Consider the following 56,628-nt stretch of genomic DNA (forward strand, 5'->3'; position numbering starts at 1 on the left):
TCCGACACTTCGGCGAGGCCGCTTCCCGTTACTTCCCCGCGCTTTCCCGCGCTCCTCCGGAAGCAGCGGACCGCGGTGCGGGTCACCCCGGCGGGTGATGGAACGGATGTGCGGCGTTGGGCAGTGTTTTCCGGGTTTTCCGGGGCGTGCACCCGCCCAAAGCGGAACGAACACACAGGGCCGGGCCGTAACGCCCGCTCGATCACCTGGTGTGTCGCCGCGTGTTCGCACGGTGTTTGTCAAGTCTCTGCGACGGCTCACCGGATGCCCCTATGCTCCCTGTCACGCAGCGGTTAGCGGCCGTCACGGGCTGTCGCCGCCGCGTGCGGCGCCTCGGCGCCGCCATGCTCCGAGGCGGGGCGGCCGGGGGCTGCGGTTCCGGACGTCCCCCTCCGCGCAGGTGGCGTATGCCGGGGTCTGCGCCGTGGACAGGTCCCCGCGCCCGCCGCCCCGCCGTGCGGCACAGCCGTCCCGGAACGCCGTCCGTCCCACCACCCCGTCCAGCCCCGTCCCATCGCCCACCCCGATGCCCGAAGGATGCCCATGGAGCCCGCCGGCTCGTTGACGGGAGGCCGACGCCCCTCTCCCGAGGGCCTGTGGCTCGCCTCCCCCGTACTGGTGGCCGCCTGCGCGACCCTGGCCGCGCTCTCCGTCACCGCCCCGGCCCGTGCCGCGGTCGCCTGGTGCGGAGCGGCGGCGACGCTCGCGGTGGCCGCGGCCGCCTACGAGGTGGTCCGCCGGGGCCGTGCGGTCACCGCCGCCCGGCAGCGGGCGGAACGCCAGCTCGCCGACCTGGAGCACTACTGCCTGGAGGTCATGCCGCCCGTCGTCGAGGCCGTGCAGCGCGGCGAGGCGCCCGGCGACGTACTGCCCCCCTCGCTGCACCCCGCCGACTCCGACCCGCGGCTGGTGGCCGCCCACGAGAAGCTGACCAGCACCGTCGTGCGGGCGGTCCGGGACCGCGAGCTCCAGCGCGACTCCGCCCGGCGCGCGATCGTCAACATCACCTGCCGCATCCAGGCCGAGATCCACCGCCTCCAGGCCGACCTGCGCAGAATGCAGTCCAAGCACCCGGCCCCCGAGATCCTGGGGGACCTGATGCACCTGGAGCACGGCGTCAACGTCGCCGGCCGCGTGGCCACCGGCCTGGCCGTCCTCGGCGGCGGCAGCCCGGCGCGCCAGTGGCAGAAGCCCGTCCCCCTCCACGACGTGCTGCGCGCGGGCAGCGCCCCCATCGCCGAGTACCCGCGCATCGAGCTGCACCGCATCGCCGGGGTCGCGGTGCTCGGCCCGGCGGTCGAGCCGCTGAGCCTGGTCTTCAGCGAGCTGATGGACAACGCCGCCCGCTACTCGCCGCCCAGCACCAAGGTGGTCGTCGACACCGAGGAGGTGGCCTCGGGCATCGAGGTCTCCATCGAGGACAAGGGCGTGGGCCTGACCGAGGAGACCCGCCGGCACGCCGAGTTCCTGCTCACCCGGGCGCGGAACGGGCTGGACCTGGAGGACCTGGGCGAGACGGCCCGTACGGGCCTGCGGGTGGCGGGCGTACTGGCGGGCCGCCTCGGGCTGCGGATCTCCCTGTGTCCCTCCGCCTGCGACGGGGTTCGCGCGATCGTCTTCGTCCCGCACGACCTGCTCACCGCGCTGCCCATGGGGGCCTGCGCCCGGGGCGGCGGCCGTCCCCCCGGCCCGGTGGCCCGGCGGCACGCCATGGCCGGACCGCCCCCGCCCCCGCCCCCGGCCGCGCCCGCGGTCCGGTTCGCGGCCGGGCCGGACCCGGACGGCGAACCGGCCGTCGTCGAGCGGAACGCCGACGGACCGCCGCAGCGCCGCCGCGCCGCCGTTCCCCCGGCCGGCCCGGTCGGTCCGGTCGGTCCGGCCGGCACGGGGACCCTGGGCGGCAGGTCCGGTGTGTCCGGGGCGCCGGGCGCGGAGGCGGCCGGGAAGTCGCCCCTGGAGGCCCACCCCGGCACGGGGTTGTGGATGGGCGCCTTCTTCACCCGGCCCGATGGCACCGGCCCCGGCGAGACCCCGCCCGCGCCCCCGGCGGCCCCGGCGCCCCGGCAGGCGCCGGACCGGCCCGCGGCCGGCGACGAGTCGTGAAAGCAGTAAGCGTTGATCGATGGACTGCGACGACTCCGAACCGCCGCTCGGCCCGCGGCGCGAGGACCTGCTGCCGGCCTCCGCCGAGAGGTCGGTCGAGGTGGTCGTCGTCGGGGGGTTCGGCGTCGGCAGGACGACCATGGTGGGCTCCGCCGGCGGGATCCGCCCCCTGGCCACCGAGGAGACGACGACCCGGGCCGGGGTCGGCGCGGACGACCTGTCCGGCGTGGAGCGCAAGACCGAGACGGCCGTGGCCATGGACTCCGGCCGGATCACCCTCGACGACCGGCTCGTCCTCCACCTGTTCGGCACGCCCGGACAGCAGGCCGCCCGCGCCGCGGACCCGGCTGCTCCGCCCGGTGCGGCGCGTACGGGACCAGAGGGGCGCGGGCCGGCCGGTCCGTGGCGGCGCCTGCGGGGGCGCGTACAGCCCGGCTGACGCGGGAGCGGCGCCGTGGCGGCTCGGCGCTAGCGGGAGAGCGCGTCGCGTACGGCCTCCTCGCTGCGCCCCACGACCGCCGAGCCGTCGTCGGCGGTGATGATCGGCCGCTGGATCAGCCGCGGGTGCCCGGCCAGCGCGGCGATCCAGCGGTCCCGTTCGGCGGGCTCCTTCGGCCAGGACCTCAGGCCGAGCTCCTTCGCCTCGGCCTCCTGCGTCCGCGTGATGTCCCACGGCTCCAGACCGAGCCGCTCCAGCACCGCGCGCAGCTCGTCCTCGGTCGGCGGGTCCTCCAGGTAGCGGCGGACGGTGTACTCGGCGCCCTCCGCGTCCAGCAGCTTCACCGCGCTGCGGCACTTCGAGCAGGCGGGATTGATCCAGATCTCCATGCGCCTCACGGTAGCGGCCGCACGGCGGTGACAGGAGCCGCCGCCGCGCTGCCCGGGCCCGGGCGTCAGACAAGCGGCGGAGGGAGGGCGTCCCCGGTCCGACGACCGTCCGTTTCCCGGGCCGCCCGCCTGCCGGGGAGGGCGGCTTTCATCCGCTCTGACCAGCGGGAACGCGCTTCCGTCCGGCCTGCGCGCGGTGCTTGACGGCGAGTCGGGGGCTTCCTATGGTCTCCTCGCCCTACCGGAAGGATTCCGGAAGATTCCCCTGTCCCTCCGCCCCCCACCGCGAGCCGGACCGGAGCACCCCCGGACGAGGAGTCCCGGGCCCGGCCGCGCAACAGGAAGGAACCGGATTTGACCACGAACACGAGCGTCACCGCGAGGAGCGCTGTGAGCCGCCCGCGCCGCCTGCGCCGTCTCGCGGCGCCCCTGCTGCTCGCCGCCGGGCTCTGCATGAGCTCCCTGGCCGCGGCGGGAACGGTGCAGGCCGCCGACGGCACCGTCGTCACCTCCACCCAGAGCGGCGGCCGGACCGTCTCGTTCACCTTCGACGACGGTCCCCACCCCACCCACACCCCGCGTCTGCTGGAGGTGCTGCGCAAGCACAACGTCAAGGCGACCTTCTGCCTGTGGGGCGACCACGTGCGGCAGTACCCGCACCTGGTGAGCCGGATCGCGGCCGACGGCCACCGGCTGTGCAACCACTCCATGGCCCACCAGGACATGGGCGGCTGGTCCCAGCAGCAGATACGCCAGAACCTGGAGCAGGTCAACAACGTGATCCGCCAGGCCGCTCCCGGCGCGCAGATCACCTACTTCCGTGCCCCGTACGGCAGTTGGGGGCAGTCCCCGCAGGTGGCGGCCTCGATGGGGATGCAGCCGCTGGGCTGGCGGACGGACATCGGCGACTGGCAGCCGCCGGGCACGAACGAGCTGGTCCGCCGGATCATGCAGCGCGTCACGCCCGGGGCCGTGGTGCTGATGCACGACGGCGGCGGCGACCGCAGCCAGACCGTCTCGGCCGTCGACCAGACCATCCCGCAACTGAAGGCACAGGGCTACACGTTCGACCAGCCGGCCGTCCGCTGACCTCTGGTCCCCGACCCCTGGCCCACCGCGCCGGCACCGGCGGGAACTCCCGCCGGTGCCGGCGCCGTACGCGGCCGTGCCGCGTGTGCGCGTCAGACGACGGTGCAGGCGGCTCCGTTCAGGGTGAAGGAGGCCGGCTCGCCGGTATCGCCGGTGTGGCTCGCCTGGAAGCCGATCTGCGCACTGGCCCCGGCCGCCAGAGTGGAGTTGTACGAGGCGGGCCTGGCGGTCACCGCACCGCTGCCGGGGCTGTAGCTCGCACCCCAGCCGGAGACGATGGTCTGGCCCGCGGGCAGGACGAAGGAGAGCGACCAGCCGCTCAGCGGCGCGCCGCCGGTGTTGGTGACGGTGACGGACGCGGTCAGCCCGGTGTTCCAGGCGTTGGCGGTGTAGGCGACCCGGCAGGCCCCCGGTTCGGGACCCGGCTCCGGTTCGGGGCCCGGGTCGGGGTCCGTGGAGCCGGTGCCGTCCAGGCCGAAGAAGGCGACGGCCCGGGCCGCCATGCCGCCGGTGGGCAGGGAGTGCCCGACCCCCTGGACGCTGACGGCCTCCACCGGGGCCTGGTCACCGGTGCCGCCGTAGCGGGTGCGGACCCAGTTCGACTGCGGCCGGTCGGTGTACGCGGGCGTCGTGCTCACCCCGTGGACGTCCGTCCACTGCTCGATCTGCTCGTTGAAGTTGGGGTAGCGCAGGGTGCTGTCCTCGGTGCCGTGCCAGATCTGCATCCGGGGCCGGGGACCGCTGTAGCCGGGGTACGCGCCGCGCGCCAGGTCGCCCCACTGCCGCGGCGTCCTGTCCAGGGTGCCGTTCGCGCAGGAGCTGTTCCAGCCCGAGCCGTCGGTGGTGGCGAAGCAGGAGTGCGGCACGCCCATGAAGGCCGCGCCCGCCCTGAAGACGTCCGGGTAGTTGCCCACCAGGACGTTGGTCATCATCGCGCCCGAGGAGGCGCCGGTGACGTAGACCCGGCCCGGGTCGGCGTTCAGGCGCTGCAGCACGTGGCCCACCATCGACCGGATGCCCACCGGATCGCTGCCCCCGTCGCGCCGCAGCGCCTGCGGCGAGGAGACGTCGAAGCAGCTTCCGCTGCGGGTCGCCGACGGGTAGACCACGACGAACCCGTACCGGTCGGCCAGCGAGGCGAACTCGGTGCCGGAGTGGAACGCCGGGCCGGAGCCGGTGCAGTAGTGCACCGCCACCAGCACCGGCGGACGCGCCCGGACGTTGTCGGGCACGTACAGGTGCATGCGCAGGTTGCTGGGGTTGCTGCCAAAGTTCGTCACCTCGGTCAGCGAGGCGGCGGAGGCCGGGGGCGCGGCCAGGGCCACGAGGAGGGCCGCCACCATGGGCAGCACACCCCCCAGCAGCGCCGCCGGGCGCGATCCGGCCGGGCGCCTCCCGGCCCTCCCCGCCGCCGTGCGCACGGATCTGTCGGCCATGTTCATCTCCTTCCTAGACTGCGGAACGTGAAGGGACTGCTGCTGCGGCTGTCCGCGCTGGACGCGGACGCCGCCACCGCCGTACGCGTGATCGCCCACTTCGAGGCGCTGCTCGGCGGTGCGCTGGACCCGGTGACCCTGACGCGGTCCACCGCGGGACTGGCCGGGTGCGCGGCGGGGCTGGAACTGCCCGACGGCCGCACGGCGCGGTTCGCCCCGGGCGGCGCCGCCCTGGCGGGCGCGCCCGCGCACGTCTCCGGCCGGGTGGACCTGGAGCCGGCCGGCCGCGTGTGGCTGGAACGCCCCGGTGCGCCGGGGCCGTTCGACGAGCTGGTGCTGGAGTGGATGGCCATCGCAGCCCGTGTGCTGGCCGGGCGGCCCCGCCCGACCCGCACCCCCAGGGCCGCCGACCCGGCGCTGGTCGAACTGGTGCTGTCCGGGCGGGAGGCCGTCGAGGACCGCGCACGCGCGCTGCGGCTGCTGGGCCTGGAGCCCGGGACGCCGCTGCGGGTGATCGCGGTGGCGGCGGACGCGGGGGCGGGATCGGGCACGGGCAGGGGCGCGGACGCCGGGGTGGAGGCCGTCGCGCTGCTGGGGCGCGGCGCGCTGCGGGGCACCGTCCGGGTGGCGCGGGTCGGCTCACTGGGAGCGGTACTGGTGCAGCGCCGGGACGGCGCATCCGACGGGCCGGGAGCCTGCGGCGGGCAGGCGGCCTCCGGCTCCCGTCCGGGCGGCACCGCGTCACCGGCCGCGGAGCTGCGGGCGGCGATGCGCGAACGCGTCCGCGAGCGGAGCGCGGCCCGCAGGCCGGTCCCCGGCACACGCGTCGGGATCGGCTCGGGGGCCGACCCGCTGGACGCCCACGCCTCCTGGGCGCAGGCCCGCTCGGCCCTGCGGTTCGCGGTGGCGGGCGCTTCGGAGGAGGCGGTGGCCGACCACGACGAGCTCGGCCCGCTCGTGCTGCTGGCCGACATCCCGGTGGAGCGGCTGCGCGCCCAGGCGGACGTACGGCGGCTGGGGGAGCTGGGGGGGCCGGCGCACGGCGAGCGCGGCGGCCCCGCCACCGGGCAGGCCCGGCCGGGCGGTGAACTGCTGGCGGCCCTGGCCGCGTTCTGCCGCACCGGCTCGCTGCGGCAGGCCGCCGCCGAACTGCACCTGCACCACAGCTCGGTGGCCGCGCGCCTGGCGCACGTGGAGAAGGAACTGGGCTGGCGGCTGCGCGACCCGCAGGACCGCTTCCGCGCCCAGCTCGCGCTGTACGCCCTGCGGCTGGCCGGTAACGGGGACGGCTGAGCGCTCACCTCCTCACCGGCCCAGCGCCCGGCCCAGCACCGCTACCGCCTCGGCCGTCGCCCGCCGGATGACGGCGGCGTGCTCCACCGCCCACGCGCCGTGGAAGGTGCCGGGGAGCAGGTGCAGTTCGGCGGACACCCCGGCGGCCAGCAGGGCGCGGGCGTAGTCGATCCCCTCGTCCCGCAGCGGGTCGAACTCCATCACCGACACGTACGCGGGCGGCAGGCCCGCCAGTGCCATGACCCCGGCACGGGCGGGGGCGGCGTAAGGGGAGACGTCGGCGGTGCCCCGCACCCCGTGCCCCAGATACGCGTCCCAGCTGATCGCGGCGTTGCGCCGGTTCCACACGGGCGTGTCGGTGAACCGCCGCGCGCTGGGGGTGGAGAGCCGGTCGTCGAGCGCGGGGGAGCACAGGTGCTGGAAGCAGACCGCCGGGCCGCCGCGGTCGCGGGCGAGCAGGGCCAGCCCGGCCGCGAGCCCCGCCCCGGCGCTGTCGCCCCACAGGGCGATCCGATCAGGCAGCACACCCAGCTCCCCGGACCGCTCCACCAGACCGCACAGCCCGGCGTAGCAGTCCTCCAGGGGCGCGGGGAAGGGGTGTTCGGGCGCCAGCCGGTAGTCGACCGAGGCCACCACCACCCGCAGTTCCCGGCACAGCAGCAGGTTCCAGTCGTGGTCGACGTCCGGCGAGCCCAGCATGAAACCGCCGCCGTGCATGCCGTACACCGCGGGCAGCGGGCCGTGCACGCCCTGCGGCCGGTACAGCCGCAGCCGCACCCCGGGCGCTCCGGCCGGTCCGGGGACGCCGATCTCCCCGACGTCCACGCCGGCTGTGTCGGCCGCCGCCACCGCAGCGGCCACCTGCCCGGCCTGCGCGGCCCGCGCCGCGTCGAGGTCGAGCAGCTCCACCTCGGGGATCAGCGGGAGCGCCGCGGCCAGTTCGGGGTCGAACCGGTGGCGCGGGCTCATCTGCGTCCTCCGATCGCCGGCCCAGGGCACGGCGGGGTGTGCGGCGGCGTTGTGACGAGACGGTGTCACGGGCTTCCTCCCAGGTCATCAGACGGGTGTCGGGAGTACGGCCGTCCGGGCCCGACACCTGTGCGCTTTCCACTGCGTTCTCCCCGCCGCCGGCCCGGCGATCGGCCCGGTGAGGATGCCGGGAGCCGCTCCGATCAGCGAGAACACCTTCCCGGCGCGTGAAGTGGGCCGCTCTTGACGCCGACGCGGGGCCTCCTTATCGTCTCCCCGCCCGACCGGAAATTTTCCGGAAGGCTTCGATCCGCACCGTACGGGCCCGCCGCCCGGCCGCCGGTGGAGCCCCGGGGCCCGACGGGAGCGCCAGAAAGGGACCAGCCTTGACCACGACCGCCACCCCCTCCGGAAGACCCGCCCCCGGCACGGCGCGTCCCCGGCGCGCCCGCGGGCTGCGCCGCCTGGCGATGCCCCTGCTGCTCTCCTGCGGGATGTGCCTGGGCTCCCTGGCCGCGGCCGCCCCGGCCCAGGCGGGCCAGGTGAACGACACCGTCGTCGAGACCACCCGGCACAGCGGCAGGACCGTCGCCCTCACCTTCGACGACGGCCCCGACCCCGACGACACCCCGCGTCTGCTGGAGGTGCTGCGCAAGCACCGCGTCAAGGCGGTCTTCTGCCTGTGGGGCGACCACGTCGAGGAGCATCCCGAGCTGGTCCGCAGGATCGTCGCCGGCGGCCACACGCTGTGCAACCACACCATGCACCACGACGACATGGCCGCCTGGTCCCCCGAGGACATCCGGGCGGACCTTGCCGAGACCAACGCCGCGATCCGCCGCGCCGCGCCGGGCGCGCGGATCCCCTACTTCCGTGCCCCGTACGGCAGTTGGGGGCAGACGCCGCAGGTGGCGGCCTCGATGGGGATGCAGCCGCTGGGCTGGCGGCTGGTGATCGGCGACTGGGAGCCGCACAGCGCCGACGAGTTCGCCCGCCGCATCACCGAGGGCGTCACGCCCGGGGCCGTGGTGCTGCTGCACGACGGCGGCGGCGACCGCAGCGCGACCGTCGAGGCCGTCGACCGGGCCATCCCGCGGCTCAGGGCCGGGGGCTGGCGTTTCGACAAGCCCGCCCGCCGCGGCTGAGCCCGCCCGTGACCGGCCCGGCCGGCCTCCGAAGCCATCGGGAGACCCGCATGAGAACGAACACGAGGCGGTTCGCCTCCCTCCGCGACCGCGCGGGGCGGGCGAGCGGCTACGTCGTCGCCCTGCTCACCGGAGCCCTGCTCATGGGCACGGCGCCGTCCACCCCCGCCGCCCCGGGCGACTCCCCGGCATCCGCCGGGGGCACCGCCGGGAGCGCGGCGGGCAAGCACTCGGGCCGCGACTGGGTGGGCACCTGGTCCACCACGCCCACGGCCGTCCCCGCCTCGGACACCACCGTGTTCGAGGACCAGACCGTCCGGCAGACCGTCCGCACCAGCATCGGCGGCGACAGGGTGCGCATCCGGCTGTCGAACGAGTTCGGCGACCGGCCCCTGGTCATCGGCGAGGCCCGCATCGCCCGCCGCGCCGGGGGCGGCGGGCCCACCGCCGTCGACAGGCGCACCGACCGCGCGCTCACCTTCGGCGGGCGCTCCTCGGTGACCGTCCCCGCGGGCGCGCCCATGCTCAGCGACCCGGTCTCCCTGCGGGTGCCGGCCGGCTCCGACCTGGTGGTGAGCATCCACCTGCCCGAGCGCACCCCGGGCTCGACGGTCCACGCGTTCGCCTTCCAGCACAACCACGTCGCCTCCGGCAACGTCACCGGGCACGCGGACATCACACCGACCGCCACCGTCGACCGCTGGTACTTCCTGACCGGCGTGAGCGTGAGCGCCGACCGTACCAAGGGGGCCGGGAGGGCATCGGCCGTCATCGCCCTCGGAGACTCCATCACCGACGGCTCCGACACCGAGGTGAACGCCAACCACCGCTGGCCCGACTTCCTCGCCCGGCGCCTGGCCGAGGCCCGCGGACCGTACCCGCGGGGCGTGCTCAACCAGGGCGTCAGCGGCAACCGCCTGCTGCACGACCCCAACCCCCCGGCCGGGACCGGCGCCGAGAACTACGCGGCCTACTTCGGCCAGAGCGCGCTGCGCCGCTTCGACCGCGACGTGGCCGCCCAGCCCGGCGCCGAGCACGTCATCGTCCTGCTGGGCGTGAACGACCTCGGCCACCCGGCCGCGGGCACCGCACCGGCCTCGGAGAAGGTCACCGCCCAGGACGTCATCGACGGCCACCGCCAGCTCATCGCCCGCGCCCACGAGCGGGGACTGAAGGCATACGGCGGCACGATCCTGCCGTTCAAGGGCGACACCTTCGGCTTCCACAGCAAGGAGAGCGAGGCCGCCCGCCAGGCCGTCAACCACTGGATCCGCACCAGCGGGGAGTACGACGGGGTGATCGACTTCGACCGGGCCCTGCGCGACCCCGCCGACCCCGAGCGCCTGCTGCCGCGCTACGACAGCGGCGATCACCTCCACCCCAGCGACGCCGGGGCGGAGGCGATGGCCGACGCCGTCCCCCTCCACCTGCTGCGCTGACCGCGCCCCGCACCGCGCGGCGCCCGTGCCGGAAGGGGCACGGGCGCCGCGCCACGTCCGGCACCCGGGACGCTCACAGCCCGGGCAGCGCCTCCTGCTCGACATCCCAGCGCCCGGGCGCCGGGGCCGTGCGCAACGCCAGCTTCTCCCGGCACTCCACCCCCAGGCCCCACAGCCGCGCCTGCCGGTCGCGCAGCGGCCGTCCGCACATCCGGCACGTCACGCGCGGCCGGTCCTCCCCAGGCGGTTCAGGGCTGCCGGGAAGCGGTACGGGCTCGGGTCCGGGATCGGGCTCGGTGGTCACCCCACCGGTCTACCAGGCCGCGCACCGGCGCGCGAGAACGGCTCCCGCGGGCGCCCCCCCCGCGGCCGGCCCTGCGGGACGCCGCCGGCCGCACACCGTGTGGTGTGCGGCCGGCGGCCTCGGCTGCCTCGCGGGCACCTCCGTCGCTCCCGTGGAGGGAGGGGCGGCGGGAACGCCGGGGAGCGGCGTTCCCGGTGCCCGTCAGAGGTCGAAGTACATCTCGAACTCGTGCGGGTGCGGACGGAGCTGGATCGGGGCGATCTCGTTGGTGCGCTTGTAGTCGATCCAGGTCTCGATCAGGTCGGCGGTGAAGACGCCGCCGGCCTGCAGGTACTCGTTGTCCTCCTCCAGGGCCTCCAGGACGGCCGGCAGGGAGGTCGGCACCTGCGGGACGCCCGCGTGCTCCTCCGGAGCCAGCTCGTAGAGGTCCTTGTCGATCGGCTCGGCCGGCTCGATCTTGTTCTTGACGCCGTCCAGACCGGCCAGCAGCAGGGCCGAGAAGGCCAGGTACGGGTTGGAGGACGGGTCCGGGGCGCGGAACTCCACGCGCTTGGCCTTGGGGTTGGAGCCGGTGATCGGGATGCGCATCGCGGCGGAGCGGTTGCGCTGCGAGTACACCAGGTTCACCGGGGCCTCGAAGCCGGGCACCAGGCGGTGGTAGGAGTTCACCGTCGGGTTGGTGAAGGCCAGCAGCGACGGGGCGTGCTTGAGGATGCCGCCGATGTAGTACCGGGCGGTGTCCGACAGGCCCGCGTAGCCCTGCTCGTCGTAGAACAGCGGCTCGCCGCCGGACCACAGCGACTGGTGGACGTGCATGCCCGAGCCGTTGTCGCCGAAGATCGGCTTCGGCATGAAGGTGGCGGTCTTGCCGTTGCGCCAGGCGACGTTCTTGATGATGTACTTGAACAGCATCAGGTCGTCGGCGGCCGCCAGCAGCGTGTTGAACCTGTAGTTGATCTCCGCCTGGCCGGCGGTGCCGACCTCGTGGTGCTGGCGCTCGACCTTCAGGCCGGCCCGGTCCAGCTCCAGGGACATCTCGGCGCGCAGGTCGGCGAAGTGGTCGACCGGCGGGGTCGGGAAGTAGCCGCCCTTGTAGCGGACCTTGTAGCCGCGGTTGTCCTCCAGCGCACCGGTGTTCCAGGCGCCGGCCTCGGAGTCGATGTGGTAGAAGGACTCGTTCGCACTGGTCTGGAAGCGGACGCTGTCGAAGACGTAGAACTCGGCCTCGGGCCCGAAGTAGGCGGTGTCCGCGATGCCGGAGGAGGCGAGGTACGCCTCGGCCTTCTTCGCCACGTTGCGCGGGTCGCGGCTGTACTGCTCGCCGGTGATCGGGTCGTGGATGAAGAAGTTGATGTTGAGCGTCTTGTCGCGGCGGAACGGGTCCAGGCGGGCGGTGGACAGGTCCGGCAGCAGCGCCATGTCGGACTCGTGGATCGCCTGGAAGCCGCGGATCGAGGACCCGTCGAAGGCCTGCATCTCGGACGGGTCGAACGTCGAGGCCGGGATCGTGAAGTGCTGCATGACTCCCGGCAGGTCGCAGAAGCGGACGTCGACGAACTTCACGTCGTTGTCCGCGATGTACTTCTTTGCCTCGTCGGCGTTCTGGAACATCCAAGTCCTCCTAGTCCCGCCGCGAGGGGACGGGGTGGCAGCTCGAGTGGCAGTCCAGTGCGATGTCCTGCTGTCGCCCGACCTTAGATTTGCGGGATTTCTCAAGCATGACCCATTTGTTTCGGTGATGTTAACCGGACGAGTGTGCGGACAGTCGCCTTCGGTACCGTCCCGGTGCCGCCCTCGCGGCCGTGTGCGGTCCCCGCAGCCCGGCCGGGTACCCCGGAAGACCGCGCGTTACCGTTGACGGGTGGACAACAGGCAAGCAATCGGATCCTGGCTCTCCGGCCCCAGGGCCGCGGCCGAGCAGATGGGCGCGGACTTCGGCTACCGGGGCGAGCGGCTGGGCCTGCCCCAGGACGGGCCGGGGTCGATCGCCCCGCTGGGACGCCGGTTCGGCGCGATCTTCGTCGACTGGGGCCTGTGCATGCTGATCGCATACGGTCTGCTCACGGGCGGCGACCTCGGCTCGGCGGGGAACTGGGCCCTGCTGGTCTTCGCGGTGCTCGGCGTCCTCACCGTCGGCACGGTCGGCTCCACGCCGGGCAAGCGGCTGCTGGGCCTGCGGGTGGTCTCCGTGGGCGGCGGACGGCTCACGCTGCCCCGCGCGGTGGTGCGCACGGCCCTGCTGGCGCTCGCCGTGCCGGCGCTCGTGTGGGACCGCGACTCGCGCGGCCTGCACGACCGGCTCTCCGGCGCCGTGCAGGTGCGGATCTGAGCCCTCACCGCCCCTCGGCGGTACGAACGCCCCGCCGCGAGCCGCGGGGCGGACCCGGCACGGGCCCGGGCTCGCGGGCGGAACGTGGTGGAGGCCCGGAACCCTTCGGGGTTCCGGGCCTCCACCACATCCGTATCCGTCCGCCCGGTGCGCCGGGCGCATGCGCGCCTCAGCGGCGGGTCGGCCCCTTCGGCATCCGCATGCCGCGGGGCATCGGCCCCTTGGGCATCGGCAGGTTGTTCATCAGGTCGCCCATGGCCCGCAGCCGGTCGTTGGTCTCCGTGACCTGGGGACCCTGGAGCACCCGGGGGAACTTGAGCAGCTTGGTGCGCAGCTTCTTCAGCTCCGTCTGGCCCTCGCCGGTGCCCACGACCACGTCATGGACCGGGACGCCGCTGACGATGCGCGCCATGCGCTTCTTCTCGGAGACGATCAGGGAGCGCACCCGGTTCGGGTTCCCCTCGCCGACGAGCACGATGCCCGCCTTCCCCACGGCCCGGTGGACGACGTCCTGCTGCCGGTTCATGGCGACGGCCGGGGTGACCGTCCAGCCGCGGCCGATGTTGTCCAGGACGGCGGCCGCGGCGCCCGGCTGACCCTCCATCTGGCTGAACGCCGCCCGCTCGGCCCGGCGGCCGAAGACGATGGCCATCGCGAGGAAGGCCAGCAGGAAGCCCAGGATGCCCAGGTAGACGGGGTGGCCGACCCAGAAGCCGATCGCGAGGAGAACACCGAAGGTGACGAGCCCCACGCCCGCGAGGACGAAGCCGATCGACTTGTCGACGCGCCGCGTCATCTTGTACGTCAGGGCGATCTGCTTGAGCCGCCCCGGATTCTCGGATGTTTCCTTCCTCGCCATACAGCGAAGTCTACGTCGCCCTTCTGCGCCCGGTCGCCGCGGCCTCCAGGACGGCCGCGGCCTCCCCCCGCGCCCGTGCCCGGCGCCGGTCCTCCAGGACGGCCGCCCAGGCGTTGCGGCGCGCGGTGCGCTGCCCGCCGGGCAGCAGCAGCCCCTCCAGTCTTCCCAGGATCCGTGCGGTGGTGTGCACCGGAAGGTCCCCTCCCCATGGCGGGCCCCGCGGGGCCGGTGGTGCGGGTGGTCCGTGGTCCCCACCCTCGCCGAACGGTGTTACCAGCGGGTGACGACGCGGTCAAAGGCGCCGAAAGCGGAGGGAGCGGATCAGGCCACGGGGAGGGGGGCGTCACGCCGCGGTGGCGCCCCGGCGCTCGACCGCCTGCCGGTACAGGCGCCCGGCGCGGTAGGAGGAGCGGACCAGCGGGCCGGACATGACGCCGGCGAAGCCGATCTCGTCCGCCTCGTCCTTCAGCTCCACGAACTCCTGGGGCTTCACCCAGCGCTCCACCGGGTGGTGCCGGGGCGAGGGGCGCAGGTACTGGGTGATGGTGATCAGCTCGCAGCCGGCCTCGTGCAGGTCGCGCAGGGCCTGGCTGACCTCCTCGCGGGTCTCGCCGAGCCCGAGGATCAGGTTCGACTTGGTGACCAGCCCCTCCGCGCGGGCCCGGGTGATCACCTCCAGCGACCGCTCGTAGCGGAAGGCGGGGCGGATGCGCTTGAAGATCCTCGGGACCGTCTCGACGTTGTGCGCCAGCACCTCCGGGCGCGAGGAGAAGACCTCGGCGAGCTGCTCGGGCACCGCGTTGAAGTCCGGGATCAGCAGCTCGACGCCGGTGTCCGGCATCAGCGCGTGGATCTGGCGGACGGTCTCGGCGTACAGCCAGGCGCCGCCGTCGGGCAGGTCGTCGCGGGCGACGCCGGTGATCGTGGCGTACCGCAGCTCCATCTGCCGGACGGACTCGGCCACCCGGCGCGGCTCGTCGCGGTCGAACTCGGCGGGCCTGCCGGTGTCGATCTGGCAGAAGTCGCAGCGCCGGGTGCACTGCTCGCCTCCGATGAGGAAGGTGGCCTCGCGGTCCTCCCAGCACTCGAAGATGTTGGGGCAGCCGGCCTCCTGGCACACCGTGTGCAGGCCCTCGCGCTTCACCAGGGACTGCAGTGCGTTGTACTCGGGGCCCATCTTCGCCCGGGTCTTGATCCACTCGGGCTTGCGCTCGATGGGGGTCTGGCTGTTCCGGACCTCCAGGCGCAGCAGCTTCCTACCGTCGGGTGCGACAGCGGACACGTCCGGCACTCCCCTTATGTGTTGGTGGCCTTTGAATCTTCGGCGCACACAAGGGTACGCCTTGGCTTGTTCGGGTCAGACGGCGCGGGGCAGCGCTTCCGCGGACTCCAGCACCGCGCGCAGGTGCTTCTCCACCACGGGCAGCACCTCGGCGACGGTCACCGGCCTGCCCAGCTCCTGCGAGAGCGAGGTGACGCCGGCGTCCCGGATGCCGCACGGCACGATGCGGTCGTACCCGGTGTTGTCGGAGTCGCAGTTCAGGGCGAAGCCGTGCATGGTGACGCCCTTGGCGACCCGGATGCCGATGGCGGCGAGCTTGCGGTCGTCGCCGCGCTGGCCGGCGTTGGAGGGGGCGTACTCCGGGCCGCGCAGCCTCGGGTCGTACTCGTCGTCGTGGAGTCTCGGGTCGAAGTCCAGGTCCAGGCCGCCCAGCGCGGTCCTCTTCCCCGGATCGCCCAGCACCCACACCCCGCTGCGCCCCTCGACCCGGGTGGTCTCCAGGCCGAACTCCGCGCACGTGCGGATCAGCGCCTCCTCCAGCCGCCGCACATGGGCGACGACGTCCACCGGGCGGGGCAGCTTCAGGATCGGGTAGCCGACGAGCTGGCCCGGGCCGTGCCAGGTGATCTTGCCGCCGCGGTCCACGTCCACCACGGGGGTGCCGTCCAGGGGGCGCTCGCTGTCCTCGGTGCGGCGGCCGGCGGTGTACACCGGCTGGTGCTCCAGCAGCAGGCAGGTGTCGGGGATCTCGTCGGCGAAGCGGGCCGCGTGGACCTCGCGCTGCCTGCGCCACGCCTCCAGATACTCCACGGCGTCCTCACCGAAGCCCAGGTGGACAAAGCGCAGCTCGCTCACGGCGGCTCCTCCTCCGGTCGTCTCGGGCCGCGGCCCAGGTCGTCGCGGGTCCCGGCAGCCACTGTACGGCTCCGGGGCCGGGGAGCGGCGGGCCGGTGGCGGCCGGCCGCTCCCCCGGTGACGGACCGCGACGGAGAGTCGCCGGACGGTTCCGCTCACCGCGCCCACTCACACGTATGGATGAAACCCGTGCGCAGACCCCCGGAGGGGCGGAGCGGACGGCTACATTCGCGCCGTTCCAGCAGGGCGCCCCGGCGTCTGTCGTACCCCAAGCCGTGAGGCAGGAGACCGCAAAGCCGATGTCGACGGAACGACCTGGGAAATCCACCCAGCGCACCCCCAACCGCCAGCTCGCCGCGCTCATCGCCGAGGCCGGGTTCTCCAACGCCGGACTCGCCCGGCGGGTCGACCAGCTCGGGTTGGAGCACGGACTGGACCTCCGGTACGACAAGACCTCCGTGACGCGCTGGCTGCGCGGACAGCAGCCGCGCGGCACGACGCCGGCGCTGATCGCCGAGGTCTTCACCCGCCGCCTGGGCCGCAGGCTCACCGCCCAGGACCTGGGCCTGGACGCGTGCGCACCGGTCTACGCCGGGCTGGAGTTCGCGGCCACACCCGGCGAGGCGGTGGACATCGTCGGGGGCCTGTGGCGCAAGGACACCGGGAACCACGCCGAGCTGCGCAAGATCGCCTTCACCCCGGCCGGGCTGGTGGTGCCCAGCCGGGACTGGCTGATCGGCCGCCCCGACGAGCGCGTGGCGCGCGGCGAACCCGCGCCGGAGGCGCCCAGGGTGCCCTCCCAGGGCCGCGGCCCCCTGTCGCCCGCCGCCGTACCGCCGCCCCGGGTGGGGCAGGCGGCCCGGATCGAGCGGGTGGAGCGGGGCCCGGGGCAGCGGGTCACGGCCGGGGACATCGCCGCCCTGCGCTCGGTCGGCGAGCTGTTCCGCGCCCTCGACCACGCCTACGGCGGCGGCCACGCCCGGCAGGCGCTGGTGCGCTACCTGGAGCACGAGGCCGAGCCGATGCTGCGCGGCTCCTACGGGGAGCAGACCGGGCGCCGGCTGTTCGCCGCGGTGGCGGACCTGACCCGCCTGGCCGGGTGGACGGCGTACGACATCGCCGCGCACGGGCTGGCGCAGCGCTACTTCGTCCAGGCGCTGCGGCTGGCCCAGGCCGCCGGGGACCGGGCGTACGGCAGCTATGTGCTGGTGACGATGAGCAGGCAGGCGGTGTACCTCGGGCACGGCCGCGAGGCGGTGCAGCTGGCGCGGGTCGCCCAGCAGGGCGTCGGCTCCTCGGTGCCTCCGGCCGTCCAGGCGCTGCTGCACGCGGTGGAGGCGCGCGGGCACGGGGTGCTGGGGGAGGTGCGGGCGTGCACGGCGTCGCTGGCCCGCGCCGAGCGGGCGCTGGAGCAGGCGCGGCCGGGCGACGAGACGCCGCACTGGGCGCGGTTCTTCGACGAGGCGCAGCTCGCCGACGAGTTCGGGCACTGCCACCGGGACCTCCAGCAGTACCGGGCGGCGGCCCAGCACGCCGAGCGCTCCCTGCAACTGCGGGGCCCGGGCTATGTGCGCAGCCGGCTGTTCTGCCGGATGGTGCTGGCCACCGCCCGGCTGGGGCTGGGCGACGTGGAGCAGGCGTGCGCCCTGGCCGCGGAGTCGGCGCAGCAGGCGGCGGAGATGCGCTCGGTGCGGGCGCACGAGTACGTCAAGGACTTCGAACGCCGGCTGGAGCCGTACCGGGACGCCACACCGGTGCGCACCTACCGCGAGCGGGTCGCCGCCCTCGTCTGACTCCCGGAGCCCTCCGCCGCCCACCGGCCGACCGTGCCGCCGCGCCGCCACGCGGCGGCACGGTCACGTTCGGGCCGGGACCTGCCCGAGCCCGCCGGAGCCCGCCGGGACCCGCTCAGGCCGCGGCGCGCAGGGCCGGGCCCTGCGCGTACCGCCGGATGCCGAAGTCGCGGCGCACGGCGTCCGCGGCGCGGCGGGCCGAGCGCAGCGCGCCCTGGGCGTCGGCGGTGTCGCGGTGGTCGCCGCAGACGTACAGGCCGTACAGCACCCGGACCGGGCGCCGCGGATCGTGCGGGGCCGGCGTCGCGGGCACGGCCAGCGGGTCGTGGTGGACGGCCAGCAGCTCCCAGCGGCCGGTCGGGACGCCGTACAGCCCGGCGAGCTGGGCGCGCGCGGCCCGGTCCAGCACACCGGCCGGCTCGGAGGCGGCGGCGCCCAGCACCACGGAGGTGACCAGCGCGCGGCCCGGTCGCGCGCGCGAGGGGTCCACGGCGCTGGTGACGGCCGTGTACGCCACCGGACCGCGCCGGTCGGCGTCGAGCAGGAGCAGCGGCTCGTCCGTGGGCGCCGGGCCCTCCACCGCGTGGTGCAGCACGGTCACCGGGTGGAAGTCCGGTACCCGCAGACCCGGCAGCAGCTCGGCCGCGTCGCGGGCCCCGGTGGCGATGAGCACCGCGCGGCAGCGGATCGTGCCGTGGTCGCGCGTCACCACCGCGTTGGCGGCCACGGACAGGACGCGCACCCCGGTGCGGACGGTGCCGGGCGGCAGCCCGTCCGCCAGGGCCCGGGGCACGGACGCCGCGCCGCCCGCGGGCAGGCACAGCCCGCCGCGGGCGAAGTCGCGCAGCACCAGATCGCCGATCCGGCTGGAGGTCGTCAGCTCCGGGTCGCACAGCAGCGCGCCGAGCAGGGGGCGCAGCAGGCCGTCGGCCGCCCGGGAGGACAGGGCGCGGGCGGCCAGGGCCTGGGCGGCGGGCAGCTCGGGACGGGCGTCCAGGCGCTCGGCGGGCGTCGAGGCGAGCCGGGCGAGCTGCGCGCGCAGCCGGGCCTGGTCCAGGGTGGTGCCCAGCGCGGTGCCGAGGGCGCCGCCCGGGGGCGCCGGACACCGGCCAGGGCGCTCACCGCGGCGCGCGCGCTCCGTGCGCCGCGGGGCGGCCGGCGGCGCGGGCGGTGCGGGCGGTGCGGGGCGCGCCGACGCGCAGCCCGCGGTCGCCGCTGCGGATCAGCACCCCGGAGGCGAAGGGGCGCAGGTCGAGCCCGGCCAGGCCGGGGCAGCGGCGCAGCTCGGACCAGCCGGCCGAGAGCGGCCGGCCGCCGCGGTCCAGCCGGTAGCCGTCGATCTCCTCGGTCGCCATCCGGCCCCCGACGGCGCCTGCGGCCTCCAGCACGGTGACGTGCAGCCCGGCGCCGGTCAGATGGTGCGCGGCGGCCAGACCCGCCAGACCCGCGCCGACGACGGCGACGTCGGTGGTCTCCCGGCCTCGGCCGGGGCTGGGACGGAGTGCGCTGCCGGGCATGGGCCCTCCCGTGGTCGACACTGCGGCGCGAGCGGACGTCCGGAGGTTTCCTGCCCTCCGGAGAAGCGCTCGACGCGCGCTTTCAAGCCGACCCTAGGGAAGCGGGCGATCACGGACAGTCGCGCACGCACCGGGCACGGACGCACATCGGTCGCGCACGGGTGTACGACGGTCGCACATCGGTCGAGTACGGTTCATGCGCCCCTCGTTCACCACCTGCGCCCCGCCCGTGCGCCCGGCCGGAACGCCTCCGGTGGGCGAGGTCAGCGCAGCGCCGCCCGGACGGCGTCCTCGATGCCGGGGAAGGCGAAGACGAAGCCGGACTCCAGCAGCCGCCGGGGCAGCACCCGCTGACTGCCGAGCACGTCCGTGGAGAACTCGCCCAGCACCGCGCGCAGCACGGGCGCGGGCACGGGCAGCACCGCCGGACGGTGCAGCACCCGTCCCATCGCGGCGGCCACCTCGCGCTGGGTGACCGGCTCGGGCGCGGTCAGGTTGACCGGCCCGGACAGCTCCTCGGTGTCCAGCAGATGCCGCAGCGCGGCGATGTGGTCGTGCAGGGCGATGTGGCTCCAGTACTGGCGGCCGCTGCCCAGGGGCCCGCCCAGCCCGGCCCTGAAGACCGGGAACAGCCGGCCCCACGCCCCGCCGGTGCGGGAGACCACCAGCCCGGTGCGGGCGTACACGGTGCGGATCCCCGCCTCCTCGGCCGGCGCGGCGGCCTCCTCCCACTCCTGGCAGACGTCGGCCAGGAAGCCGTGCCCGGGCGGCGCGTCCTCGTCCACGGCGCGGTCGCCGGTGTCGCCGTAGTAGCCGACGGCGCTGCCGGCCACCAGGGTGCGCGGCGGGGTGTCGAGCGAGGCCAGGGCCTCGGCGACGGCGGCCGTCCCCAGGACCCGGCTGTCGCGGATCTCGCGCTTGTACGCCTCGGTCCAGCGGTGGTCGCCGACGCCGGCGCCGGCCAGGTGCACCACCGCCTCGCAGCCCACCAGCCCGGCGGCGTCCACGTACTGCCTCCTCGGATCCCACTCCACCTCGTCGCCCGCCCGGGGCGGGCGGCGCACCAGGCGCAGCACCTCGTGCCCGTCGGCGCGCAGGGAGTCCACAAGTGCCCGGCCGATGAGGCCGTACGAGCCGGTGACCGCGATACGCATGGGGCAATCCTGGTGGACAGCCGCTCCGATGGCGAGGCACAGTGACCGGCATGTCCGCGTCCCCGGCGTCCCCGGCGTCCCCGGTCCCTCCCGCGTCCTCGGCGTCCCGGGGAGCGCCGCGCCCCGCGCGCCCCCTCGTACGCCCCGCCGCCGACGAGGACGGCCAGGCGCTGGGGGAACTGGACCGGCGCACCTGGTCGCCGGTGCACGCGGTCACCCCGCGGCCGCGGCCGCCGTACGGCCCGTTCTTCCACACCGGCAACCCGCCCCGGGAGTTCCTCGTCGCCGAGCTGGCGGGGGAGGCGGTGGGCTACATCAAGCTGGCCCGGCCCACCCCCCTCGCGAGCAACGGCCATGTCCGCCAGATCCAGGGGCTGGCGGTGGACGCGCCGGCGCGCGGCCGGGGTGTGGGCCGGGCGCTGCTGCGCGCGGCGATGACCGAGGCGCGGCGGCAGGGCGCCTCGCGGATCACCCTGCGGGTGCTGGGCCACAACGCGCCCGCGCGGGCGCTGTACGCCTCGGAGGGCTTCGCGGTGGAGGGCGTGCTGCCCGGGGAGTTCCTGCTGGAGAGCGGCTACGCGGACGACGTGCTGATGGGGCGCTCGCTGGCCGTCTGACCGCCCCGGGGCCGCCCCCGCGCCGGGTTCACCCCCGCTGCGGCCCGAACCGCTCCCACAGCCGGGGGAAGGCGGCGGCCAGGTCCCGGTCGTCCCCGGAGGCGAGTGGTGCGCCCTCCGGCTCCCGGGGCGGGTCGGGCAGGCCGAGGTCGGGCAGTTCCAGACCGGTGAGCCGCTCGTAGGCCTCGTCCGCGGCGCCGCCGATGTCCTCGCCCTCGCCGTCCACCTCCGGGTCGAAGTCCTCCAGCAGGCCGGCGAGCGAGTCCGGGTCGTGCAGCGCGCCCTCGAACACCTTCCTGCCCTGGCCGACCAGCCAGCAGCGGAAGGAGTCGAAGGCGTCGTCGTCCGCCCCGCCCAGCAGCACCCGGGCCGCGCCCCACACGTCCCGGCGCCAGGCCCGGTTCACCCGGGCCTCGAAGTGGCGGGCGAAGTCCACGACGGTGTCCGGGTCGAGCCGTGTCAGCCGGTCGACGAGCAGTTCGGCGTGGTCGACCGGGTCGCCCCCGGCGGCCTCGCGGGTGCTGTCGACCAGCTCCCAGAACTCCGTCTCGTGCATCGTCACGGGACCAAGGATCCGCCCTGCGGGCGCCGTCCGCATGCGGGGCGCCCGCCCGGCGGGGCGTCCTGACCGGACCGGCGGAAAAACCCGACAGGAGATGTCCGGTATCGGTGGCAGCGTGCCCGGTGCGCACAAGGCGCCGGGCAGAGGCCGGGGAAGCGCCCGGCAGGCGCCACGGACACGCGAAAGGACACACACGTGAACACCGCAGCGGTGCCGAAGGGGAGTCTGGAGGGCAGGGTCGCCCTGGTGGCGGGGGCCACCAGGGGCGCGGGCCGGGCCATGGCCGTGGAGCTGGGCCGGGCGGGCGCGACGGTGTACGCCACCGGCCGCACCACGCGCGAGAGCGTCAGCGAGGTGGGCCGCCCCACCGAGACGATCGAGGAGACCGCCGAACTGGTCACGGCGGCCGGGGGCACCGGCATCGCGGTGCCGGTCGACCACCTGGAGCCGGAGGGGGTGCGCGCCCTGGTGGAGCGGATCGACCGCGACCACGGACGTCTGGACGTCCTGGTCAACGACGTCTGGGGCGGTGACCACCTGCTCGACTTCGACACGAAGGTGTGGGAGGTCGAGCTGGACAAGGGCCTGCGGATGCTGCGGCTGGGAGTGGAGACCCACCTGATCACCAGCCACTTCGCACTGCCCCTGCTGATCCGGCGGCCGGGCGGGCTGGTGGTGGAGGTCACCGACGGCACCGCCGAGTACAACGGCCCCAGGTACCGCGGCAACCTCTTCTTCGACCTGGCGAAGAACGCCCCGATCCGGGCGGCCTTCGGCCTCGCCGAGGAGCTGGGGGAGTACGGCTGCACGGCGGTCTGCCTCTCCCCGGGCTTCCTGCGCTCGGAGGAGATGCTCGACGCGTTCGGGGTGCGCGAGGAGAACTGGCGCGACGCGGTCGCCCGCGAGCCGCACTTCGCCATCGCCGAGTCGCCCGCCTACATCGGCCGGGCGGTGGCGGCACTGGCGTGCGACCCGGACGTGGCCCGCTGGAACGGGCAGTCCCTGTCCAGCGGGCAGCTCGCCGTCGAGTACGGCTTCACCGACACCGACGGCTCGCGGCCGGACGGCTGGCGGTACTTCATCGAGGTCGTCCACGGCGGGAAGGAGGCGACCGCCGAGGACTACCGGTAGAGCTCCGCCGTCCGCTCGGCCGCCCGTGCCATGCGATCGCGCAGCTCGGGCGGGCCGAGCACCTCGCACTCGGGGCCGAGGGCGAGGAGCTGGCCGTAGGCGACGTCCAGGGACTCCACGGGCAGGGTGACGGTGGTCAGCCCCTCCTCGTCGGTCTCCCCCCGCGCCAGCGCGTCCTCGGCCGCCGCCCGGTCGGTGGCGTACCGCAGCGCGCGGGTCCCGGCCTCGGTCAGCCGCACCACGGCGGTCTCGCGCAGGATCGAGCGGGCGAAGGCCGCGGCCCGCTCCTCCCAGAAGCCGGGCAGGTCGAAGTCCGCGTCCCGCTCGAACCGCTCGCCGAGCGGGGTGACGGAACCGAAGCGGTCCACCCGGTAGACGCGCGGATCGCCGTCGGCGCGGGCGACGAGGTACCACACGCCCGCCTTGAGCACCAGGCCGTACGGCTCCAGCGTCCGCTGTGCCCGGGAGCCGTCCCGGCGGCGGTAGCGCGCGGTGACCAGCCGGTCGTCCCACACGGCCTCGGCCAGCACCGGCAGCGCCCCGGGGGTCTCGGTGGGCTGCCACCACCCCGGGGCGTCCAGATGGAACCGCTGCGCCGCGCTGTGCGGGGCGTCCGCCAGCTCGGGCGTGAGCGCCGCCGCCACCTTCAGCCGGGCGGCCGAGGCCGCGTCCGCCAGGCCCATCTCCCGCAGCGCGGAGGGCACCCCGGACAGGAACAGCGCCTCCGCCTCGTCGCGCCCCAGACCCGTCAGCCGGGTGCGGTAGCCGCCGACCAGCCGGTAGCCGCCGGCCCGCCCCCGGTCGGCGTAGACGGGGATCCCCGCCTCCGACAGGGCCAGTGCGTCGCGGGCGACGGTCCGCTCGGAGACCTCCAGTCTCTCGGCCAGTTCGGCGGCGGTCATCGACCGCCGCGTCTGGAGCAGCAGCACCATCCTGATCAGCCGGGCAGCACGCATGCGCCCATCATCCCCGCCGGAGCGCGCGGCGCGGCGCGCGCTGTTAACGTGCTGTCAACCCACAGGGACAAAAGCCGAGGAACGTCGCATATGGCTACCGAATCCAGCAGCACTCCGACGACCCCGCCACCCCGCGCCCAGTGGGGGACCCGCACGGGCTTCCTGCTGGCGGCGATCGGCTCGGCCATCGGGCTCGGCAACATCTGGCGCTTCCCCTCCGAGGCCTACAAGAACGGCGGCGGGGCGTTCCTGCTGCCCTATCTGATCGCCCTGCTGACGGCGGGACTGCCCCTCCTCGTCCTCGAGTACACGCTCGGCCGCCGCTACCGGAAGTCCCCGCCGGGCGCGTTCCGCAGGCTGTCCGGCCCGGCGCAGGCGATCGGCTGGTGGCAGGTTGCGGTCTCCTTCGTCATCGCCGCCTACTACGCCGTGATCCTGGCCTGGGCCGTGCGGTACGTGGGCTTCTCGGTCGGCGAGCAGTGGGGCGACGATCCGAACGCCTACTTCTTCGGCGACTTCCTGCGCACCGCCGAGCAACCCGGCTGGATCTCCTCCTACGTCGGCGGCGTGTTCTGGCCGCTGCTCGTCATCTGGATCGCGGTCCTGACCGTCCTGGCCCTGGGTGTGAGGCGGGGCATCGAGATGGCCAACAGGATCTTCATCCCCCTGCTGGTGATCTTCTTCGTCGTCCTGGTGATCCGCGCGGTCACCCTGGACGGCGCCGGGACCGGCCTGGACGCGCTGTTCTCACCGGACTGGGGAGCGCTGGCCGAGGGCGGTGTCTGGGTCGCCGCCTACGGGCAGATCTTCTTCTCCCTCTCGGTCGGCTTCGGCATCATGATCACCTACGCCTCCTACCTGCGCCGCCGCGCCGACCTCACCGGCTCCGCGCTGGTCGCCGGCTTCGCCAACAGCTCCTTCGAGCTCCTGGCGGGCATCGGGGTCTTCGCCACCCTCGGCTTCCTCTCCGCCGCCAGCGGCACGCCGGTGGGGGAGACCGTCACCGACGGCATCGGCCTGGCGTTCATCGCCTTCCCGACGATCATCTCCAACATGCCGCTGGGCACCCTCTTCGGCCTGCTGTTCTTCGGCTCCCTGGTGATCGCCGGCTTCACCTCGCTGATCTCCATCGTGGAGGTGGTGGTCGCCTCGGTGCAGGACAAGACCGGCATCGGGCGCATCCCGGCGGTGCTCGGCGCCGGCGGGCTGACGGCCCTGGTCTCCGTCCTGCTCTTCCCCACCGACAGCGGGCTGTACCTGCTGGACTCCGCCGACCACTTCATCAACCGCTACGGCATCGCCCTGGCCTCCCTGGTCGCGGTGATCGTCATCGCCTGGGTGCTGCGCAGGCTGCCGGTGCTCCAGCGGGACGCGGACGCCACCTCCGCCATCCGGCTGGGCGTGTGGTGGCGCCTGGCCCTGGGGGTCGTCACCCCGCTGGTGCTGGGCTGGATGATGGTGGACAGCCTGCGTTCGGAGTTCGACGAGAACTACGGGGGCTATCCGTCCGGCTTCCTGTTCTGGTCCGGGTGGGCGGTCGCCCTGGGCGCGCTGCTCTTCGGCGTGCTGGCCTCCCTGCTCCCCTGGCCGCGCGGTACGGAGCCGGCGGGCACGGAGCCCTCGGGGCCGGGCGGCCCCGTGGAGAGCCGACCGGGTACGCCCGGGGAAGGGAGGCACTGATGTCGACGGATGCCGTCGTGATGATGATCGTCGCCATGGTCGTGGTGTGGGGCGGACTGCTCGCGGCCGTCCTCAAGCTCCGCGGCCACACCGAGGAGCCCTGATCCCCGGCCCGGCCCGGCCCGGCCCGGCCAGGCCCGGCCCGGCCCAGCCCGGCCCGATCCGGTCCGGTCCGGTCCGGCCCCGGCCGGCGGGGCCGGGCGCGCCTCCCGGCAGGCGGGAGGAGACGCGCCCGGCCGGCCGTGGCCGCCCGGCGGCGCGGGGAGGGGCCGTGGCGGCCGGGAGCCGTCAGGCCAGGCCGTAGCGTTCGGCCGCCGCGCGCACCGTCTCCCGCTTGACCTCGCCGCGCCGGGCCAGCCGGTCCAGGGCCGCCACCGCGATCGACTCGGCGTCCACCCCGAAGTGGCGGCGGGCCGCCTCGCGGGTGTCCGACAGACCGAAGCCGTCGGTGCCCAGCGAGGACCAGTCCTGCTCCACCCACGGGGCGATCTGGTCGGGAACCGCCCGCATCCAGTCGCTGACGGCGAGGACCGGGCCGGGCGCGCCGCACAGGGCGCGGGTGACGTACGGGACGCGGTCCTCGCCGTTGAGCTGCGCCGCGTCGCAGGACAGGGCATCGCGGCGCAGCTCGCTCCAGGAGGTGGCGGACCACACGTCGGCGGTCACACCCCAGTCGTCGGCGAGGAGGCGCTGGGCGTCCAGCGCCCAGTGGATGGCGGTTCCCGAGGCCAGCAGCTGGATCCGGGGTGCTTCACCACCGGAGGGGGACGCGGCCGGGACCCCCTCGCGGAAGCGGTACAGCCCCTTGAGGATGCCCTCCTCCACGCCCTCGGGCATGGGCGGCTGGACCTTCGGCTCGTTGTAGACGGTCAGGTAGTAGAAGACGTCCTCCGGCTCCGGCCCGTACATCCGGCGCAGGCCGTCGCGCACGATCACCGCGATCTCGTAGGCGAACGCGGGGTCGTAGTTGAGCGAGGCCGGGTTGGTCGAGGCCAGCAGATGGGAGTGGCCGTCGGCGTGCTGCAGGCCCTCGCCGGTGAGCGTGGTGCGGCCGGCCGTCGCGCCGACGACGAAACCGCGGCCGAGCTGGTCGGCCAGCTGCCAGAACTGGTCGCCGGTGCGCTGCCAGCCGAACATCGAGTAGAAGATGTAGAAGGGGATCATCGGCTCGCCGTGCGTGGCGTAGGAGGTGGCGGCGGCGATGAAGTCGGCCATGGCGCCGGCCTCGGTGATCCCCTCGTTGAGGATCTGCCCGTCGGCGGCCTCCTTGTAGTACATCAGCTGGTCGCGGTCGACCGGCTCGTACGTCTGCCCCTTGGGCGAGTAGATGCCGGCCGAGGGGAACAGCGACTCCATGCCGAAGGTACGGGCCTCGTCGGGGACGATCGGCACCCAGCGCCTGCCGGTCTCCGCATCCCGCATCAGGTCCTTGACCAGGCGTACGAACGCCATGGTCGTGGCCGTCTCCTGCTTGCCCGACCCCTTCTCCAGGGCGGCGAAGGCGCGCTCGGGCGGCTCGGGCAGTGCCGGGACCGGGTGGATGCGGCGGGCCGGGGCGGGGCCGCCGAGGGCGGCGCGGCGCTCGGCGAGGTAGCGCACCTCGGGGGAGTCCGGGCCGGGGTGGCCGTAGGGGACCGGGCCGTCCCCGAAGGCGCTGTCGGGGATCGGCAGTCCGAGCAGGTCGCGCATGCCCTTGAACTCGTCGGTCGTCAGCTTCTTCATCTGGTGGTTGGCGTTCTTGGACGCGAAGCCCCGGCCGAGGGTGTGGCCCTTGACGGTCTGCGCCAGGATCACCGTCGGCGCGCCCTCGTGCGCGAGCGCGGCCCGGTAGGCGGCGTACACCTTGCGGGGCTCGTGGCCGCCGCGCGAGGTGTGGAAGCACTCGACGATCTTCGCGTCGGTCAGCACCTTCGCCATCTCGGCCAGTGCCGGATCGGTGCCGAAGAAGTGCTCGCGGATGTAGGCGGCGTCGCGGGTGGCGTACGTCTGGAACTGGGCGTCGGGCACCTCGCGCAGCTTCCTGACCAGGGCGCCGGTGGTGTCCAGGGAGAGCAGTTCGTCCCAGGCCGATCCCCACAGCGCCTTGACGACGTGCCAGCCGGCGGCGCGGAACTGGGCCTCCAGCTCCTGGACGATCCTGAAGTTGGCGCGGACCGGGCCGTCCAGGCGCTGGAGGTTGCAGTTGACCACGAAGGTGAGGTTGTCCAGGCCCTCGCGCCCGGCCAGGGCGAGGGCGGCCGTCGACTCGGGCTCGTCCATCTCGCCGTCGCCGAGGAAGGCCCACACGCGGCTGCCGGAGGTGTCCTTGATGCCGCGGCCGGTCAGGTAGCGGTTGAAGCGGGCCTGGTAGATCGCCGAGAGCGGGCCCAGGCCCATGGAGACGGTCGGGAACTCCCACAGCCAGGGCAGTCGGCGCGGGTGCGGGTAGGAGGGCAGCCCGTCGCCGCCGGCCTCCCGGCGGAAGTTGTCCAGCTGCGCCTCGGTCAGCCGTCCGTCGAGGAAGGCGCGGGCGTAGATGCCGGGGGAGGCGTGGCCCTGGATGTAGAGCTGGTCGCCGGAGCCGGGGGCCTCGGGGGAGGACTTGCCGCGGAAGAAGTGGTTGAAGCCCGTCTCGTAGAGCCAGGCGGCGGAGGCGAAGGTGGCGATGTGGCCGCCGACGCCGAAGCGGGAGCCGCGGGTGACCATGGCGGCGGCGTTCCAGCGGTTCCAGGCGGCGATCCGCCGCTCCATCTCCTCGTCACCGGGGAAGGCGGGCTCGGCGGCGGTGGGGACGGTGTTGACGTAGTCCGTCTCCAGCAGCGGGGGGAGGCCGAGTCCGGTGCGGCCGGCGTGCTCCAGAGTGCGCCGCATCAGATACGCCGCCCGGTGCGGACCGGCCTGGCGGGCGACGGCGTCCAGGGACGCGGCCCACTCGGCGGTCTCCTCGGGGTCGCGGTCGAGGAGCTGATCGAGCTCGCTTGGGGTGCGTTCGGCGTCGGTCATGGTGTGGCCGCCTTCCGGACAGGACGGGACAAGGGGGTGGGGGTGTCACACCCACTGCCGGACTGTACGCCCACGATCGATGATCGATCAAAGGGTAGGGAGCGAAAAAGTGCCGCAGGAGCGAAATTGGCATTCAGTGCCGTTAATCAGGCACGGGGTGCACACCCCAGGACGTGCTCCTTGACCAGCTCGCCGATACGCGGATCGCGTCCGCGGAAAGCCTCCACGACCGCCTCGTGCTCCTCGGCGTACGACTGCTGCCGGGTGCCCAGCCAGCGGATGGCGAGCGTGGTCCACACTCCGATGCCCAGCGACTCCCAGGTGTGCAGCAGCACGCTGTTCCCGGCCGCGCGCACCAGCTCCCGGTGGAAGGCGACCGTGTGCCGCACCTGGGCCTCGCCGTCCCCGGCGCGGTCGGCCTCGTACAGCCGCGCCACGTGCTCCTCGAGCGCCGAGACGTCCCCGGCCAGGCGGTCGGCGGCCAGCTCGGCCGCGATCTGCTCCAGCCCGGCGCGCACGGGGTAGATCTCCTCCAGATCGGCCGCCGTCAGGTTCCGCACCCGTACGCCCTTGTTCGGCGCCGACTCGATCAGCCGCAGCGCCTCCAGCTCGCGCAGCGCCTCGCGCACGGGCGTCTGGCTGACCTCCAGCTCCACGGCGATCCGCCGCTCCACGATGCGCTCGCCCGGCTTCCAGCGCCCGCGGACGATGCCCTCCACGATGTGCTCGCGGATCTGCTCGCGCAGGGAGTGGACGACGGGCGGGGCCATGGGCGCTCCTTCTCTCTACCTTCTCGAAGGGGGAGGACAACGACGATACGGGCCGTCCACACGGCGGCGCCCCCGCCCGGAGCGGATCCGGTACGGGGGCGCCGACGCACGTGGACCGGTCAGAGACCCAGCTCGCCCTCGAACTCGCCGGCCTCCAGACGGGCCTTGACGTCCGTCAGGTAGCGGGCGGCGTCCGCGCCGTCGACCAGCTGGTGGTCGTAGGACAGGGTCAGGTAGACCATGTCCCGGACGGCGATGGTCTCGCCCAGCTCCGGGTGGTCCACCACGACCGGGCGGCGCACGGTGGCGCCGATGCCCAGCTCGGCCACCTGCGGGTAGTTCACGATGATCGTGTCGAACAGCGCACCGCGTGAACCGGTGTTGCTGATCGTGAACGTGCCGCCGGACATGTCGTCCGGGCTGAGCTTGCCGGTGCGGACCTTGCCCGCCAGCTCCGCGGTCTTCTTGGCGATGCCGGCCAGGCTCAGGTCGCCCGCGCCCTTGATGACCGGGACCATCAGGCCCTTCTCCGAGTCCACCGCGATGCCGATGTTCTCGACGTCGTGGTAGGTCACGGTCCCGTCGTCGTTGATCTTGGCGTTGATCGACGGGTGGGCCTTCAGCGCCTCGGCGGCGGCCTTGACGAAGAACGGCATCGGGGAGAGCTTGACGCCCTCGCGGGCCAGGAAGTCCTCCTTGGCCCGGGCCCGCAGCCGCATGATCCGCGTGACGTCCACCTCGACCACGGTGGACAGCTGCGCCTGGCTGTGCAGCGCCTTCATCATGTTCTCGGCGATGACCTTGCGGATGCGGGTCATCGGCACCGTCTGGCCGCGCAGCGGCGACGGCTCGGCCTTGGCCGGGCCGCGGCCGGCCGGTGCGGCGGCCGGAGCCTGGGCCTGGGCGGCCTGCGCCCTGGCCGCCTCGGCCGCGGCCACGACGTCCTGCTTGCGGATGCGGCCGCCGACGCCGGTGCCCTTGACGGTGGACAGGTCGACGTCGTTCTCGGCGGCGAGCTTGCGCACCAGCGGGGTCACGTAGGCGCCCTCGCCGCCGCCGGCCGGGGCCGCCGGGGCCGGTGCCTGTGCCGGAGCGGGCGCGGGAGCCGGGGCGGCGGGCGCCTGCTGCGGGGCCTGGGCCTGCGCGGGCTCGGGCCGGGCCTGCGGCTGTGCCGGGGCCTGCTGGGGCTGCGCCGGGGCGGCCTGCGGCTCGGGCTTCGGCTCGGGTGCCGGGGCCGGGGCGGGCGCCTCGGCCTGCGGCTCGGGCTGGGCCTGCGGCTCGGGCTGAGCCGGGGCGGGGGCCTGGGCCGGAGCGGCACCGGCGGCGCCGATCACGGCCAGCTTCGCGCCGACCTCCGCCGTCTCGTCCTCGCCCACCACGATCTCCAGCAGGGTGCCGGAGGCGGGGGCCGGGATCTCGGTGTCGACCTTGTCGGTCGAGACCTCCAGCAGCGGCTCGTCGGCCTCGACCTCCTCGCCGACCGACTTCAGCCAGCGGGTGACGGTGCCCTCGGTGACGGACTCGCCGAGCGCCGGCAGCACCACGTCGGTGCCTTCCGCCGCGCCACCCGACGGAGCCGCCTGCTGCGGGGCCTGGGCCTGCGCGGGCTCGGGCTGGGCCTGCGGCTGTGCCGGGGCCTGCTGGGGCTGCGCCGGGGCGGCCTGCGGCTCGGGTGCCGGAGCCGGGGCGGGCGCCTCGGCGGCGGCCGGGGCCTGGGCCTGGGCGGGCGCCTCGGCCGGGGCGCCGGAGCCGTCGTCGATCACGGCCAGCTCGGCGCCGACCTCGACCGTCTCGTCCTCGGCGACCTTGATGGAGGACAGGGTCCCGGAGGCGGGGGAGGGGATCTCGGTGTCGACCTTGTCGGTCGACACCTCCAGCAGGGGTTCGTCGGCCTCGACGTGCTCACCCTCGGCCTTCAGCCAGCGGGTGACGGTGCCCTCGGTGACGCTCTCGCCGAGCGCCGGCAGGGTTACGGAAACCGCCATGGTTTCGGTTGCTCCTAACGAAAAGTGCGAATGGCGTGGTGCTCTCGCGCCCGGGAGGATCAGTCGTGGGAGTGCAGCGGCTTGCCGGCCAGGGCCAGGTGGGCCTCGCCGAGGGCCTCGTTCTGCGTCGGGTGCGCGTGGACGAGCTGCGCGACCTCGGCGGGCAGAGCCTCCCAGTTGTAGATGAGCTGGGCCTCGCCGACCTGCTCGCCCATCCGGTCACCGACCATGTGGACGCCGACCACGGCACCGTCGCGGACCTGGACGAGCTTGATCTCACCCTGCGTCTTGAGGATCTTGCTCCGGCCGTTGCCGCCGAGGTTGTACTTCAGCGTCACGACCTTGTCCGCGCCGTGGATCTCCTTGGCCTTGGCCTCGGTCAGGCCGACGGAGGCGACCTCCGGGTGGCTGTAGGTCACACGCGGCACGCCGTCGTAGTCGATCGGCACGACGTCCAGCCCGGCCAGTCGCTCGGCCACCAGGATGCCCTCGGCGAAGCCGACGTGGGCGAGCTGGAGGGTCGGGATGAGGTCGCCGACGGCCGAGATGGTGGGCACGTTGGTGCGGCAGTACTCGTCCACCAGGACGTAGCCGCGGTCCATGTTCACCCCGGCCTCCTCGTAGCCCAGGCCCTGCGAGACCGGACCGCGGCCGATGGCGACGAGCAGCAGCTCGGCCTCGTACTCCTTGCCGTTGGCCAGGGAGACCTTCACACCGTTGTCGGTGTACTCCGCCTTCTCGAAGAAGGAGCCGAGCGAGAACTTGATGCCGCGCTTGCGGAAGGCGCGCTCCAGCAGCTTGGAGCTGTTCTCGTCCTCGGCGGGCACCAGGTGGGGCAGGCCCTCGACGATGGTGACGTCGGTGCCGAAGGACTTCCACGCGGAGGCGAACTCGCAGCCGATGACGCCGCCGCCCAGGATGACGACGGACTGCGGCACGCGGTCCAGCGTCAGCGCGTGGTTGGAGTTGATGATCCGGTTGCCGTCGATCTCCAGACCCGGGATCGACTTGGGCACCGAGCCGGTGGCCAGCAGGACGTGCCGGCCCTCGTAGCGCTGCCCGTTCACGTCCACCGAGGTCGGGGAGGAGAGGCGGCCCTCGCCCTCCACGTAGGTGATCTTGCGGGAGGCGATCAGCCCCTGCAGGCCCTTGTACAGGCCCGAGATCACGCCGTCCTTGTACTTGTGGACGGCCGGCATGTCGATGCCCTCGAAGGTGGCCTTGACGCCGAAGCCGGCGCTCTCGCGCGCGGAGTCGGCCACCTCGCCGGCGTGCAGCAGGGCCTTCGTCGGGATGCAGCCGTAGTGCAGACAGGTACCGCCGACCTTGTCCTTCTCGATCAGGGCGACGTCCAGACCCAGCTGCGAAGCCCGCAGGGCAGCGGCATAACCGCCGCTACCGCCTCCGAGGATCACTAGGTCGAAAACGGTGCTGGCGTCGTTCGCCACGTCACGTCCTCCATGCATGGGTACGCCGGAGCCGGTCCGTCGGAGACCGGGCGGCTGTATGTTCGGCCGCTTCTTGCTCGGCCCTGTGGGTTGAGCGGGCCCTGTCCTGCCGAGACAACATCTTTGCACTTGTCGGCGGAGAGTGGGACGCCGGGCCGGTGTCCCAGCCCCTCATACCCAGATGAACAGGAGGATTGCGAGCGGGTATGCGTGTCTACCGGAGAGTAGGCCGACCGGGATCGCTCACAGCGAACGCGGCCCGGCCGGAACCGGCCGGAACGCCCGCCGGGGCCCGGGACGCTCTCCGCGTCCCGGGCCCCGGCGGATGGGCGCGGACGGGCCCCGACGGGCGGTGCGCGGGCGGGTCCGCCGCGGCCGCCGGGCCACGGGTCAGACCACGTCCCCCGCCGCGGCGCGCTCGGCGAGGCGGACCAGGGTGCGCACCGCGCAGCCGGTGCCGCCCTTGGGGGTGTAGCCGAAGGGGCCGGACTCGTTGAAGGCCGGGCCGGCGATGTCCAGGTGGGCCCAGGTGGTGCCCTCGGCGACGAACTCCTTCAGGAACAGGCCGGCCACCAGGCCGCCGCCCATCCGCTCGCCCATGTTGGCGATGTCGGCGATTGGCGAGTCCATGCCCTTGCGCAGGTGGCCGGGCAGGGGCATCGGCCACGACGGCTCGCCCGCCTCGGTCGCGCTGTCGTGGACGGCCGTGCGGAAGGCGTCGTCGTTGGCCATCACGCCGAACGTGCGGTTGCCCAGCGCCAGCATCATCGCGCCGGTCAGGGTCGCCACGTCCACCACCGCGTCCGGCTTCTCCTCGCACGCCCGGGTCAGGGCGTCGGCCAGCACCAGGCGGCCCTCGGCGTCGGTGTTGAGCACCTCGACCGTCTTGCCGCTGTACATGGTCAGCACGTCGCCCGGACGGGTCGCGGTGCCCGACGGCATGTTCTCCGCCAGCGCCAGCCAGCCGGTGACGTTCACCCGCAGGCCGAGGCGGGCGGCGGCGACCACGGCGGCGAAGACGGCGGCGGCGCCGCTCATGTCGCACTTCATGGTCTCGTTGTGGCCGGCCGGCTTGAGCGAGATGCCGCCCGAGTCGTAGGTGATGCCCTTGCCGACCAGGGCCAGGGTCTTCTTCGCCTTGGAGTGGGTGTAGGACAGGCGCACCAGGCGAGGCGGGTTCGCCGAGCCCTGCCCGACGCCGAGGATGCCGCCGTAGCCGCCCTTGGCCAGCGCCTTCTCGTCCAGCACCTCCACCGTCAGCCCGTGCTCCTTGGCCGCGCTCTGCACGGCGGCGGCGAAGGACTTGGGGAACAGGTCGTTGGAGGGGGTGTTGACCAGGTCGCGGGCGCGGTTGACCTCCGCGGCCAGCACCTCGGCCCGCTCGGCGGCGGCCTTGTGGGCCTTGTCGCGGGGCTTGGCGCCGAGCACGGTGACCTCGGCGAGCGGGGCGTTCCTGTCGCCGTCCCCGCCCTTGCCGCCCTTGCCGCCCCTGCCCTTCCCGGCGCTCTTGGAGCCCTTGGCGTTCTTGTCCTCCTTGCCGCGGTACTCGGTGAAGGAGTAGGCGCCCAGCAGCGCGCCCTCGCAGACGGCGGCCAGGGACGCCTCGTCCCCGGCGGGCAGGGCGAAGCCGGCCTTCTTCCGGCCGGCCAGCGCGCGGGCGGCCGCACCGGCCGCGCGGCGCAGCGCCTCCGGGTCGTACGGCCCGTCCCCCTCCGGGGCGTCGCCGAGCCCGACCGCCAGCACCAGGTCAGCCTTCACACCGTCCGGGGCGGGCAGCTTGGTGACCTCCCCCTCACCGCCCGACGCGCCGAGGGTCTCCAGGACGCCGGCCAGAGAGCCGCCGAACGCCTGGTCCAGGGGCTCGCCGCCCGGAGCTACCACGGGCCCGTCCGGACCCTTGGCCACACCGACGACGACGGCGTCCGCGCGCAGCGTCGCGGCGGACGAGGAACTGAGAGTGAGAGCAGACACAGTGGTGGGAATCCCTCTTCCGATGGGCAAGCCGAGTGGATGTGCACGGCTTCGAGCACGGGCCGAGCCTACGTCGCGGCCCGGAGGGCCCCGCCGTCGGCTCCGGGCGGTGGGTCGCGCGTACCGCCCGGAGCCGACGGCGGGGCGTGACGGAAGCACGGACCGTCCCGCGGAATTCTCCGAGGGGCGCTAACCCAGCGCAAGCACCACCAGGCAGGCGGTCAGCGCGGTTTCGCCCACCGCGCCGAAGACGTCGCCGGTCACCCCGCCCAGTCTGCGGCGGCAGCGGGCCAGCAGCAGGTGCGCCGCGCCCAGCGCCAGGACGACCGCCGCGGCGCACCGTACGGCCCCGTACGGGCCCCACAGCGCCCCCGCGCCCGCCGCCGCCGAGGCCACCGCCGCGCAGGTCAGGGCCGCGCTCCGCAAGGGCACCGCCCCGGCCACCGCCGCGCCCAGCCCCCGGGGCGGGCCGCCGGGACACCCTCCCGGGCGGCGAGCGTCAGCGCGGCGCGCGCGGTCACCGCCGAGGCGGTCACCGCGACCGCGCCCCACGCCCAGCCGGCGGCGTACGCCCCGGCCACCGCCGCGACCTGGGCGAGCAGCACCAGCAGCAGGGTGACCACCCCGAACGGGCCGATGTCGGAGCGCTTCATCACCTCCAGCGCGCCCTCGGCCGGACGGCCGCTGCCCAGACCGTCGGCGACGTCCGCGAGCCCGTCCAGATGCAGGCCGCGCGTCAGCACGGCGGGCACCGCGACGGTGGCGACCGCCGCGAGCAGCGGCGAGGCGCCCAGCAGCAGCGCGGCGCCCCCGGCGGCGGCCGCGCACAACCCGGTCACCAGGCCCACCAGCGGGGCGCAGACCATGCCCGCGCGGGCCGCGGGCCGGTCCCAGCGGGCCCCGGGGACCGGCAGCACGGTGAGCGTGCCGAAGGCGAAGCGCACCCCGTCCCGCAGGCCGGCGGGCGGCGGGGCGGCGGACGGCGGAACCTGTGGCGGCTGCGGACCCTGTGGCGGCTGCGGGACGGTGTCCACCGGCTCTCCTGCGTTCTCCCTGCGAGAGGACCGCCGGCCTCGCCCGGCGGTGGGATCGCCCCGGCGTGGCCGAGGGGAGGCCGCCCGGTGCGCGGTGGCCCGCGTTCCTCCCCGGGCGGGGCGCGGAGGACCACCGGGCGGCAGGCTACCGGTGGTCCCGCGCGCCCACCGCGCGCGGGCGGACGCCGTACGGTCAGGTGACGTCGGGCATCGGCGCGGCGCCGGAACGGCCGGCGTCCGGCTCCGCCGCGGCGTCCTCCCGCTCGCGGCGCACCGGAAGCTCCGCCGCCAGCGCGGCCGCTGCCCGGACCAGGGGGAGGGCGAGCAGCGCGCCGGTGCCCTCGCCCGCGGTGACGCCGTGGTCCAGCAGCGGGTCGAGCGCCATCCGGTCCAGTGCCTTGGCCTGCGCGGGCTCGCCGCTCGCCGAACCGGCCAGCCACCAGTCCGGCGCCCGGAACGCCACGCGCTGGGCGACCAGCGCGCACGCGGCGGAGACCACGCCGTCGAGGATCACGGGGGTGCGGCGCACGGCCGACTGGAGCAGGAAGCCGGTGATCGCGGTCAGATCCGCCCCGCCCACGGTCGCCAGCAGCCTCAGCTGGTCCCCCAGGACGGGCCGGGCGCGGCGCAGCCCGTCGCGGATCGCCGCGCACTTGCGCATCCAGGCGAGGTCGTCGATGCGCCCGCCGCCGCGGCCGGTGACCACGGAGGCGTCGGTGCCGCACAGGGCCGCGACCAGCACCCCGGCCGCCGTGGTGCCGCCGACGGAGAGGTCGCCCAGGACCACCAGGTCGGTCCCGGCGTCGGCCTCCTCGTCGGCGACGGCCATCCCGGCCCGGAAGGCGCGCTCGGCCTCCTCGGCGGTCAGGGAGTCCTCGACGTCCAGCCGCCCGCCGGAGCGCCGCACCCGGTGGCGGGTGACCTCCTCGGGCAGCTCGCCCGGGTCGCAGTCCAGCGACATGTCGACGATCCGCAGCGGCACGTCGAGACGGCGCGACAGCACCGCCACCGGACTCGTGCCGTCCAGGGCGGCGCGTACCAGGGCGTGCGCGCCCCCGGCGGGCCGGGCGGAGACGCCCAGTTCCGCCACCTTGTGGTCCCCGGCGAACAGCACGGCCTTCGGCCGCGAGACCGGCTCCACGGGAACGCGGCCCTGCGCCGCCGCCAGCCACTCGCCCAGTTCGTCCAGCCGGCCCAGCGCCCCGGCCGGCAGACCGGTGCGGGTGCGCCGCTCCTCGGCGTCCCGGCGGACGCCGCTGTCGGGACGCTCGATGAGGTCGCCGAAGTCGTCGAGGTTCAGGCTGCCGTCGCTCATGGGGCCGACACTACCGTCCCCCGCACGGCCCCTGACCGGCGCTCAGCCGCGCAGCGGCAGGGCCGTACCCGCCGTGACCAGCAGGACGTGCTCGCACTCGGCAGCCACCGCCGCGTTCAGCCGGCCCAGCTCGTCGCGGAAGCGGCGGCCCGCGGCGGTGGCGGGCACCACCCCCGAGCCGACCTCGTTGCTGACCGCCACCACCGTGCGGGAGGCGGCGCGGAAGGCCGCGACCAGTGCGCCGGTCCGCTCCGCCAGCGCGCGGGGGGCCTCGCCGCTCCTCCAGCGGTCGTCGTCCCAGGCCCCGGCGCGGTCCATCGCGTCGGTCAGCCACAGGGCCAGGCAGTCGACCAGCATCGGCGGGGCGTCCTCGGCGGTGAGCAGCGGCACCAGGTCGCAGGTCTCGGCCGTGTGCCAGGAGGGCGGGCGGCGCTCCCGGTGGGCCGCCACCCGCACCGCCCACTCCCGGTCGCCGTCCCGGGTGCCGCCCGTGGCGACGTACAGCACGTCAGGGAAGGCCGCCAGCCGGCGCTCGGCCTCGGCGGACTTGCCCGAGCGCGCGCCGCCCAGGACCAGCGTGCGCCGGGGCAGATCGGGGACCGCGCGGTAGTCGCCGACCACCACCGTGGCGCCGTCCGGCTCGGTACGGGCCCCCGCGGCGGCCAGCCTCCGGTGCAGTTCCGGGCCGGGCGGCACGTCGTGGTCGATGTGGACGGCCAGCACGTCCGTGGTCGGGCCCACGGCCCCGGCCGCCCGCAGCCGGGCCAGCGCGTCGGGACGGCCCAGGACGTCCATCAGCACCAGGGCGTACGGCGCGGGCGAGCCGCCGGGCGGCAGGCCCGCGGGACCGGCGCCCGGCGGCAGGTACAGCAGGCGCTCGCCGTCGGGCCCGCCGACCTCGTACCCGGTGCCCGGCGCGTCCAGCGCCACCGCCCGCACCCGGTGGCCGCTGATCAGCGTCAGCCTCCGCCCGTCGGGCACCCGCACCGGCGCGGGCAGCCCGGCCGGGACCTCCGGCGCCGGCCCCTGGTGGGGGTGGGACAGCAGCACCTGCCGCACACCGTGCAGGGAACCGCCCGCGCGGGCGGCCGCCAGGGCCGCGCCGGGGGTCAGGTCGAGCAGCAGGACGCCGTCCACGAGCAGCGCGGTCGCCGCCCGCGCGTCCGCACGGGCGGCGGTGGCGCAGGCCGCGCAGGGACAACCGGGCCGGGGGAGGCCGGCGGGGGCGCCGGTGCCGAGCAGAGTCAGTTCCACGGCACGATCGTCTCGCGCCCGCCGGGCCGCCGCGCGAGGGGGGGCGGGGCCGGTCCGCGCGGATCGGCCGGGCAGGGCCTACTCTGCCGACAGCGGGACAGGATTACGGAACGTACGGCGGCACCCGGTGCGGTACGGCACGGGGACGGGCCGCCGGCAAGGGACGGACAAGGGACAAGGGGAGGCGCACATGGCGTGGACGTGGCGGTTCGAGAAGGCCGACGGCACGGAGACGGAACCGGCCGTGCGGCCTGAGGAGTTCTCCACCCAGGGGGACGCGGAGAGCTGGATCGGCGAGACCTGGAGGGAACTGCTGGAGGGCGGCGTCGAGCAGGTGACGCTGCTGGAGGACGGCACGGTGGTCTACGGGCCCATGAGCCTGAGCGCGGCCGAGGAGGCCTGAGGGCCCAAGATCCGGCGGGGCCGTCCCGTCAGCGCTCGCCCAGGGTGATCGCGGCGGTCCGCTCCCCGCCGTCGCGCCGGTAGACGGCCTTGACCTCGTCACCCGGCTCGTGCGAGGCCAGCGCCCTCGCCAGCGCGGTGGTGTCCGGGGTCTCCTCGCCGCCGAGTTCGACGACCACGTCGCCCGCCCGGAGCCCGGCCTCGTCCGCCGCGCCGCCGTCCTCGGTCTCCACGATCGCGACCCCGGCGGGCCGGTAGTCGTCGCCCAGGACGGTGCGCACCGTCGCCTCGATCGCCGCCTCGTCGGAGTCGACCACCTCGCCGTGCTCGATCATCTGATCGGCCAGGTGCCGGACGGTGTCGGAGGGGATGGCGAAACCCAGGCCCGGCGCCGTGCCGCCGCCCCCGTCCGGGGAGCGGGCGGCCAGGGTGGGCACGCCGATGACGCGGCCGGAGAGATCGACCAGCGCACCGCCGCTGTTGCCCGGGTTGATCGGGGCCGAGGTCTGGATCAGGTTGCCGATGGTGGTCTCGGCGCTGCCCTCGCTGATGGAGCGGCCGGTGGCGGAGACGATCCCCTCGGTGACGCTGGAGGACAGTCCCAGCGGATTGCCCATGGCCAGGACGATCTGGCCGACGTCCAGCTCACCGGAGTCCCCGAAGGTCGCCGGGCGAAGGTTGCGGGGCGGGTCGGTGAGCTTCACCACCGCCAGGTCCTCCTCCGGGTAGCTGGCGACCAGTTCCGCGTCCAGCTCGTCCCGTCCGGTGGCCATGGTGATCCGGAACCGCTCGGCGTCCCCCACCACGTGGGCGTTGGTGACGATGTGGCCCTCGCCGTCGTAGACCACGCCCGAGCCCAGCCCCTGCCCGGTGGTGACCTGGACGACGGACGGCAGGACCTGGTCGACCACCTGCTGGAAGGAGTCCTGCAGATCCTCGGCCGTGGCCGGCACGGGGACGGTGGCACTGGGCGAGGGCGAGGCGTCGGCACCGCCGGAGGAGTCCGGGCCGGTGCAGCCGGCGAGCAGCACGGCGGCCGCGCACAGGGCGGCGGCGCCCGCGCGGTGCCCGCCGCGCAGAGGGGAACGGGTCATGGGAACGAGTGCTCCCTTCGCAGGTGTCCGCCGGTCCGCCGCGGTCCGGGCACGGTCAGGCGGTGCTCGGCCGCAGGGCGTCCGCGTTCCCCCCGGAAGCCGCCGGAAACCGCGACGCGGCCGGCGGCCGCACGGATGTGCGCGGGGCCCGGAGGCTCAGCCGCGTACGGCGCACAGGTGCAGCAGTGCCGCCACCGCGCGGTACGGGTCGGTGCGTCCGGCCCGCTCCTCGGCGGCCAGCAGCCGCTGCCCGGCCTCGCCGCCGGGCAGGGCGGTGCCCTCATCGGTGAAGACCCGCACCCCGTACCACCGGTGCACCGGAGTGCTCATCCCGGCCAGGGTGGCGGTCAGCGCCTCGCGGCGCAGGGCGCGCCCGGCGGGGCCGGGCGGGGTGAGACGGTCCAGGGCTCCGGCCCAGTCGCCGGCCAGCCCCGGCCGCATGGCCGCCGCCTCGGTGTTGGGCACCAGCAGCGACAGCAGCCCGCCGGGGGCCAGCACCCGGCCCAGCCCGGCCAGCAGCGGGCCCGCCTCGTCGCCGGGGGCCAGGACCCCGTGGCAGAGCACCACGTCGAAGGAGCCGGGCAGGAAGTGCGCGCCGGTGCTGCGGCTGTCGCCGGAGACGACGCGCATCCGCTCCCGTATGCCCGCCGGCTCCCCCTCCAGGCTCCGGCGTACGGCGTCCGCCCGCCCGGGGCCGGACTCCAGCCCGGTCACCTCGTGCCCGGCGCGGGCCAGTGCCAGCGCCTGCCGCCCGTGGCCCAGCGCCACGTCCAGGACGCGCAGCCGCCGCCCCACGGGGAAGCGCGAGGTGATCTGCTCCTCCAACTGCCGGGCGACCAGCTCATGCCCCACGGCGTCGTCGCCGCGCAGGCCGTCGTGGGATGCGTCCGCGTGGTGCTCGTCGTCTCGTACGGCTGTGTCCATCGATGGGTCCGTCGGTGGTCCGTCGGTGCTCCGCCGGGATTCCTGTTCCGCTCCGCGCCCGTCAGCGGCGCGGAGCCTCGCCGCGGGCGATCTGCGGCTTGGGCAGCCGCATACGGCGCATCTGGAGGGTGCGCATCAGCGCGTACGCCACCGCGCCCCGCCGGTTCTCGTCGGGGAAGCGCTCGGCCAGGGCCTTCTTCAGCCGGAAGCCGGTGAGGACGGAGTCGACGACGATCATCACGATGACGCCCATCCACAGCAGCAGGGAGGCGTTCTTCACCTGCATCGACGGCATCATGCTCAGGATCAGGATGACCACGGCCAGCGGCAGGAAGAACTCCGCGACGTGCCACTTCGCGTCGACGAAGTCGCGGGCGTAGCGCCGCACCGGGCCGCGGTCGCGGGCCGGCAGGTAGCGCTCGTCGCCGCCGGCCAGGGCCTCGCGCTGCCGCGCCAGTTCGGCGCGGCGGGCCTCGCGGGCGCGCCGGGCGGCCTCCTTGCGGTCGGCCGGGGGCTTGGCCACGGCACGGCGCAGCGCCTCGGCCTCGCTGCGCTTGGGCGTGGGGCGGCCCTTGGGGGCCTGCGGGTCACGGCGCTGCTTGGTCAGCTCCGCGCTCTCCCTGGGGGGCGCGGCCTGCTCATCACGAGAACGGCTTCGGAACACAACGCCAAGAGTACGGGGCGACCAGGTGTGACCCCCACCCCCACGGGGAACGATCCGGCAACGGCGGGTCGCCGTACCCCCTGCTACTTCCTGGGCGGGAGAAACACCGTTCGCCGATCGTCCTGGAGGAGGAGCACATCCGGGTCCGAACAGTGCGGTAATGGAAGCAGGGCCCGTAGGGTGGGACCTGTCGGTGTGCGAGGTTCAGTCCGTCTTCGAAGGGGGCGCGCGAAGCCCATGAGCGGTGTCATGAAGCGTATGGGGATGATCTTCCGCGCGAAGGCCAACAAGGCCCTGGACCGGGCCGAGGATCCGCGCGAGACGCTCGACTACTCCTATCAGAAGCAGCTCGAACTGCTGCAGAAGGTGCGCCGCGGGGTCGCCGACGTCGCGACCTCCCGCAAGCGGCTGGAACTCCAGCTCAACCAGCTGCAGGGCCAGTCGGCCAAGCTCGAGGACCAGGGCCGCAAGGCGCTCGCCCTCGGCCGCGAGGACCTGGCGCGCGAGGCGCTCTCCCGCCGCGCCGCCCTCCAGCAGCAGGTGACCGACCTGGAGCAGCAGCACCAGACGCTCCAGGGCGAGGAGGAGAAGCTCACCCTCGCCGCCCAGCGTCTCCAGGCCAAGGTCGACGCCTTCCGCACCAAGAAGGAGACCATCAAGGCCACCTACACCGCCGCCCAGGCCCAGACCCGCATCGGCGAGGCCTTCTCCGGCATCTCCGAGGAGATGGGCGACGTCGGCCTGGCCGTCCAGCGGGCCGAGGACAAGACCGCGCAGCTCCAGGCCCGGGCCGGGGCGATCGACGAACTGCTCGCCTCGGGAGCCCTGGACGACCCCAGCGGACTGGCCAAGGACGACATCGCGGCCGAGCTGGACCGCATCTCCGGCGGCTCCGACGTGGAGCTGGAGCTCCAGAGGATGAAGGCCGAGCTGGCGGGCGGCACGAGCGGCGACCGGCAGGCCATCGAGGGCGGGCAGGACCAGGCCGCACAGCCCCGGCAGCAGCCCCAGCAGGCGCCGCAGTCGCAGGACGCCCCCCGCTTCGACAAGCAGTAGCGGCAGCGGTACGCCGGGGGCATCACCCCCGGCGTACCGGGCACCCGGCCCCCGGGAAGCCCGGAAGGAGATCGTCGTGATCGTACGGATCATGGGGGAGGGGCAGGTCAGGCTGGACGACAGCCATCTGCCCGGCCTGAACGCACTGGACGACGAGCTGCTCCACGAGATGGAGCACGGTGACGAGGCGGGCTTCCGCCGCACCCTCAACGCCCTGCTGGACGCCGTGCGTTCGCTGGGCACGCCGCTGCCGGACGACGCCCTGGAGCCCTCGGAGCTGATCCTGCCCGAGCCCGGCGCCACGCTGGAGGAGGTGCGCACCCTGCTGGGCGAGGACGGCCTCTTCCCCGCCGACGCCCCCGCCTGAGGGGGCCGGGGACCCTGCGGGGCCGCGCGTTCCCCTAGCGGCCGCCGCCGCGGCGGCGGCCGCTACGGGAACGCGGCGGAGGGCACGTACGGCGACGGCGGCCGCATCCCGCGCAGGCCCACCCAGCCGGCGGTGCCCGGCTCCAGTCCCGCGGCCAGCCCTACGTCCAGCGCCCACTGCTGCTCGGCGGTCAGGCCCTCGATCCGCACCCGGCGGCCCTCGCCCGCCACGCCCAGGGCGGCGGTCAGCAGCCGGGTGGCCAGCCGCCGCGAGGTCGCGCCCAGCAGCTCCACCCGGACCTCGGGGCCCTCGGTGAGATAGCAGTAGCCGCTGCCGGCGAAGTCGTCGGTGACCAGCAGCCTGGCGTGGCGCGGCAGCTCCTCGTGGTCCGGTCCGTGGGCGCCGCCGCGCAGCCGCCGGTCCACCGAGTCCATCAGGTCGCGGTCCCCGGGCCCGCCCTCGGCCACCGCCCCGTCGGGGGCGGGGAGTGAGACGGTCGACACCTTGCCCGTCAGGCGGGTGGCCGGGTGCAGTTCGAAGCCCGCCCGGCGGCAGACGCGGGCCGCGACCGGATGGGGCGGTACGAGGGCGATCCCGCGCAGGCAGCCGCGGCCGTACTCCAGCGCGCGCTTCAGCAGGGCCCCGCCCACGCCCCGGCCCCGCGCCTCGGGCAGCACGGCGAGCAGCGACAGACCCCAGGTGCCCTCCCGCCGCGCGGACAGGACGACCCCGACGGGGCGCCCGGCGGCGTCCTCGGCCAGCCAGCAGCCGCCGGGATCGGTACGGGCCAGATGGCGGGCGTGGTGGAGGCGGCGGACGGCGGGGGCGGGCAGCGGCGCGTCCCCGGGCGGCGGAGCGCAGGGGGACGGCGGTGCCAGGAGGGCGGCGTCCGCGACGAAACGCACGGCCTGCGCGTCGTCGTCGCGGTCGCGTACCGGGCGCAGCAGCATGCCGACCATCCTGGCCGACCGCGCCGCGCCCGGTCACACGAGCCGCCCGGACTCCCCGGGCATCACGGCCCGGGATCACGGCCCGGGGATCACGGCAGGGCGAGCATCCGCTCCAGGGCCAGCTTGGCGAACTTCTCGGTCTCCGGGTCGACCTGGATGCGGTTGACGACCTTGCCGTCTGCCAGCGACTCCAGCGCCCACACCAGATGGGGCAGGTCGATCCGGTTCATGGTCGAGCAGAAGCAGACCGTCCGGTCGAGGAAGACGACCTCCTTGCCCTCGGGGGCGAAGCGGTTCGCCAGCCGGCGCACCAGGTTGAGCTCGGTGCCGATGGCCCACTTGGAGCCGGCCGGAGCCGCCTCCAGGGTCTTGATGATGTACTCGGTGGAGCCCACGTGGTCGGCCGCCGCGACGACCTCGTGGCGGCACTCGGGGTGCACCAGCACGTTGATGCCGGGGACGCGCTCGCGCACGTCGTTCACCGAGTCCAGCGTGAAGCGCCCGTGCACCGAGCAGTGGCCGCGCCACAGGATCATCTTCGCCGCCCGCAGCTCCTCCGCGGTCAGGCCGCCGTTCGGCTTGTGCGGGTTGTAGACGACGCAGTCCTCCAGGGACATCCCCATGTCCCGCACCGCGGTGTTGCGGCCCAGGTGCTGGTCGGGCAGGAACAGCACCTTCTCCCCGCGCGAGAACGCCCAGTCCAGCGCCCGCCTGGCGTTGGAGGAGGTGCAGATGGTGCCGCCGTGCCGTCCGGTGAAGGCCTTGATGTCGGCCGAGGAGTTCATGTACGAGACCGGGACGGTGGAGTCGGCGACGCCCGCCTCGGTCAGCACGTCCCAGCACTCGGCGACCTGCTCGGCGGTGGCCATGTCCGCCATCGAGCAGCCCGCGGCCAGGTCGGGCAGGACGACCTGCTGCCGGTCGGAGGTGAGGATGTCGGCGGACTCGGCCATGAAGTGCACGCCGCAGAAGACGATGTACTCCGCCTCCGGACGGGCGGCGGCGTCCCGGGCGAGCTTGAAGGAGTCGCCGGTGACGTCGGCGAACCGGATGACCTCGTCGCGCTGGTAGTGGTGGCCGAGCACGAAGACCTTCTCGCCCAGCCGCTCCTTCGCCGCGCGGGCGCGCTCGACCAGGTCCGGGTCCGACGGGGAGGGCAGGTCGCCGGGGCACTCCACTCCGCGCTCGCTCCTCGGGTCGGAGTCGCGGCCGAGGAGGAGCAGGGCCAGCGGGGTCGGCTGGACGTCCAGGGCGTCCCCGGGGGTGGCCGGGGCGGGGGCGGAAGACGGGGCGGTGTTCACGGCACGCACCCTTTCATCGGCTCAGCGGGTCTTTTCGTCGGATTGACGTTATCTATCATAACCGCTTCACGTCATATTGACGATGCCGATCGCGTCAGTGTGACGCATCCCCGCCTCCGTGCGGCCGGCCGCGTGTGAGGAAGTGACCGCCGGGCACCGGGTGTGCGAGCATGAAAGACGCAAAGACGTGCCCGGCCTGGAATGAAACCGGGAAGCCGCCTGTTGAGCAGGCGGCAGAGCAGTCCGTACAACCCGGGAGAGAAGCAGATGTCCGTATCGGACGAGACCGCTGTGACGACTGACGGAATCATCCTGTCCGACGCCGCCGCGGCGAAGGTCAAGAGCCTGCTCGAACAGGAGGGCCGCGAGGACCTGGCCCTGCGCGTCGCCGTTCAGCCCGGCGGCTGCTCCGGCCTGAGGTACCAGCTCTTCTTCGACGAGCGGTCGCTGGACGGCGACGTCGTCAAGGAGTTCGACGGTGTCCGCGTCGTGACCGACCGGATGAGCGCCCCCTACCTGGGCGGCGCCTCCATCGACTTCGTCGACACCATCGAGAAGCAGGGCTTCACCATCGACAACCCGAACGCCACGGGCTCCTGCGCCTGCGGCGACTCCTTCAGCTGAGCCGCCCGCCGGCAGCCGCCGGCGCACACGACACGCCGAAGGCGGCGGTCCCCCGATCCGGGACCGCCGCCTTCGGCATGCCGCTCCGGCCCGCCCGCTCACTCCTCCGGAGCGCCCTCGGGCAGCCGCTCGCCCTCCTCGTCGAGGATCTCGCGGTCGCCGACCGGCTCGTCGAGCTCCACCTCCACGGTCATGTCCTTGGCGACCATCACACAGGCCCTGCCGGGCTCCCGGGGCTCGCCGGTGATCCGCACCGTCACCTTCCCGGCGCTCTCCTCGGCGCTCGCGCGGTACTCGTCGCACACCCCGCCCCAGAAGTGGACCGTGAGCGTGCGGTCCTTCGGCCCGTACTCCTCGACGTAGGTGGCGGTCCTGATCCGCTCCTCGGGCCGCGGCCCCGGCCCGCCCGGCGCGGAGGTGGGCTCGTCGCCCCCGGAGGAGGGCGGCGCCAGGAACTCCGGCTCCACCGCCGGGTGGACCACCGTGTGCGCCTCCGCGCCCTGCGGCGCCACCTCGAACAGCCAGGAGGGAACGAGCAGTTCGCGTCCCTGCGAGGAGTACGCCGACAGCCCGAACGCCGCCCCCGTCACCTCCACCGGCTCACCGCCCCCGGCCGGGCCGCAGGGCTCGGCCCCGCCCGGGCCGCCCGGCCGTTCCGGATCGCCGTCGGCGGGCGGGACGGCCGGGACGTCCTCCGGCTTCCCGGCCCCCGGCCCGGCGGTCCCCGGCTCCGCCCCGCCCTTGCGCGGCGGCTCGGAGCACTTCAGGCCCAGATCCACCCGGCCGCCGCGCTCGTTGAGCGAGGCCAGGGTCTCCTCGGCGTCCATGACCGGGTACTCGGCGCCCCCGGCGGCCTTCGCCAGTCCGATCGCCCGCCCGTTGCCGCCGGCCAGCGCGCCCTTGTGGCCGACGCTGATCTCGGTCGTCCAGCCGTGGACGGGCAGCCCGTCCTGCCGGGGCTCGACGCGTACGATCCGCAGCCCGCCCCGCTCCTGTCCGGCGTCCACCTCGGCGTCATCCAGGCCGAGGGCCTCCACGACGGGACGGGCCGCCTCCTTCGCCTCCTTCTCGGAGACCTCCCCGGCCATCAGCGGCACCGCGCCGGTGAACGACCAGGCGCCGGAGGCGGCGTCCACGGTGAGGTTCCTGTCCTCGCCGCCGACCGTCCAGGCGCCGTCCTTCCCGCGGACCTCGCCGCGCACCTCCAGCGCCTTCGCCAGCTCGGCCACCTTCTCCTCGCCCACCTTCCCGGCCGGCCGGTAGGCCGGGGCCGAGGCGGGGCCGCCGGGGAGGGGCCCCGACGCCTTGTAGACCGGGCCGCCGGGGGCCGGCTCACCGGGCGCGATCCCGCGCTCCGGCGAGGCCGCGCGGTCCTGCCCGTAGCCGTCCAGGACAAGCGGCAAGGGCCTGTCCCGGTCGCCCTGCCGGGCCGCGTCCGAGGCCCCGCCGCTCCCGGCGGTCGAGGCCCAGTAGGCGCCGCCGCCTCCGGCCAGCAGGACGGCGAGGGCCACCGAGACGGTCGTCAGCCCGCGTCGCCGGGTTCGGGTGGGTTCCGGGGTGTGGTCGGCGCTCACCGCATCGCTCCTTCGGTTCCGTGCACCGTGCGTCCGCATGCCGCGCGTACCTGGTGCCTGTCTCTCCACCGTGCGCCGATGGGACGGGAGAGGGCCGCGGACGGTTCCACCGGCGCGGCCGTGAGGGGAGCGGGGGGGCAGGAGGACGGGAGGCAGGGGCGGGCGGGAACGGCGCGAGCGAGGAAGTAGCGTTGTGTGTCCGCAGTCCCGCCTCTCCAGGAGCAGCCCGCCGTGCGTATCGCTGTCACCGGCTCCATCGCCACCGACCATCTGATGACCTTCCCCGGCCGCTTCGCCGACCAGCTCGTCGGCGACCGGCTCCACACGGTCTCGCTGTCCTTCCTGGCCGACACCCTCAACATCCGGCGCGGCGGCGTCGGCGCGAACATCAGCTTCGGCATGGGCCAGCTCGGGGTGCGCCCGATCCTCGTCGGAGCGGCGGGCGCCGACTTCGAGGAGTACCGCGCCTGGCTGGAGCGGCACGGCGTGGACACCGCCTCGGTGCGCATCTCCGAGATCCTGCACACCGCGCGCTTCGTGTGCACCACCGACACCGACCACAACCAGATCGGCACCTTCTACACCGGCGCGATGAGCGAGGCCCGGCTGATCGAGCTCAAGACGGTCGCCGACCGGGTCGGCGGGCTGGACCTGGTCCACATCGGAGCGGACGACCCCGAGGCGATGATGCGCCACACCGAGGAGTGCCGCACCCGGTCCATCCCCTTCGCCGCCGACTACTCCCAGCAGCTCGCCCGGATGGAGGGGGAGGAGATCCGCGGGCTCACCGAGGGTGCGGCCTACCTGTTCACCAACGAGTACGAGGCCGGGCTGGTGGAGTCCAAGACCGGCTGGAGCGCGCAGGACATCCTCGACCGGGTCGGCGCCCGCGTCACCACGCTCGGCTCCAAGGGGGTCCGCATCGAGCGGGCGGGCCGGGAGACCCTGACCGTCCCCTGCCCCGAGGAGGAGGCCAAGGTCGATCCGACGGGCGTCGGCGACGCCTTCCGCGCCGGCTTCCTGTCGGGCCTGGCCTGGGACCTCGGACTGGAGCGCGCCGCGCAGCTCGGCTGCATGCTCGCCACGCTGGTGATCGAGACGCTGGGCACCCAGGAGTACGAGCTGAAGCGCTCCCATTTCCTGGAGCGCTTCACCAAGACCTACGGTGAGGACGCCGCGGCCGAGGTGCGGGCCTGCCTGGTCTGAGCACGCGCGCCCCGGCGCGGCTCCGCCCCCGGAGGGAAGCCGGGGGCGGAGCCGCGCCGGGGTCAGGCGCTGCGGCGCACCCGGTGGGCATGGCCCTGCGCGCCCAGGTACTCGTGACCGCGCATCTCGCACCAGGCCGGGACGTCCAGGCGGGCCGCCTCGTCGTCGGCGAGCAGCAGCACCGTGCCGCCCACCGGCACCCGGTCGATCACCTTCGCCAGCTCGATCACCGGGATCGGGCACCGCTTGCCGCGGGAGTCGACGGTGAGCGCCGCCTCGCGGCCGAGGTCCGCGGCCTCCGGCCCGCCGTCCTCTCCGGCGGCCGCCCCGGCCGCCCCGGTCTCCACGTCCGCGGCGGACGCGGCGGACGCGGCGGCCGGCGCCGGCGGGGCTCCGGAGGGTGCTCGGAGCTGTGCGCGCACCTCCCGCACCGCTTCCGGCAGCACCGCCAGGAAGGCGTCGACGTCCGCCTCGGCCGTGCCCGGCGGCAGCGACACCCGGACGTTGCCCTCCGACAGCACCCCCATCGCGCGCAGCACGTGACTGGGGATCAGCGTGCTGGAGGTGCACGAGGAGCCGGAGGAGACCGAGAATCCGGCCCGGTCCAGGGCGTGGAGCAGCGCCTCGCCGTCCACGTACAGGCAGGAGAACGTCACCACGTGCGGCAGCCGCCGCACCGGATCGCCCACCACCTCCACGTCCGGCACCAGCGCGGGCACCTCGGCGCGTACGCGGTCCACCAGGGCGCGCAGGCGTGCGGCCTCGGCGTCCGCCTCCGCCCGCACCGCCCGCAGCGAGGCCGCCGCCGCGACGATCGCCGGGAGGTCGGCGAAGCCGGGGGAGCGCCCCGACTCCCGCTCGTCCACCGGAGCCGGCGGGGCGAACCGCACACCCTTGCGCACCGCCAGCAGACCGACCCCGCCCGGGCCGCCCCACTTGTGCGCACTGGCCGCCAGCAGCGACCACCGCCCGGGCACCGGGCCCCACGCCAGCGACTGGGCGGCGTCCACCAGCAGCGGCACCCCGGCCTCGGCGCAGAACCCGGCCACCTCCTCCACCGGCTGCTCGGTGCCCACCTCGTGGTTGGCGGACTGCAGGCAGGCCAGCGCGGTCCCTCCCTCCGGGGAGCCGCTCCCACGCAGCGCCGCGCCGAAGGCCGCCGCGTCCACCCGGCCCGTACGGTCCACCGGTACCCGGACCACCGTCCCGCCGCCGGCCTCGTGGGCCTCGGCGGCGTGGAGCACGGCGGAGTGCTCCACGGCGGAGACCACCAGGGCGCGGCCGGCCCGCCGCCTCCCGGCGAGCGCGCCCGCGATGCCGGTGTGCAGGGAGCGGGTGCCCGACGGGGTGAAGACCAGTTCGTCCGGGCGGCATCCCACCGCCTCGGCCGCCGCCTCGCGCGCCGCGTCCAGCAGCAGCCGGGCCCGCCGGCCCTCCCGGTGCAGCCGGGCGGGATCGGCCCAGCCCTCGTCGAGCGCGGCGAGCAGCGCCTGGCGGGCGACGGGGTGGAGGGGGAGGGAGGAGGCTGCGTCGAAGTAGGGCACACCGGCACGCTAACGCGCCCACCGCCCCCGTGCGCCGGTGGGACCGTACGGGCCGCGGAGGCGGTCGTTCCGCCTCTGCCCCCTCTGTCCCGCCCCGGCACCGGCCCGATTCCACCCCATCGGAGGGCCGCGCGGCGCGTTGGGCACCCTCCCCGCGCGACCCCAAATGGCGTCCAGTAGGGTTTGGTCCGCATAAACATCCAAACCCCTGCCCGCGCCAGGGCCGGCGCCCGACCACACACGGCCGAGCCCGGGCCGAGCGGGCGAGACTCTCGGGAAGGCGCTACGTGAGTCCCAACGGCTCCGACCGCTCGTCGCGGCGCCCGATGCGGCGGAAGCTGCCGCAGGCGCTTGCTGCGGGCCTGGTCCTGGCGACCGCCACCGGTTGCACATACAAGGACTTCCCCCGCCTCGGCATGCCCACCCCGGTCACGGAGGAGGCGCCGCGGATCCTCTCCCTGTGGCAGGGCTCGTGGGCGGCAGCGCTCGCGGTGGGCGTCCTGGTGTGGGGCCTGATCCTGTGGTGCGTCATCGTCTACCGGCGCACCAGGACCAAGGTCGAGGTACCTCCGCAGACCCGGTACAACATGCCCATCGAGGCGTTGTACACGGTGGTTCCGCTCATCATCATCTCGGTGCTCTTCTACTTCACGGCCCGTGACGAGTCCAAGCTCCTGGAGCTTTCCGAGAAGCCGGACCACGTGATCAACGTGGTCGGCTACCAGTGGAGCTGGGGCTTCAACTACCTGGAGGACGTGGACGGCGACACCTCCACGTCCAACATGGACGCCGACGAGCTCTCCGGCATCCCCGCCGAGATGCTCGAGGCCGTGCCCGAGGGCGCCGAGGGCGTCTACACGGTGGGCACGCCGGGTGACCGGAACCCGCAGACCGGCAACCCCGGCCCGACGCTGTGGCTGCCCAAGGGCGAGAAGGTCCGGTTCATCCTGACCTCACGCGACGTCATCCACTCCTTCTGGGTCGTGCCGTTCCTGTTCAAGCAGGACGTCATCCCCGGTCACACCAACCAGTTCGAGGTGACCCCCGAGAAGGAGGGCACCTTCCTGGGCAAGTGCGCCGAGCTGTGCGGCGTCGACCACGCCCGGATGCTGTTCAACGTGAAGGTCGTCTCCCCGGAGCGCTACCAGCAGCACCTGGAGGAACTGGCGGAGAAGGGCCAGACCGGCTACATCCCGGCGGGCGGAGCCCGCCAAGAGCGAGAAGGCCAGTAACCCGTGAGCATCCTCAACGAATCCCAGGGTGCCGCCGCAACGTCGGACCAGCCGGCGGCGACCCCCGCGCCCCTGCGCCACAGCCGGCGCGGCAACCGTGTGATCCAGTGGCTGACCACCACCGACCACAAGACGATCGGCACGCTCTACCTGGTCACCTCGTTCTTCTTCTTCTGCGTCGGCGGTGTGCTGGCACTGGTCATGCGTGCCGAGCTGGCCCGTCCCGGCCTCCAGGTCATGTCGAACGAGCAGTTCAACCAGGCGTTCACCATGCATGGCACGATCATGCTGCTGATGTTCGCCACCCCGCTGTTCGCCGGCTTCGCTAACTGGATCATGCCGCTGCAGATCGGCGCGCCCGACGTGGCGTTCCCGCGGCTGAACATGTTCGCCTACTGGCTGTACCTCTTCGGCTCGCTGATCGCGGTGGGCGGCTTCCTCACCCCCGACGGCGCCGCGAGCTTCGGCTGGTTCGCCTACACCCCGCTGAGCGACGTGGTCCACAGCCCGGGCGTCGGCGGCGACATGTGGATCATGGGCCTGGCCTTCTCCGGCTTCGGCACGATCCTCGGCTCGGTCAACTTCATCACCACGATCATCTGCATGCGCGCACCCGGCATGACGATGTTCCGGATGCCGATCTTCACCTGGAACGTCCTGCTGACCGGTGTGCTGGTCCTGCTGGCCTTCCCGGTGCTGGCCGCCGCGCTCTTCGCGCTGGAGGCCGACCGCAAGTTCGGCTCGCACATCTTCGACCCGTCCAACGGCGGCGCGCTGCTGTGGCAGCACCTGTTCTGGTTCTTCGGCCACCCCGAGGTCTACATCATCGCGCTGCCGTTCTTCGGCATCGTCTCCGAGATCATCCCGGTCTTCAGCCGCAAGCCGATCTTCGGCTACATCGGCCTGGTGGCCGCGACGATCGCGATCGCGGGTCTGTCGATCACCGTGTGGGCGCACCACATGTACGTCACCGGCGGTGTGCTGCTGCCGTTCTTCTCCTTCATGACGTTCCTGATCGCGGTGCCCACCGGCGTGAAGTTCTTCAACTGGCTGGGCACGATGTGGAAGGGCTCGCTGAGCTTCGAGACGCCGATGCTGTGGACGATCGGCTTCCTGATCACCTTCCTCTTCGGCGGTCTGACCGGCGTCATCCTGGCCTCCCCGCCGCTGGACTTCCACGTCTCCGACAGCTACTTCGTGGTGGCGCACTTCCACTACGTGGTCTTCGGCACGGTCGTCTTCGCGATGTTCGCCGGCTTCCACTTCTGGTGGCCGAAGTTCACCGGCAAGATGCTCGACGAGCGGCTCGGCAAGATCACCTTCTGGACGCTGTTCATCGGCTTCCACGGCACCTTCCTGGTCCAGCACTGGCTGGGCGCGGAGGGCATGCCGCGCCGGTACGCCGACTACCTGGCGGCCGACGGCTACACCGCGCTGAACACCTTCTCGACGATCAGCTCGTTCCTGCTGGGCATGTCGATCCTGCCGTTCTTCTACAACGTCTGGAAGACGGCGAAGTACGCGCCGAAGATCACGGTGGACGACCCGTGGGGCTACGGCCGCTCGCTGGAGTGGGCGACCTCCTGCCCGCCGCCGCGGCACAACTTCGTCTCCATGCCGCGGATCCGCTCGGAATCCCCGGCGTTCGACCTGCACCACCCGGAGATCGCGGCCATCGACCAGCTCGAGAACACCGAGGGTCCCGAGGGCCCGGTCCTCTCCGGTGCCAAGGAGGCCGGCAAGTGAAGATCCAGGGACGCATGTTCATCTGGCTGTCGGTCTTCATCCTGGCCGTCGCCATCATCTACGGCCTCTGGTCCAAGGAGCCGGTCGGCACCACCGCGCTGTTCATGTCCTTCGGCCTGTCGATCATGGTCGGCTACTACCTCGCCTTCACCGCCCGGCGGGTGGACACCGGGGCGCAGGACAACAAGGACGCGGACGTCGCCGACGACGCCGGCGAGCTGGGCTTCTTCAGCCCGCACAGCTGGCAGCCGCTCGTCCTGGCCGTGGGCGGGGCGTTCGCCTTCCTCGGCGTCGCCATCGGCTGGTGGCTGGTCTACATCTCCGCGCCGCTGCTGCTCATCGGCCTGTTCGGCTGGGTCTTCGAGTACTACCACGGCGAGAACCAGAACCAGTGAACCGGTAGGGAACCAGTAGCCCTACCCCCTCACGCACGGGTCATCTCCGGACACGCTCCGGAGATGACCCGTTCGTACGTATCCGGCTCGTCCGTTCCGAGCGGCGTTCCTACCGTTGCAGCATGAGTCGTGGATCACGCAGGACGGCAATGATCTGCTTCCTGATACTCGTGCCGCTCGCGGTGGGACCCGCCGCATGCAGCGGCGCTGAGCGGCCTCAGGACGCGGCCCCCTACGACGCCACCGCGCACGTCTCGCTGAACGCCGGCGAGGACGGCCGTGCCGCGGACCCGGACGAGCCCCTGGAGATCACCGCCCGCGACGGCAACCGCATCACGGACGTCCGCGCGGTCGACACTGCGGGCCGCCGCCTGGAGGGCGCGCTCTCCGCCGACGGCTCCCGCTGGCGCAGCGACACCCCGCTGGCCGGCGCCATGCGCTACACCGTCGTCGTCAGCACCGAGCGCGGCGACGGCTCCCCGGGCCGCCGTACCGCCGAGCTCACCACCCGGGCGGCGACCGGCGGAAAGAGGCTGGAGGTGGACCTCGGCCCGGACGACGGCACCTACGGCGTCGCCCAGCCCATCACCGCCGAACTCAGCCGGCCGGTCAGGCACGCCGGACAGCGCGCGATCGTGGAACGCGCGCTGACGGTCCGCTCCTCGCCCGCCGTCGAGGGCTCCTGGCGCTGGATGGACGACCGCACCCTCCACTACCGCCCGCGCTCCTACTGGCCCGCGCACGCCACCGTCGAGGCGCGCGCCGCACTGGAGGGCGTGTGGATCCGGGACGGGCTGCGCGGCGGGAGGACGGAGCCGCTGCGCATCCGCACCGGCGACCGCGTCGAGGCCGTCGTCGACATCGACGGCAAGGAGATGACCGTCCGGAAGAACGGAGAGGTCCTCCGGACCGTTCCGGTCACCACCGGCAAACCCGGGTTCCGCACCCGCGAGGGCGTCAAGGTGGTGCTCGGCCGGCAGGCCGCCGTACGCATGACCGGCACCAGCATCGGCATCCCCGCGGGCAGCGCGGACTCCTACGACCTGGACGTCCAGTGGGCTGTGCAGCTCACCGACAGCGGCGAGTTCGTCCACGCCGCGCCCTGGTCGGCGGCGCACCACGGCAGGGACAACGTCAGCCACGGCTGCACGGGCATGAGCACCGAGAACGCCCGATGGTTCTTCGACACCGTCCGCCGGGGCGACATCGTCCGGTACGTGGGAGGGGACGGCCCGAGGATGCCGGCCTTCGGCAACGGCCTCGGCGACTGGAACCTCTCCTGGGAGCAGTGGCGCAGGGGCAGCGCCCTGAACTGACCGGCCGGGCGGTGCCGGGAGGCCCCGGAACTCCGGGAGGACAGGGATCGCCCGAAAGAGGCGAGGGCCGCCGCGGACACCCCCGGGTGTCCGCGGCGGCCCTCCGCCCGTGGGCGGGGCTCCCTCAGGCGGCCGCGCGCTCGCCACGGCGCAGCAGCCCGGCCAGGGCGTCGGCCAGGAGCACCGGGTCCACCGGGTGCGGAACGGCGGCCTCCGCCCGGCTCCAGGTCGCCAGCCAGGCGTCCTGCGGGCGGCCGATCAGCAGCAGGACGGGCGGGCAGTCGAAGATCTCGTCCTTGATCTGGCGGCACACGCCCATCCCGCCGGCGGGCGTCGCCTCGCCGTCCAGGACGCAGACGTCGATGCCGCCCTCCTCCAGGGCCGTGAGCACGGCGGGAAGCGTGGCGCACTCCACGTACTCGACCGGCGGCACGTCGGCGGCCGGTCGGCGCCCGGCGGCCAGCCGCACCTGCTCGCGGGTGTTGGCGTCGTCGCTGTAGACCAGCACCGTGGCGGTCGGCTGCATGGTTCCTCCGTGTCCTCGGGGACGTCCTTCGGGGTGTCTCGGGGTGTCTCGGGTGTCTCAAGGGTCCACGGGCCCGGTGGGGCACGGGCCCCGGGCCGCGTGTGCCGTCGTTGGCGGATGCTACTCCGTCCCGGCCCCCCGCGTCAGGGATCCGGAAGGCCCGGGTATGGGCCGTCTGAGCAGGACGCGGACCGTTGACACACCGAACAGGACCCCCCGAGGTGAGGGCCGGATAAGCGACCGACATAATGTCGGCGTGGCGACAGCAACAGCAGTAGATACCGGGCACGCGCACCCGTCGGTCAACAGGCCGAACCTCACCAGCGTCGGGACCATCATCTGGTTGAGTTCCGAGCTGATGTTCTTCGCGGCCCTCTTCGCGATGTACTTCACCCTCCGGTCGGTGACGGGAGCCGAGTACTGGACGGGGCAGGCGGACATCCTGAACCTTCCGTTCGCGGCGACGAACACCACGATCCTGGTGCTCTCCTCCCTCACCTGCCAGCTCGGCGTCTTCGCCGCCGAGCGCGGTGACGTGAAGAGACTGCGCCTGTGGTTCGTGATCACGTTCATCATGGGTGCGATCTTCATCGGCGGCCAGGTCTTCGAGTACACCGAGCTGGTCCACGAGGGCGTCTCCATCTCCTCGGGGCCGTACGGGTCGGCGTTCTACCTGACCACCGGCTTCCACGGCCTCCACGTGACGGGCGGCCTGATCGCCTTCCTGTTCGTCCTCGGCCGGACGTACATGGCACGGCGCTTCACGCACCACCAGGCCACCGCGGCCATTGTGGTGTCCTATTACTGGCACTTCGTCGATGTCGTCTGGATCGGCCTCTTCGCCACCATCTACCTGATCAAGTGATCAGGCAGTAAGCCAGAAGCATCGACGCAGAAGATCCTGACACCGGGGTAATCCGTGAAAAAGCTCTCCGCACGACGGCGCCATCCGCTGGCGGCGCTCGTCGTCCTACTCTTCGCGCTGGCGGCCACCGGGGGGCTGTACGCCGCGTTCGCGCCCGCGGACGAGGCGAAGGCCGACACCTCGGCTGCGTCCTCGCAGTCTCTCGCCATCGAGGAGGGCAAGAAGCTCTACGCCACCGGCTGCTCCAGTTGCCACGGAACCGGCGGCCAGGGCACGAGTGACGGTCCCAGCCTCGTGGGCGTGGGCGCCGCGGCCGTGGACTTCCAGGTGGGCACCGGCCGCATGCCGGCCCAGTCCCCGGGCGCCCAGGCGCCCAAGAAGCCGCAGGTCTACACGCAGGCGCAGATCGACCAGCTCGCGGCCTACGTCGCCTCGCTGGGCCCCGGTCCGAGCATCCCGACCGAGGAGCAGTACGACCCCGCGGGCGCCAACAGCGCCGCGGGCGGTGAGCTGTTCCGTACCAACTGCGCGCAGTGCCACAACTTCACCGGCGAGGGCGGCGCCCTCACCAACGGCAAGTACGCCCCCTCGCTCGACGGCGTCTCCGACAAGCACATCTACGAGGCCATGCTCACCGGCCCGCAGAACATGCCCGCCTTCCCCGACACGATCCTGCCGGAGAAGGAGAAGAAGGAGATCATCGCCTACATCCAGGATGTCCAGGGAGAGGACGAGAAGTCCC

51 protein-coding genes and 2 pseudogenes (1 of these 53 only partly in view) are annotated in these 56,628 nt (G+C 74.1%); 23 read left to right on the forward strand and 30 right to left on the reverse strand.

Translation table 11 applies throughout. The features are described 5' to 3' along the window. The first annotated feature begins 543 nt into the window (after positions 1-543). Complete coding sequence (locus QPK52_RS19910) at positions 544-2,103, forward strand: ATP-binding protein (RefSeq protein ID WP_410538826.1); 1,560 nt, start codon at positions 544-546, stop codon at positions 2,101-2,103. Positions 2,104-2,122: 19 nt separating this feature from the next. Beyond that, positions 2,123-2,428: pseudogene (locus QPK52_RS19915) on the forward strand (ATP/GTP-binding protein); the annotation flags it as partial. A 143-nt stretch (positions 2,429-2,571) separates the two neighbouring features. Here QPK52_RS19915 and QPK52_RS19920 read toward each other — a convergent pair. Beyond that, entirely contained in the window at positions 2,572-2,931 is a 360-nt protein-coding gene (locus QPK52_RS19920; RefSeq protein ID WP_093655042.1) for an arsenate reductase family protein, read from the reverse strand. A gap of 354 nt (positions 2,932-3,285) precedes the next feature. Between QPK52_RS19920 and QPK52_RS19925 the strand changes: the two genes are divergently transcribed. Next, positions 3,286-4,020, forward strand: coding sequence for a polysaccharide deacetylase family protein (locus tag QPK52_RS19925; protein ID WP_410538827.1), 735 nt, complete (start codon positions 3,286-3,288; stop codon positions 4,018-4,020). 92 nt (positions 4,021-4,112) lie between these two features. Here the strand turns inward: QPK52_RS19925 and QPK52_RS19930 are convergent, their stop codons facing one another. Next, complete coding sequence (locus QPK52_RS19930; RefSeq protein WP_410538828.1) at positions 4,113-5,456, reverse strand: PHB depolymerase family esterase; 1,344 nt, start codon at positions 5,454-5,456, stop codon at positions 4,113-4,115. Positions 5,457-5,483: 27 nt separating this feature from the next. Here QPK52_RS19930 and QPK52_RS19935 point away from each other — a divergent pair, with 27 nt between their 5' ends. Beyond that, positions 5,484-6,749 carry a PucR family transcriptional regulator gene (locus tag QPK52_RS19935; RefSeq protein WP_410538829.1) on the forward strand — a complete coding sequence of 422 codons (1,266 nt, stop codon included), beginning with the start codon at positions 5,484-5,486 and terminating at the stop codon, positions 6,747-6,749. A gap of 12 nt (positions 6,750-6,761) precedes the next feature. Here QPK52_RS19935 and QPK52_RS19940 read toward each other — a convergent pair whose 3' ends face one another. Further along, positions 6,762-7,718: an alpha/beta hydrolase gene (locus tag QPK52_RS19940; protein ID WP_410538830.1), complete on the reverse strand. Its 957-nt coding sequence runs from the start codon at positions 7,716-7,718 to the stop codon at positions 6,762-6,764. Positions 7,719-8,104: 386 nt separating this feature from the next. Between QPK52_RS19940 and QPK52_RS19945 the strand changes: the two genes are divergently transcribed. After that, on the forward strand, positions 8,105-8,863 hold the full coding sequence (locus QPK52_RS19945) for a polysaccharide deacetylase family protein (RefSeq protein WP_410538831.1): 759 nt from the start codon (positions 8,105-8,107) through the stop codon (positions 8,861-8,863). Between the two features lie 50 nt (positions 8,864-8,913). After that, positions 8,914-10,302: an SGNH/GDSL hydrolase family protein gene (locus QPK52_RS19950; protein WP_410538832.1), complete on the forward strand. Its 1,389-nt coding sequence runs from the start codon at positions 8,914-8,916 to the stop codon at positions 10,300-10,302. A 73-nt stretch (positions 10,303-10,375) separates the two neighbouring features. Here QPK52_RS19950 and QPK52_RS19955 read toward each other — a convergent pair whose 3' ends face one another. Further along, positions 10,376-10,606, reverse strand: a complete 231-nt coding sequence (locus QPK52_RS19955) for a DUF6011 domain-containing protein (protein WP_410538834.1) — start codon at positions 10,604-10,606, stop codon at positions 10,376-10,378. Positions 10,607-10,807: 201 nt separating this feature from the next. Beyond that, the gene (gene glnA / locus QPK52_RS19960; protein WP_410538835.1) at positions 10,808-12,217 is read right to left on the reverse strand and encodes a type I glutamate--ammonia ligase; all 1,410 of its coding nucleotides are present in this window, start codon (positions 12,215-12,217) and stop codon (positions 10,808-10,810) included. 250 nt (positions 12,218-12,467) lie between these two features. Between glnA and QPK52_RS19965 the strand changes: the two genes are divergently transcribed. Then, positions 12,468-12,935 (forward strand): RDD family protein, encoded by a 468-nt coding sequence (locus tag QPK52_RS19965; RefSeq protein ID WP_410538836.1) that lies wholly within the window; start codon positions 12,468-12,470, stop codon positions 12,933-12,935. A gap of 169 nt (positions 12,936-13,104) precedes the next feature. Here QPK52_RS19965 and QPK52_RS19970 read toward each other — a convergent pair whose 3' ends face one another. The 4 genes from QPK52_RS19970 to lipB all read right to left on the reverse strand — a co-directional run bounded on the left by QPK52_RS19970 (position 13,105) and on the right by lipB (position 15,931). Then, positions 13,105-13,794 carry a DUF4191 domain-containing protein gene (locus tag QPK52_RS19970; RefSeq protein ID WP_093655060.1) on the reverse strand — a complete coding sequence of 230 codons (690 nt, stop codon included), beginning with the start codon at positions 13,792-13,794 and terminating at the stop codon, positions 13,105-13,107. A gap of 10 nt (positions 13,795-13,804) precedes the next feature. Beyond that, on the reverse strand, positions 13,805-13,984 hold the full coding sequence (locus tag QPK52_RS19975) for a hypothetical protein (RefSeq protein ID WP_410538837.1): 180 nt from the start codon (positions 13,982-13,984) through the stop codon (positions 13,805-13,807). 153 nt (positions 13,985-14,137) lie between these two features. Next, positions 14,138-15,076 carry a lipoyl synthase gene (gene lipA / locus QPK52_RS19980; protein ID WP_093655064.1) on the reverse strand — a complete coding sequence of 313 codons (939 nt, stop codon included), beginning with the start codon at positions 15,074-15,076 and terminating at the stop codon, positions 14,138-14,140. Between the two features lie 75 nt (positions 15,077-15,151). Further along, complete coding sequence (gene lipB, locus QPK52_RS19985; protein WP_093655066.1) at positions 15,152-15,931, reverse strand: lipoyl(octanoyl) transferase LipB; 780 nt, start codon at positions 15,929-15,931, stop codon at positions 15,152-15,154. Between the two features lie 299 nt (positions 15,932-16,230). Here lipB and QPK52_RS19990 point away from each other — a divergent pair, with 299 nt between their 5' ends. Next, positions 16,231-17,724: a regulator gene (locus QPK52_RS19990; RefSeq protein WP_410538838.1), complete on the forward strand. Its 1,494-nt coding sequence runs from the start codon at positions 16,231-16,233 to the stop codon at positions 17,722-17,724. A gap of 115 nt (positions 17,725-17,839) precedes the next feature. Here the strand turns inward: QPK52_RS19990 and QPK52_RS19995 are convergent, their stop codons facing one another. From QPK52_RS19995 to QPK52_RS20005, 3 genes are all read right to left on the reverse strand, one after another. After that, positions 17,840-18,793, reverse strand: a complete 954-nt coding sequence (locus QPK52_RS19995) for an FAD-dependent oxidoreductase (protein ID WP_410540405.1) — start codon at positions 18,791-18,793, stop codon at positions 17,840-17,842. 49 nt (positions 18,794-18,842) lie between these two features. Continuing rightward, positions 18,843-19,241, reverse strand: a complete 399-nt coding sequence (locus QPK52_RS20000) for an FAD-dependent oxidoreductase (RefSeq protein WP_410538839.1) — start codon at positions 19,239-19,241, stop codon at positions 18,843-18,845. 263 nt (positions 19,242-19,504) lie between these two features. Next, positions 19,505-20,395, reverse strand: coding sequence for a TIGR01777 family oxidoreductase (locus tag QPK52_RS20005; protein WP_410538840.1), 891 nt, complete (start codon positions 20,393-20,395; stop codon positions 19,505-19,507). A 50-nt stretch (positions 20,396-20,445) separates the two neighbouring features. On the opposite strand from QPK52_RS20005, the gene QPK52_RS20010 reads away from it, so the two are divergent. Then, the gene (locus QPK52_RS20010) at positions 20,446-21,012 is read left to right on the forward strand and encodes a GNAT family N-acetyltransferase (RefSeq protein WP_410538841.1); all 567 of its coding nucleotides are present in this window, start codon (positions 20,446-20,448) and stop codon (positions 21,010-21,012) included. 28 nt (positions 21,013-21,040) lie between these two features. On the opposite strand, the gene QPK52_RS20015 is transcribed toward QPK52_RS20010, so the two are convergent. Next, positions 21,041-21,568: a DUF4240 domain-containing protein gene (locus QPK52_RS20015; RefSeq protein WP_410540406.1), complete on the reverse strand. Its 528-nt coding sequence runs from the start codon at positions 21,566-21,568 to the stop codon at positions 21,041-21,043. Between the two features lie 201 nt (positions 21,569-21,769). Between QPK52_RS20015 and QPK52_RS20020 the strand changes: the two genes are divergently transcribed. Then, on the forward strand, positions 21,770-22,705 hold the full coding sequence (locus QPK52_RS20020) for an SDR family oxidoreductase (protein ID WP_410538842.1): 936 nt from the start codon (positions 21,770-21,772) through the stop codon (positions 22,703-22,705). On the opposite strand, the gene QPK52_RS20025 is transcribed toward QPK52_RS20020, so the two are convergent. After that, positions 22,696-23,661 (reverse strand): helix-turn-helix transcriptional regulator, encoded by a 966-nt coding sequence (locus QPK52_RS20025; RefSeq protein ID WP_410538843.1) that lies wholly within the window; start codon positions 23,659-23,661, stop codon positions 22,696-22,698. The genes QPK52_RS20020 and QPK52_RS20025 overlap by 10 nt on opposite strands. 90 nt (positions 23,662-23,751) lie before the next feature. Here QPK52_RS20025 and QPK52_RS20030 point away from each other — a divergent pair, with 90 nt between their 5' ends. Both QPK52_RS20030 and QPK52_RS20035 read left to right on the forward strand, forming a co-directional pair. After that, positions 23,752-25,341: a sodium-dependent transporter gene (locus QPK52_RS20030; RefSeq protein ID WP_410538844.1), complete on the forward strand. Its 1,590-nt coding sequence runs from the start codon at positions 23,752-23,754 to the stop codon at positions 25,339-25,341. After that, complete coding sequence (locus QPK52_RS20035; protein WP_410538845.1) at positions 25,341-25,445, forward strand: methionine/alanine import family NSS transporter small subunit; 105 nt, start codon at positions 25,341-25,343, stop codon at positions 25,443-25,445. Before QPK52_RS20030 ends, QPK52_RS20035 begins: the two co-directional genes overlap by 1 nt. Positions 25,446-25,629: 184 nt before the next feature. Here the strand turns inward: QPK52_RS20035 and aceE are convergent, their stop codons facing one another. The 8 genes and pseudogenes from aceE to QPK52_RS20075 all read right to left on the reverse strand — a co-directional run bounded on the left by aceE (position 25,630) and on the right by QPK52_RS20075 (position 38,100). Next, complete coding sequence (gene aceE, locus QPK52_RS20040) at positions 25,630-28,323, reverse strand: pyruvate dehydrogenase (acetyl-transferring), homodimeric type (protein WP_410538846.1); 2,694 nt, start codon at positions 28,321-28,323, stop codon at positions 25,630-25,632. A 146-nt stretch (positions 28,324-28,469) separates the two neighbouring features. Further along, on the reverse strand, positions 28,470-29,093 hold the full coding sequence (locus QPK52_RS20045) for a GntR family transcriptional regulator (protein ID WP_410538847.1): 624 nt from the start codon (positions 29,091-29,093) through the stop codon (positions 28,470-28,472). Positions 29,094-29,212: 119 nt separating this feature from the next. Next, entirely contained in the window at positions 29,213-31,078 is a 1,866-nt protein-coding gene (gene sucB / locus QPK52_RS20050) for a 2-oxoglutarate dehydrogenase, E2 component, dihydrolipoamide succinyltransferase (RefSeq protein ID WP_410538848.1), read from the reverse strand. A 59-nt stretch (positions 31,079-31,137) separates the two neighbouring features. Further along, complete coding sequence (gene lpdA / locus QPK52_RS20055; RefSeq protein WP_177213846.1) at positions 31,138-32,526, reverse strand: dihydrolipoyl dehydrogenase; 1,389 nt, start codon at positions 32,524-32,526, stop codon at positions 31,138-31,140. A gap of 390 nt (positions 32,527-32,916) precedes the next feature. Beyond that, positions 32,917-34,497 (reverse strand): leucyl aminopeptidase, encoded by a 1,581-nt coding sequence (locus tag QPK52_RS20060; protein WP_410538849.1) that lies wholly within the window; start codon positions 34,495-34,497, stop codon positions 32,917-32,919. A gap of 189 nt (positions 34,498-34,686) precedes the next feature. Beyond that, positions 34,687-35,453: pseudogene (locus tag QPK52_RS20065) on the reverse strand (adenosylcobinamide-GDP ribazoletransferase). Positions 35,454-35,724: 271 nt separating this feature from the next. Further along, complete coding sequence (locus QPK52_RS20070) at positions 35,725-36,846, reverse strand: nicotinate-nucleotide--dimethylbenzimidazole phosphoribosyltransferase (protein WP_410538851.1); 1,122 nt, start codon at positions 36,844-36,846, stop codon at positions 35,725-35,727. A 42-nt stretch (positions 36,847-36,888) separates the two neighbouring features. Further along, positions 36,889-38,100 carry a bifunctional adenosylcobinamide kinase/adenosylcobinamide-phosphate guanylyltransferase gene (locus tag QPK52_RS20075; RefSeq protein ID WP_410538852.1) on the reverse strand — a complete coding sequence of 404 codons (1,212 nt, stop codon included), beginning with the start codon at positions 38,098-38,100 and terminating at the stop codon, positions 36,889-36,891. 190 nt (positions 38,101-38,290) lie between these two features. On the opposite strand from QPK52_RS20075, the gene QPK52_RS20080 reads away from it, so the two are divergent. After that, the gene (locus tag QPK52_RS20080; RefSeq protein ID WP_093655094.1) at positions 38,291-38,503 is read left to right on the forward strand and encodes a hypothetical protein; all 213 of its coding nucleotides are present in this window, start codon (positions 38,291-38,293) and stop codon (positions 38,501-38,503) included. Between the two features lie 28 nt (positions 38,504-38,531). Here the strand turns inward: QPK52_RS20080 and QPK52_RS20085 are convergent, their stop codons facing one another. From QPK52_RS20085 to QPK52_RS20095, 3 genes are all read right to left on the reverse strand, one after another. After that, the gene (locus QPK52_RS20085) at positions 38,532-39,596 is read right to left on the reverse strand and encodes a S1C family serine protease (RefSeq protein WP_410538853.1); all 1,065 of its coding nucleotides are present in this window, start codon (positions 39,594-39,596) and stop codon (positions 38,532-38,534) included. A gap of 156 nt (positions 39,597-39,752) precedes the next feature. After that, complete coding sequence (locus QPK52_RS20090) at positions 39,753-40,520, reverse strand: class I SAM-dependent methyltransferase (protein WP_410538854.1); 768 nt, start codon at positions 40,518-40,520, stop codon at positions 39,753-39,755. A 61-nt stretch (positions 40,521-40,581) separates the two neighbouring features. Then, the gene (locus QPK52_RS20095) at positions 40,582-41,184 is read right to left on the reverse strand and encodes a DUF3043 domain-containing protein (protein WP_093655100.1); all 603 of its coding nucleotides are present in this window, start codon (positions 41,182-41,184) and stop codon (positions 40,582-40,584) included. Between the two features lie 249 nt (positions 41,185-41,433). Here QPK52_RS20095 and QPK52_RS20100 point away from each other — a divergent pair, with 249 nt between their 5' ends. Next, the gene (locus tag QPK52_RS20100) at positions 41,434-42,240 is read left to right on the forward strand and encodes a PspA/IM30 family protein (protein ID WP_410538855.1); all 807 of its coding nucleotides are present in this window, start codon (positions 41,434-41,436) and stop codon (positions 42,238-42,240) included. 76 nt (positions 42,241-42,316) lie between these two features. Further along, positions 42,317-42,607 (forward strand): PspA-associated protein PspAA, encoded by a 291-nt coding sequence (pspAA, locus tag QPK52_RS20105; RefSeq protein ID WP_410538856.1) that lies wholly within the window; start codon positions 42,317-42,319, stop codon positions 42,605-42,607. 62 nt (positions 42,608-42,669) lie between these two features. Here the strand turns inward: pspAA and QPK52_RS20110 are convergent, their stop codons facing one another. Continuing rightward, positions 42,670-43,557 (reverse strand): GNAT family N-acetyltransferase, encoded by an 888-nt coding sequence (locus tag QPK52_RS20110; RefSeq protein WP_410538857.1) that lies wholly within the window; start codon positions 43,555-43,557, stop codon positions 42,670-42,672. Positions 43,558-43,646: 89 nt separating this feature from the next. Continuing rightward, a complete protein-coding gene (nadA, locus tag QPK52_RS20115) occupies positions 43,647-44,867 on the reverse strand; it encodes a quinolinate synthase NadA (protein ID WP_410538858.1) in 1,221 nt (406 codons plus the stop codon). A gap of 258 nt (positions 44,868-45,125) precedes the next feature. On the opposite strand from nadA, the gene erpA reads away from it, so the two are divergent. After that, positions 45,126-45,482 (forward strand): iron-sulfur cluster insertion protein ErpA, encoded by a 357-nt coding sequence (gene erpA, locus QPK52_RS20120; protein ID WP_093655108.1) that lies wholly within the window; start codon positions 45,126-45,128, stop codon positions 45,480-45,482. Positions 45,483-45,580: 98 nt separating this feature from the next. Here erpA and QPK52_RS20125 read toward each other — a convergent pair whose 3' ends face one another. Then, a complete protein-coding gene (locus QPK52_RS20125; protein ID WP_410538859.1) occupies positions 45,581-47,056 on the reverse strand; it encodes a hypothetical protein in 1,476 nt (491 codons plus the stop codon). Between the two features lie 231 nt (positions 47,057-47,287). Here QPK52_RS20125 and QPK52_RS20130 point away from each other — a divergent pair, with 231 nt between their 5' ends. After that, the gene (locus QPK52_RS20130) at positions 47,288-48,262 is read left to right on the forward strand and encodes a carbohydrate kinase family protein (protein ID WP_410538860.1); all 975 of its coding nucleotides are present in this window, start codon (positions 47,288-47,290) and stop codon (positions 48,260-48,262) included. Positions 48,263-48,324: 62 nt separating this feature from the next. Here QPK52_RS20130 and QPK52_RS20135 read toward each other — a convergent pair whose 3' ends face one another. Then, on the reverse strand, positions 48,325-49,806 hold the full coding sequence (locus tag QPK52_RS20135; RefSeq protein WP_410538861.1) for a cysteine desulfurase/sulfurtransferase TusA family protein: 1,482 nt from the start codon (positions 49,804-49,806) through the stop codon (positions 48,325-48,327). 287 nt (positions 49,807-50,093) lie between these two features. Here QPK52_RS20135 and coxB point away from each other — a divergent pair, with 287 nt between their 5' ends. From coxB to QPK52_RS20155, 4 genes are all read left to right on the forward strand, one after another. After that, on the forward strand, positions 50,094-51,038 hold the full coding sequence (gene coxB / locus QPK52_RS20140) for a cytochrome c oxidase subunit II (RefSeq protein ID WP_410538862.1): 945 nt from the start codon (positions 50,094-50,096) through the stop codon (positions 51,036-51,038). Positions 51,039-51,041: 3 nt separating this feature from the next. Further along, the gene (gene ctaD, locus QPK52_RS20145; protein ID WP_410538863.1) at positions 51,042-52,784 is read left to right on the forward strand and encodes a cytochrome c oxidase subunit I; all 1,743 of its coding nucleotides are present in this window, start codon (positions 51,042-51,044) and stop codon (positions 52,782-52,784) included. Further along, entirely contained in the window at positions 52,781-53,179 is a 399-nt protein-coding gene (locus QPK52_RS20150) for a cytochrome c oxidase subunit 4 (protein WP_093655116.1), read from the forward strand. Before ctaD ends, QPK52_RS20150 begins: the two co-directional genes overlap by 4 nt. 122 nt (positions 53,180-53,301) lie before the next feature. Next, positions 53,302-54,495, forward strand: a complete 1,194-nt coding sequence (locus tag QPK52_RS20155) for an Ig-like domain-containing protein (protein ID WP_410538864.1) — start codon at positions 53,302-53,304, stop codon at positions 54,493-54,495. A 124-nt stretch (positions 54,496-54,619) separates the two neighbouring features. On the opposite strand, the gene QPK52_RS20160 is transcribed toward QPK52_RS20155, so the two are convergent. After that, positions 54,620-55,021, reverse strand: a complete 402-nt coding sequence (locus tag QPK52_RS20160) for a hypothetical protein (protein WP_410538865.1) — start codon at positions 55,019-55,021, stop codon at positions 54,620-54,622. Positions 55,022-55,277: 256 nt separating this feature from the next. Here QPK52_RS20160 and QPK52_RS20165 point away from each other — a divergent pair, with 256 nt between their 5' ends. Both QPK52_RS20165 and QPK52_RS20170 read left to right on the forward strand, forming a co-directional pair. Next, positions 55,278-55,886: a heme-copper oxidase subunit III gene (locus tag QPK52_RS20165; RefSeq protein ID WP_093655122.1), complete on the forward strand. Its 609-nt coding sequence runs from the start codon at positions 55,278-55,280 to the stop codon at positions 55,884-55,886. A 54-nt stretch (positions 55,887-55,940) separates the two neighbouring features. Further along, positions 55,941-56,628, forward strand: the 5' portion of a protein-coding gene (locus tag QPK52_RS20170) for a c-type cytochrome (protein WP_410538866.1). The gene runs 131 nt beyond the window's last position; 688 of the gene's 819 nt are visible here — the first part of the coding sequence; the start codon lies at positions 55,941-55,943; its stop codon lies off the right edge, out of view.

It is taken from the genome of Streptomyces sp. KL2, from assembly GCF_046529545.1.
Lineage (GTDB): Bacteria > Actinomycetota > Actinomycetes > Streptomycetales > Streptomycetaceae > Streptomyces > Streptomyces radiopugnans.

What these genes read in the sequence shown, in the direction of transcription:
- QPK52_RS20070 (WP_410538851.1), bottom strand. Translation starts at nt 36,846, where the DNA reads ATGAGCGACGGCAGCCTGAACCTCGACGACTTCGGCGACCTCATCGAG.
- QPK52_RS19930 (WP_410538828.1), bottom strand. Translation starts at nt 5,456, where the DNA reads ATGGCCGACAGATCCGTGCGCACGGCGGCGGGGAGGGCCGGGAGGCGC.
- QPK52_RS20110 (WP_410538857.1), bottom strand. Translation starts at nt 43,557, where the DNA reads ATGCTGCTGCGCCCGGTACGCGACCGCGACGACGACGCGCAGGCCGTG.
- QPK52_RS20010 (WP_410538841.1), top strand. Translation starts at nt 20,446, where the DNA reads ATGTCCGCGTCCCCGGCGTCCCCGGCGTCCCCGGTCCCTCCCGCGTCC.
- QPK52_RS20000 (WP_410538839.1), bottom strand. Translation starts at nt 19,241, where the DNA reads ATGCCCGGCAGCGCACTCCGTCCCAGCCCCGGCCGAGGCCGGGAGACC.
- QPK52_RS20030 (WP_410538844.1), top strand. Translation starts at nt 23,752, where the DNA reads ATGGCTACCGAATCCAGCAGCACTCCGACGACCCCGCCACCCCGCGCC.
- QPK52_RS20090 (WP_410538854.1), bottom strand. Translation starts at nt 40,520, where the DNA reads ATGGACACAGCCGTACGAGACGACGAGCACCACGCGGACGCATCCCAC.
- QPK52_RS20005 (WP_410538840.1), bottom strand. Translation starts at nt 20,395, where the DNA reads ATGCGTATCGCGGTCACCGGCTCGTACGGCCTCATCGGCCGGGCACTT.
- erpA (WP_093655108.1), top strand. Translation starts at nt 45,126, where the DNA reads ATGTCCGTATCGGACGAGACCGCTGTGACGACTGACGGAATCATCCTG.
- QPK52_RS20035 (WP_410538845.1), top strand. Translation starts at nt 25,341, where the DNA reads ATGTCGACGGATGCCGTCGTGATGATGATCGTCGCCATGGTCGTGGTG.
- QPK52_RS19910 (WP_410538826.1), top strand. Translation starts at nt 544, where the DNA reads ATGGAGCCCGCCGGCTCGTTGACGGGAGGCCGACGCCCCTCTCCCGAG.
- QPK52_RS19920 (WP_093655042.1), bottom strand. Translation starts at nt 2,931, where the DNA reads ATGGAGATCTGGATCAATCCCGCCTGCTCGAAGTGCCGCAGCGCGGTG.
- QPK52_RS19970 (WP_093655060.1), bottom strand. Translation starts at nt 13,794, where the DNA reads ATGGCGAGGAAGGAAACATCCGAGAATCCGGGGCGGCTCAAGCAGATC.
- glnA (WP_410538835.1), bottom strand. Translation starts at nt 12,217, where the DNA reads ATGTTCCAGAACGCCGACGAGGCAAAGAAGTACATCGCGGACAACGAC.
- QPK52_RS20015 (WP_410540406.1), bottom strand. Translation starts at nt 21,568, where the DNA reads ATGCACGAGACGGAGTTCTGGGAGCTGGTCGACAGCACCCGCGAGGCC.
- QPK52_RS20155 (WP_410538864.1), top strand. Translation starts at nt 53,302, where the DNA reads ATGAGTCGTGGATCACGCAGGACGGCAATGATCTGCTTCCTGATACTC.
- QPK52_RS20160 (WP_410538865.1), bottom strand. Translation starts at nt 55,021, where the DNA reads ATGCAGCCGACCGCCACGGTGCTGGTCTACAGCGACGACGCCAACACC.
- QPK52_RS19950 (WP_410538832.1), top strand. Translation starts at nt 8,914, where the DNA reads ATGAGAACGAACACGAGGCGGTTCGCCTCCCTCCGCGACCGCGCGGGG.
- QPK52_RS19940 (WP_410538830.1), bottom strand. Translation starts at nt 7,718, where the DNA reads ATGAGCCCGCGCCACCGGTTCGACCCCGAACTGGCCGCGGCGCTCCCG.
- QPK52_RS20085 (WP_410538853.1), bottom strand. Translation starts at nt 39,596, where the DNA reads ATGACCCGTTCCCCTCTGCGCGGCGGGCACCGCGCGGGCGCCGCCGCC.
- QPK52_RS20045 (WP_410538847.1), bottom strand. Translation starts at nt 29,093, where the DNA reads ATGGCCCCGCCCGTCGTCCACTCCCTGCGCGAGCAGATCCGCGAGCAC.
- QPK52_RS19990 (WP_410538838.1), top strand. Translation starts at nt 16,231, where the DNA reads ATGTCGACGGAACGACCTGGGAAATCCACCCAGCGCACCCCCAACCGC.
- QPK52_RS20025 (WP_410538843.1), bottom strand. Translation starts at nt 23,661, where the DNA reads ATGCGTGCTGCCCGGCTGATCAGGATGGTGCTGCTGCTCCAGACGCGG.
- sucB (WP_410538848.1), bottom strand. Translation starts at nt 31,078, where the DNA reads ATGGCGGTTTCCGTAACCCTGCCGGCGCTCGGCGAGAGCGTCACCGAG.
- QPK52_RS20100 (WP_410538855.1), top strand. Translation starts at nt 41,434, where the DNA reads ATGAAGCGTATGGGGATGATCTTCCGCGCGAAGGCCAACAAGGCCCTG.
- QPK52_RS20080 (WP_093655094.1), top strand. Translation starts at nt 38,291, where the DNA reads ATGGCGTGGACGTGGCGGTTCGAGAAGGCCGACGGCACGGAGACGGAA.
- aceE (WP_410538846.1), bottom strand. Translation starts at nt 28,323, where the DNA reads ATGACCGACGCCGAACGCACCCCAAGCGAGCTCGATCAGCTCCTCGAC.